This is a genomic window from Actinocrinis sp., from assembly GCF_035938995.1.
Lineage (GTDB): Bacteria > Actinomycetota > Actinomycetes > Streptomycetales > Catenulisporaceae > DASZGI01.
Genome location: NZ_DASZGI010000151.1, coordinates 1 through 50,321, shown reverse-complemented (window position 1 = coordinate 50,321; position 50,321 = coordinate 1). Strand labels below are relative to the sequence as shown.

Annotated in this window: 56 protein-coding genes and 1 pseudogene; 25 read left to right on the top strand and 32 right to left on the bottom strand. The window is 68.0% G+C overall.

Going from position 1 to position 50,321, the window contains the following annotated elements; translation table 11 throughout:
• The 4 genes from VGZ32_RS10900 to VGZ32_RS10885 form a co-directional block, all read left to right on the top strand.
• The coding region (locus VGZ32_RS10900) for a diiron oxygenase (RefSeq protein WP_326885814.1) at positions 1–382 on the top strand (382 nt) is incomplete at its 5' end.
• Positions 383–471: 89 nt separating this feature from the next.
• Positions 472–2,172: a S53 family peptidase gene (locus VGZ32_RS10895; RefSeq protein ID WP_326885813.1), complete on the top strand. Its 1,701-nt coding sequence runs from the start codon at positions 472–474 to the stop codon at positions 2,170–2,172.
• A gap of 241 nt (positions 2,173–2,413) precedes the next feature.
• Positions 2,414–4,477 carry a S53 family peptidase gene (locus tag VGZ32_RS10890; protein WP_326885812.1) on the top strand — a complete coding sequence of 688 codons (2,064 nt, stop codon included), beginning with the start codon at positions 2,414–2,416 and terminating at the stop codon, positions 4,475–4,477.
• A 165-nt stretch (positions 4,478–4,642) separates the two neighbouring features.
• Entirely contained in the window at positions 4,643–5,134 is a 492-nt protein-coding gene (locus VGZ32_RS10885; RefSeq protein ID WP_326885811.1) for a YajQ family cyclic di-GMP-binding protein, read from the top strand.
• Here the strand turns inward: VGZ32_RS10885 and VGZ32_RS10880 are convergent.
• Positions 5,131–6,444, bottom strand: coding sequence for a tyrosine-type recombinase/integrase (locus tag VGZ32_RS10880; protein WP_326885810.1), 1,314 nt, complete (start codon positions 6,442–6,444; stop codon positions 5,131–5,133). The two genes, VGZ32_RS10885 and VGZ32_RS10880, sit on opposite strands and share 4 nt — an antisense overlap.
• Before the next feature lie 15 nt (positions 6,445–6,459).
• Positions 6,460–6,870, bottom strand: coding sequence for a hypothetical protein (locus tag VGZ32_RS10875; protein WP_326885809.1), 411 nt, complete (start codon positions 6,868–6,870; stop codon positions 6,460–6,462).
• Positions 6,871–7,061: 191 nt separating this feature from the next.
• On the opposite strand from VGZ32_RS10875, the gene VGZ32_RS28685 reads away from it, so the two are divergent.
• From VGZ32_RS28685 to VGZ32_RS10865, 3 genes are all read left to right on the top strand, one after another.
• Positions 7,062–7,265 carry a helix-turn-helix domain-containing protein gene (locus VGZ32_RS28685; protein ID WP_349263559.1) on the top strand — a complete coding sequence of 68 codons (204 nt, stop codon included), beginning with the start codon at positions 7,062–7,064 and terminating at the stop codon, positions 7,263–7,265.
• Between the two features lie 288 nt (positions 7,266–7,553).
• Positions 7,554–8,747, top strand: a complete 1,194-nt coding sequence (locus tag VGZ32_RS10870; RefSeq protein ID WP_326885808.1) for an AAA family ATPase — start codon at positions 7,554–7,556, stop codon at positions 8,745–8,747.
• Positions 8,748–8,890: 143 nt separating this feature from the next.
• Positions 8,891–9,151 (top strand): hypothetical protein, encoded by a 261-nt coding sequence (locus VGZ32_RS10865; protein WP_326885807.1) that lies wholly within the window; start codon positions 8,891–8,893, stop codon positions 9,149–9,151.
• Between the two features lie 29 nt (positions 9,152–9,180).
• On the opposite strand, the gene VGZ32_RS10860 is transcribed toward VGZ32_RS10865, so the two are convergent.
• Complete coding sequence (locus tag VGZ32_RS10860) at positions 9,181–9,441, bottom strand: hypothetical protein (RefSeq protein WP_326885806.1); 261 nt, start codon at positions 9,439–9,441, stop codon at positions 9,181–9,183.
• A 504-nt stretch (positions 9,442–9,945) separates the two neighbouring features.
• Between VGZ32_RS10860 and VGZ32_RS10855 the strand changes: the two genes are divergently transcribed.
• Positions 9,946–10,758 carry a hypothetical protein gene (locus tag VGZ32_RS10855; protein WP_326885805.1) on the top strand — a complete coding sequence of 271 codons (813 nt, stop codon included), beginning with the start codon at positions 9,946–9,948 and terminating at the stop codon, positions 10,756–10,758.
• A 195-nt stretch (positions 10,759–10,953) separates the two neighbouring features.
• Here VGZ32_RS10855 and VGZ32_RS10850 read toward each other — a convergent pair whose 3' ends face one another.
• From VGZ32_RS10850 to VGZ32_RS10840, 3 genes are all read right to left on the bottom strand, one after another.
• Positions 10,954–11,172: a hypothetical protein gene (locus VGZ32_RS10850; RefSeq protein ID WP_326885804.1), complete on the bottom strand. Its 219-nt coding sequence runs from the start codon at positions 11,170–11,172 to the stop codon at positions 10,954–10,956.
• Positions 11,173–11,314: 142 nt separating this feature from the next.
• Positions 11,315–11,788: a hypothetical protein gene (locus VGZ32_RS10845; protein ID WP_326885803.1), complete on the bottom strand. Its 474-nt coding sequence runs from the start codon at positions 11,786–11,788 to the stop codon at positions 11,315–11,317.
• A gap of 111 nt (positions 11,789–11,899) precedes the next feature.
• Positions 11,900–12,163 carry a hypothetical protein gene (locus VGZ32_RS10840; RefSeq protein ID WP_326885802.1) on the bottom strand — a complete coding sequence of 88 codons (264 nt, stop codon included), beginning with the start codon at positions 12,161–12,163 and terminating at the stop codon, positions 11,900–11,902.
• Positions 12,164–12,367: 204 nt separating this feature from the next.
• Between VGZ32_RS10840 and VGZ32_RS10835 the strand changes: the two genes are divergently transcribed.
• Positions 12,368–13,414 (top strand): tyrosine-type recombinase/integrase, encoded by a 1,047-nt coding sequence (locus tag VGZ32_RS10835; RefSeq protein WP_326885801.1) that lies wholly within the window; start codon positions 12,368–12,370, stop codon positions 13,412–13,414.
• Between the two features lie 78 nt (positions 13,415–13,492).
• On the opposite strand, the gene VGZ32_RS10830 is transcribed toward VGZ32_RS10835, so the two are convergent.
• Positions 13,493–14,020 carry a hypothetical protein gene (locus VGZ32_RS10830; RefSeq protein ID WP_326885800.1) on the bottom strand — a complete coding sequence of 176 codons (528 nt, stop codon included), beginning with the start codon at positions 14,018–14,020 and terminating at the stop codon, positions 13,493–13,495.
• Positions 14,021–14,217: 197 nt separating this feature from the next.
• On the opposite strand from VGZ32_RS10830, the gene VGZ32_RS10825 reads away from it, so the two are divergent.
• The 5 genes from VGZ32_RS10825 to VGZ32_RS10805 all read left to right on the top strand — a co-directional run bounded on the left by VGZ32_RS10825 (position 14,218) and on the right by VGZ32_RS10805 (position 16,143).
• Positions 14,218–14,412 (top strand): helix-turn-helix domain-containing protein, encoded by a 195-nt coding sequence (locus VGZ32_RS10825; RefSeq protein ID WP_326885799.1) that lies wholly within the window; start codon positions 14,218–14,220, stop codon positions 14,410–14,412.
• A gap of 100 nt (positions 14,413–14,512) precedes the next feature.
• Positions 14,513–14,677, top strand: a complete 165-nt coding sequence (locus tag VGZ32_RS10820; RefSeq protein WP_326885798.1) for a hypothetical protein — start codon at positions 14,513–14,515, stop codon at positions 14,675–14,677.
• Positions 14,678–14,690: 13 nt separating this feature from the next.
• Positions 14,691–15,065, top strand: coding sequence for a hypothetical protein (locus VGZ32_RS10815; protein WP_326885797.1), 375 nt, complete (start codon positions 14,691–14,693; stop codon positions 15,063–15,065).
• On the top strand, positions 15,062–15,892 hold the full coding sequence (locus VGZ32_RS10810) for a hypothetical protein (protein WP_326885796.1): 831 nt from the start codon (positions 15,062–15,064) through the stop codon (positions 15,890–15,892). The genes VGZ32_RS10815 and VGZ32_RS10810 overlap by 4 nt, the downstream gene beginning before the upstream one ends.
• 122 nt (positions 15,893–16,014) lie before the next feature.
• On the top strand, positions 16,015–16,143 hold the full coding sequence (locus VGZ32_RS10805) for a hypothetical protein (protein WP_326885795.1): 129 nt from the start codon (positions 16,015–16,017) through the stop codon (positions 16,141–16,143).
• Between the two features lie 248 nt (positions 16,144–16,391).
• Here the strand turns inward: VGZ32_RS10805 and VGZ32_RS10800 are convergent, their stop codons facing one another.
• The 9 genes from VGZ32_RS10800 to VGZ32_RS10760 form a co-directional block, all read right to left on the bottom strand.
• Entirely contained in the window at positions 16,392–16,925 is a 534-nt protein-coding gene (locus VGZ32_RS10800) for a helix-turn-helix transcriptional regulator (protein WP_326885794.1), read from the bottom strand.
• 164 nt (positions 16,926–17,089) lie between these two features.
• Complete coding sequence (locus VGZ32_RS10795) at positions 17,090–17,338, bottom strand: hypothetical protein (RefSeq protein WP_326885793.1); 249 nt, start codon at positions 17,336–17,338, stop codon at positions 17,090–17,092.
• Positions 17,339–17,412: 74 nt separating this feature from the next.
• Positions 17,413–18,252 (bottom strand): helix-turn-helix transcriptional regulator, encoded by an 840-nt coding sequence (locus tag VGZ32_RS10790; RefSeq protein WP_326885792.1) that lies wholly within the window; start codon positions 18,250–18,252, stop codon positions 17,413–17,415.
• Between the two features lie 4 nt (positions 18,253–18,256).
• Positions 18,257–18,784, bottom strand: a complete 528-nt coding sequence (locus tag VGZ32_RS10785; protein WP_326885791.1) for a DUF6879 family protein — start codon at positions 18,782–18,784, stop codon at positions 18,257–18,259.
• The gene (locus VGZ32_RS10780) at positions 18,765–18,986 is read right to left on the bottom strand and encodes a hypothetical protein (protein ID WP_326885790.1); all 222 of its coding nucleotides are present in this window, start codon (positions 18,984–18,986) and stop codon (positions 18,765–18,767) included. The genes VGZ32_RS10785 and VGZ32_RS10780 overlap by 20 nt, the downstream gene beginning before the upstream one ends.
• A 140-nt stretch (positions 18,987–19,126) precedes the next feature.
• Entirely contained in the window at positions 19,127–19,909 is a 783-nt protein-coding gene (locus VGZ32_RS10775) for a DUF2637 domain-containing protein (RefSeq protein WP_326885789.1), read from the bottom strand.
• The gene (locus VGZ32_RS10770; RefSeq protein WP_326885788.1) at positions 19,906–20,097 is read right to left on the bottom strand and encodes a hypothetical protein; all 192 of its coding nucleotides are present in this window, start codon (positions 20,095–20,097) and stop codon (positions 19,906–19,908) included. The genes VGZ32_RS10775 and VGZ32_RS10770 overlap by 4 nt, the downstream gene beginning before the upstream one ends.
• A complete protein-coding gene (locus VGZ32_RS10765; protein ID WP_326885787.1) occupies positions 20,094–20,255 on the bottom strand; it encodes a hypothetical protein in 162 nt (53 codons plus the stop codon). The genes VGZ32_RS10770 and VGZ32_RS10765 overlap by 4 nt, the downstream gene beginning before the upstream one ends.
• A 204-nt stretch (positions 20,256–20,459) precedes the next feature.
• Positions 20,460–22,094, bottom strand: coding sequence for a hypothetical protein (locus VGZ32_RS10760; RefSeq protein WP_326885786.1), 1,635 nt, complete (start codon positions 22,092–22,094; stop codon positions 20,460–20,462).
• A gap of 98 nt (positions 22,095–22,192) precedes the next feature.
• Here VGZ32_RS10760 and VGZ32_RS10755 point away from each other — a divergent pair, with 98 nt between their 5' ends.
• From VGZ32_RS10755 to VGZ32_RS10740, 4 genes are all read left to right on the top strand, one after another.
• Complete coding sequence (locus VGZ32_RS10755; protein WP_326885785.1) at positions 22,193–23,473, top strand: hypothetical protein; 1,281 nt, start codon at positions 22,193–22,195, stop codon at positions 23,471–23,473.
• A gap of 158 nt (positions 23,474–23,631) precedes the next feature.
• Positions 23,632–24,891, top strand: coding sequence for a hypothetical protein (locus VGZ32_RS10750; protein WP_326885784.1), 1,260 nt, complete (start codon positions 23,632–23,634; stop codon positions 24,889–24,891).
• Positions 24,892–24,916: 25 nt separating this feature from the next.
• A complete protein-coding gene (locus VGZ32_RS10745) occupies positions 24,917–25,849 on the top strand; it encodes an ABC transporter ATP-binding protein (protein ID WP_326885783.1) in 933 nt (310 codons plus the stop codon).
• Complete coding sequence (locus VGZ32_RS10740) at positions 25,836–26,801, top strand: ABC transporter permease (RefSeq protein WP_326885782.1); 966 nt, start codon at positions 25,836–25,838, stop codon at positions 26,799–26,801. Before VGZ32_RS10745 ends, VGZ32_RS10740 begins: the two co-directional genes overlap by 14 nt.
• Before the next feature lie 32 nt (positions 26,802–26,833).
• Here the strand turns inward: VGZ32_RS10740 and VGZ32_RS10735 are convergent, their stop codons facing one another.
• From VGZ32_RS10735 to VGZ32_RS10680, 12 genes and pseudogenes are all read right to left on the bottom strand, one after another.
• Complete coding sequence (locus VGZ32_RS10735; RefSeq protein WP_326885781.1) at positions 26,834–27,223, bottom strand: YccF domain-containing protein; 390 nt, start codon at positions 27,221–27,223, stop codon at positions 26,834–26,836.
• Positions 27,224–27,233: 10 nt separating this feature from the next.
• Positions 27,234–28,103: a zinc metalloprotease HtpX gene (htpX, locus tag VGZ32_RS10730; RefSeq protein ID WP_326885780.1), complete on the bottom strand. Its 870-nt coding sequence runs from the start codon at positions 28,101–28,103 to the stop codon at positions 27,234–27,236.
• Between the two features lie 113 nt (positions 28,104–28,216).
• On the bottom strand, positions 28,217–29,818 hold the full coding sequence (locus VGZ32_RS10725; protein WP_326885779.1) for an NADH-quinone oxidoreductase subunit N: 1,602 nt from the start codon (positions 29,816–29,818) through the stop codon (positions 28,217–28,219).
• Positions 29,819–29,820: 2 nt separating this feature from the next.
• Positions 29,821–31,338 (bottom strand): NADH-quinone oxidoreductase subunit M, encoded by a 1,518-nt coding sequence (locus tag VGZ32_RS10720; protein WP_326885778.1) that lies wholly within the window; start codon positions 31,336–31,338, stop codon positions 29,821–29,823.
• Positions 31,338–33,212 carry an NADH-quinone oxidoreductase subunit L gene (locus tag VGZ32_RS10715; protein ID WP_326885777.1) on the bottom strand — a complete coding sequence of 625 codons (1,875 nt, stop codon included), beginning with the start codon at positions 33,210–33,212 and terminating at the stop codon, positions 31,338–31,340. Before VGZ32_RS10715 ends, VGZ32_RS10720 begins: the two co-directional genes overlap by 1 nt.
• Entirely contained in the window at positions 33,209–33,604 is a 396-nt protein-coding gene (gene nuoK, locus VGZ32_RS10710; protein WP_326885776.1) for an NADH-quinone oxidoreductase subunit NuoK, read from the bottom strand. The genes VGZ32_RS10715 and nuoK overlap by 4 nt, the downstream gene beginning before the upstream one ends.
• Positions 33,604–34,248: an NADH-quinone oxidoreductase subunit J gene (locus tag VGZ32_RS10705; RefSeq protein ID WP_326885775.1), complete on the bottom strand. Its 645-nt coding sequence runs from the start codon at positions 34,246–34,248 to the stop codon at positions 33,604–33,606. The genes nuoK and VGZ32_RS10705 overlap by 1 nt, the downstream gene beginning before the upstream one ends.
• A complete protein-coding gene (locus tag VGZ32_RS10700; RefSeq protein ID WP_326885774.1) occupies positions 34,245–34,820 on the bottom strand; it encodes a NuoI/complex I 23 kDa subunit family protein in 576 nt (191 codons plus the stop codon). Before VGZ32_RS10700 ends, VGZ32_RS10705 begins: the two co-directional genes overlap by 4 nt.
• Entirely contained in the window at positions 34,817–35,773 is a 957-nt protein-coding gene (locus VGZ32_RS10695) for a complex I subunit 1 family protein (RefSeq protein WP_326885773.1), read from the bottom strand. The genes VGZ32_RS10700 and VGZ32_RS10695 overlap by 4 nt, the downstream gene beginning before the upstream one ends.
• Complete coding sequence (locus VGZ32_RS10690) at positions 35,770–36,465, bottom strand: NADH-quinone oxidoreductase subunit C (protein WP_326885772.1); 696 nt, start codon at positions 36,463–36,465, stop codon at positions 35,770–35,772. The genes VGZ32_RS10695 and VGZ32_RS10690 overlap by 4 nt, the downstream gene beginning before the upstream one ends.
• Before the next feature lie 316 nt (positions 36,466–36,781).
• Positions 36,782–37,414, bottom strand: a pseudogene (locus VGZ32_RS28680) (NADH-quinone oxidoreductase subunit B); the annotation flags it as partial.
• 41 nt (positions 37,415–37,455) lie between these two features.
• A complete protein-coding gene (locus VGZ32_RS10680) occupies positions 37,456–37,848 on the bottom strand; it encodes an NADH-quinone oxidoreductase subunit A (RefSeq protein WP_349263561.1) in 393 nt (130 codons plus the stop codon).
• 521 nt (positions 37,849–38,369) lie between these two features.
• Between VGZ32_RS10680 and VGZ32_RS10675 the strand changes: the two genes are divergently transcribed.
• The 5 genes from VGZ32_RS10675 to rarD all read left to right on the top strand — a co-directional run bounded on the left by VGZ32_RS10675 (position 38,370) and on the right by rarD (position 46,097).
• Positions 38,370–38,924 carry a hypothetical protein gene (locus VGZ32_RS10675; RefSeq protein WP_326885769.1) on the top strand — a complete coding sequence of 185 codons (555 nt, stop codon included), beginning with the start codon at positions 38,370–38,372 and terminating at the stop codon, positions 38,922–38,924.
• Positions 38,925–39,077: 153 nt separating this feature from the next.
• The gene (locus VGZ32_RS10670) at positions 39,078–40,970 is read left to right on the top strand and encodes a 2-oxoacid:acceptor oxidoreductase subunit alpha (RefSeq protein WP_326885768.1); all 1,893 of its coding nucleotides are present in this window, start codon (positions 39,078–39,080) and stop codon (positions 40,968–40,970) included.
• A 154-nt stretch (positions 40,971–41,124) separates the two neighbouring features.
• Entirely contained in the window at positions 41,125–42,108 is a 984-nt protein-coding gene (locus VGZ32_RS10665) for a 2-oxoacid:ferredoxin oxidoreductase subunit beta (protein WP_349263560.1), read from the top strand.
• Positions 42,109–42,463: 355 nt separating this feature from the next.
• Positions 42,464–44,920: an amino acid permease gene (locus tag VGZ32_RS10660; protein ID WP_326885766.1), complete on the top strand. Its 2,457-nt coding sequence runs from the start codon at positions 42,464–42,466 to the stop codon at positions 44,918–44,920.
• A gap of 91 nt (positions 44,921–45,011) precedes the next feature.
• Positions 45,012–46,097 carry an EamA family transporter RarD gene (rarD, locus tag VGZ32_RS10655; protein ID WP_326885765.1) on the top strand — a complete coding sequence of 362 codons (1,086 nt, stop codon included), beginning with the start codon at positions 45,012–45,014 and terminating at the stop codon, positions 46,095–46,097.
• 20 nt (positions 46,098–46,117) lie between these two features.
• On the opposite strand, the gene VGZ32_RS10650 is transcribed toward rarD, so the two are convergent.
• Together VGZ32_RS10650 and VGZ32_RS10645 are read right to left on the bottom strand one after the other, a co-directional pair.
• The gene (locus tag VGZ32_RS10650) at positions 46,118–46,825 is read right to left on the bottom strand and encodes a permease prefix domain 1-containing protein (RefSeq protein ID WP_326885764.1); all 708 of its coding nucleotides are present in this window, start codon (positions 46,823–46,825) and stop codon (positions 46,118–46,120) included.
• Positions 46,822–47,163: a PadR family transcriptional regulator gene (locus VGZ32_RS10645; RefSeq protein ID WP_326885763.1), complete on the bottom strand. Its 342-nt coding sequence runs from the start codon at positions 47,161–47,163 to the stop codon at positions 46,822–46,824. Before VGZ32_RS10645 ends, VGZ32_RS10650 begins: the two co-directional genes overlap by 4 nt.
• Before the next feature lie 221 nt (positions 47,164–47,384).
• On the opposite strand from VGZ32_RS10645, the gene VGZ32_RS10640 reads away from it, so the two are divergent.
• Positions 47,385–47,927, top strand: coding sequence for an isoprenylcysteine carboxylmethyltransferase family protein (locus VGZ32_RS10640; RefSeq protein WP_326885762.1), 543 nt, complete (start codon positions 47,385–47,387; stop codon positions 47,925–47,927).
• Positions 47,928–48,026: 99 nt separating this feature from the next.
• On the opposite strand, the gene VGZ32_RS10635 is transcribed toward VGZ32_RS10640, so the two are convergent.
• Positions 48,027–48,812: a class I SAM-dependent methyltransferase gene (locus VGZ32_RS10635; protein ID WP_326885761.1), complete on the bottom strand. Its 786-nt coding sequence runs from the start codon at positions 48,810–48,812 to the stop codon at positions 48,027–48,029.
• 432 nt (positions 48,813–49,244) lie between these two features.
• Positions 49,245–49,646 carry a hypothetical protein gene (locus VGZ32_RS10630; protein WP_326885760.1) on the bottom strand — a complete coding sequence of 134 codons (402 nt, stop codon included), beginning with the start codon at positions 49,644–49,646 and terminating at the stop codon, positions 49,245–49,247.
• 85 nt (positions 49,647–49,731) lie between these two features.
• Between VGZ32_RS10630 and VGZ32_RS10625 the strand changes: the two genes are divergently transcribed.
• Entirely contained in the window at positions 49,732–49,854 is a 123-nt protein-coding gene (locus tag VGZ32_RS10625; RefSeq protein ID WP_326885759.1) for a hypothetical protein, read from the top strand.
• Positions 49,855–50,321: the final 467 nt, after the last annotated feature.

Below are 50,321 nucleotides of genomic sequence, written 5' to 3'. Positions count from 1 at the left end.
CGAGATGGTCGACGACGAGCGGATCCAGCCGCTGATGCGGATGGTCAACCGCATTCACATCGTCGAGGAGGCGCGGCACATCGGGTTCGCGCGGGCCGAGCTGACGCGGGCGGTCTCGGAGATGCCGCGCCGCGAGCTGCCGTACCACCGCCTGCTGCTGTCACATGTCGCGTTCATCGTGTGCCGCAGCCTGATCAATCCGCGCGTGTACACGGCGGTCGGCCTCGACCCTAAGGCGGCGCGGAAGGTGGCCCTGGCGAACCCGTACCACCGCGAGACGATCCGCTACGGCGGGGAGAAGATCATGGCGTTTCTGTCTGAGGCGGGGCTGGTAGGCGCGCCGGGGATGCACTGGTGGCGGGAGTCGTTCCTGGTCGAGTGAGCTGACCTGCTACTTCCTTCGTGGGCGTGTCTGTTCCGGCGTCCGGGGCGGGGGAAGGTGGCCTTGCGTCAACCGAGGGGGAGGACGCGATGGCTGGACGCAGGGTTCGAACTCCGAGGGGTCTGAGCGCCTTCGCGGTGGTCGGGGCGGCGGCGCTGGCGGTGGTTCTGACGATGGCCTACGGGCCGATCGGGGCGACGGCGGCGCCGGGCGGCGCACCGGATCTGGCGAGCATGGTGCGGGCGGTGTCGGACCCGCACAGTCCGCTGTATCGGCATTTCGAGACGCCCGCGCAGGTGGCGCAATATATGCCCACGGGATTGTGGGGATCGGCGCGCTCGGTGCCGGGAGCGGGCGCACATCTGATGCACCCGCAGAGAATCGTCGCGACGGCGGCGGGTGACGCAAAGACCTGTTCCGACTATTTCGGGCAATTCGCGTCGGATACGCATCCCGCGCTGCCGGGCGGTACGACCGCCAAGGGCCAAGGCTGGCCGCCGGTTCCGACGCCGCTGGCAATATGCGGGTACACGCCGGATCAACTGCGGTCCGCTTATGACACGGACGGCGACAGCGGTAGCGGGGTGACCGTCGCGATATTGGGCGCATACAACTCGCCGACGATGCCCGCGGACGCCGAGCGATATGCGACGGACCACGGCGACGCGGGATTCACGGATGGTCAGTACACGCAATATCTGATGCCGGGGGCGTGGACGCTGCAGGACCAATGCGGCGTGGATTCGTGGGCGGCGGAGCAGACGCTGGACGTGGAGGCAGTGCACGCGCTCGCGCCGCGGGCCTCGATCCGGTACGTCGGCGCCGACTCCTGTCAGGACCCGGACATGCTCGCCGCGCTCGCCCGGATCGTCGGCAACCGCATGGCGGACGTCGTCACGGCGTCATGGGGCAGTCCGTTGCACACGGCCGAAGGTGACGAACCGGCAAGCGTGATCGCCACCTACGAGCGGCTGTTCCAGATCGCCGCACTCGAAGGCATCACGGTGAACTTCGCGGCGGGCGACTGCGGCGCGAATCTGCCCGACAGCGGATGCGGCAAAGGGCTCGGATCGGTCAGGGCACAGACGACGTTCCCGGCCTCAGATCCCTGGGTAACCGCGGTGGGCGGCACGAGCCTGGCGATCGGCGCGGATGGGGACTCGCTGTGGCAGGCGGCGTGGGGTACGCGGGCCTGGGAGTTGAACGGAACGACATGGAAGCCGCTGGGGTGGGTCTTCGGCGGCGGGGGCGGTGCTTCGGAGGACTTCGCGCAGCCCTGGTACCAGGTCCATCAGGTGCCTGATGCGCTCGCGCAGACCCTCCTCGACGGTCAGCCGGCGCCCTCGGCCAGACGTGTGGTGCCGGACATCTCGCTCGACGGGGACCCGTTCACCGGCATGCTGATCGGGCAGACCAGATCCGACGCGGGTGGGCCGGTTCAGTACGGCGAATCGGAGGTGGGCGGGACCAGCCTCGCCGCGCCGCTGCTCGCGGGCCTCGAGGCGGACATGGCCGCGCGCGCGGACGTCTGGGGGCCGGTGCGGGAGGGTTTGGGGTTCCTCAACCCGGCGCTGTACCTGCTGGCGGGAAGCTCATATCTGACGGATGTGACAGGCGTCGTTGACGCGGCGGGTCAGATATCTCCGCCGATTTCGGGCATATCAACAGTATTCGCGGCATTCGGCGACGACGGACCGCTCACGGCCACTCCCGGATACGACGCCGCCACCGGGCTCGGCACGCCCGGCGAGGATTTCACGAGGGCACTGGACCGGTACACCGAGCGCTAAACGCTGCGAGAGTTCTGACAAGTCCGTGAAAGTGCGCGCGGCGGGCCCGAAAAGGGCCGTGTACGCAACATCACCCCCGCCAAACCGTTGCGCAAGGGGCAGGTCCGGCAGTAGCAATAGATCCGCTGCCGAAAGACCGTACGGGCCTTACGATTCGTCGCGGTCCACGGTGTATACCGAATTCGCTCCCATTCGTCCGCTGTCGGGCGACATGGGTGGACTAAGGGGAGGAACTACCTTCATGCCTCTCGCCGCACATCGGCGTGCCCGGCGCGTCGCGACGGCGGTCATACCCGTCGCCGCGCTGCTCGCCACGGCGCTCTCCTCGGCCGGCCCGGCTAACGCCGCGGCCACCACCACGACGGTGACCGTCGACCATCCGACCTGGGCCACCGCCTCGGCGGACAAGGGTGCAGTGCCCACCGCGACCAAGGTGACCGCCCGCATCTACCTCGCCTCGAAGGACACCTCCGGCCTGGCCGCGTACGCGAAGGCCGTGTCCGACACGTCCTCCCCGCTGTACGGCAAGTACCTGAGCGCCGCCGAGGCGACCGCCCGCTTCGGCCCGTCGGCCGCGAACACCGCGACCCTCACGTCGTATCTGTCCGGCCACGGCATCGACGTGACCAGTACCACCGCGCACTACCTGGACATCTCCGGCAGCGCCGCGCAGATCCAGGCGGCGTTCGGCACCCGGCTGGACAACTACTCCACCTCGACCGGCACCCACCACGCCCCGGTCGACAACGTGACCCTGCCGAACGGGGTCGCGGCCGGAGTGCTGTCGATCACCGGCCTGGACGGAATCATCAACGCCGCGGCCCGCCCGGACTCGGTCTCGGTGGCGAAGAGCATCGGCGGAGGCTCGAGCTCGGCCACCATCGCCAAGGGCGGCACCTCGGCGACTAGCGTCCCCGAGCCCTGCTCCACCTACTGGGGCCAGTACACCGCGACCGGGTTCCCAGTCGGCTACACCCCGACAGCGCCCACCGCGCCGTGCTCCTACTACCCGTCCCAGCTGCGCAACGCCTACGGCGTGACGAAGACCGGCCTGACCGGTCAGGGCGCGACGATCGCGATCGTGGATGCGTACGGTTCGCCGACGATGCTCGCCGACGCCAACCAGTACTCGACCAACCACGGCGACGCGCCGTTCCGACCGGGCCAGTACACGGAGTACGTCACCCCGGCGGACTGGACTCTCACCGGCAGCGCCCCGGGCGACTGCGGAGACTGGACGCCCGAGGAGTCGCTGGACGTCGAGATGGCGCACGGCTTCGCGCCGGACGCCAACGTCGTCTACGTCGGCGCGAACTCTTGCACCGACCAGGACCTGCTGGCCGCCTGGCAGCTGATCGTGGACAACCACCTGGCTGACGTGGTCTCCAATTCCTGGGGCGAGATCATGCACGGCCCGGCGGGCTACTTCAACACCTCGATCATCGCGCCTTACGAACAGACCCTGGAGCAAGGCGCGGTCGAGGGCATCGGGTTCAACGCGTCCTCCGGCGACTGCGCGGACAACTCCCCGACCGCCGCCGCCACCGGCGTGAACTGCGACTCGAACACCACCGAGGCGCAGACCACGTGGCCCGAATCCGACCCGTGGGTGACCTCGGTCGGCGCGACCGCACTGGCGATCTCGGACCCGGCCGGCAAGTACAAGTTCGAGACCGCGATGGGCGACGACCGCTCGGTGCTGTCCCCCGACGGCAAGTCCTGGGTTCCGTTCCCGGGCTACTTCTATTTCGGCGGTGGCGGCGGCACGTCCGAGGACTTCACCCAGCCCTGGTACCAGACTGAGGCGGTCCCCGGACGGCTCGCGCACTACCTGATGAACGGCTCGTACACCCGCACCCCGCACCGGGTGGTCCCGGACGTTGCGATGAACGGCGACCTGATCACCGCGACGCTGGTCGGCACCTCGGACGGCGGCGCGTACTCGGAGGCGGGCTACGGCGGCACCTCGGTGGCCTCGCCGTCCTTCGCGGGCATCCTGGCCGACGCGATCCAGGCACAGGGCGGCTTCGCGGTCGGCTTCGCCAACCCGGCGCTGTACGTCCGCCAGGGTCTGTACACCGACGTGACCGAGAACCCGTTCGCGACCGGGCTTAAGAACGGCCAGACGCTGTCGGCGATCGTGGACCACGGCTACACCTCGACCGGCACCCACATCGCCCGCGACTACGCGCTCGGCCAGGACTACGGGCTGACCGCGACGTGGGGCTACGACAACGCGACCGGCCTCGGTTCGCCGAACGCCCGCTTCCTGGAGTCCTTCGGGTCCGGCTTCACAAGCAGGTAGCCGCGTAGCAGGGAGTTCGGCCGCTGAACGGCTGAACGGCTCTACCGGGGCGGGCCTTCCTGAAAGGGAACGGCCCGCCCCTTCGCGTCCGCTCGGTAGGCTCTGCCGGAGAAGTGCGCACGGTGGCATGCGTACGGTGGGCAAGCGAGCAGCGAGGAGCGCGACGTGGCGTCCGAGTCCAGTTTCGACATCGTCAGCAAGGTGGACCGGCAGGAGGTGGACAACGCGCTGAACCAGACCGCGCGGGAGATCTCGCAGCGGTTCGACTTCAAGAACACCGGGGCGTCGATCGCCTGGTCCGGCGAGAAGATCGAGCTGCGGGCCAACGCCGAGGACCGGGTCAAGGCGGTGCTCGACGTGTTCAAGGACAAGCTGATCAAGCGCGGGATCTCGCTCAAGACGCTGGAGGCGGGCGACCCGCAGCTGTCCGGCAAGGAGTACCGGATCAGCGCGGAGGTGAACGAGGGCATCTCGCAGGACAACGCGAAGAAGGTCTCGAAGCTCATCCGGGACGAGGGGCCGAAGGGCGTCAAGGCCCAGATCCAGGGCGACGAGCTGCGCGTCTCCTCGAAGTCGAAGGACGACCTCCAAGCCGTGATGACGCTGCTCAAGAGCCAGGACTTCGACTTCGCGGTGCAGTTCACGAATTACCGCTAACTAACCACTCTGACCTGCTGCTTCACCGAATTGAGCTTCGGAGAGGGCACATCGAGGGCACTCCCCCGGCCGAACGCTGCCTCCACCGCCGCACGCGACGTGTCTTCAGCATCAGGCCACAGATGTGCATATGTGTTGAGCGTGATTGATGGTTGAGCGTGCCCCAAGCGCCTCTGAACGGTCTTTACGTTCTCGCCCGCCCGGATGAGCAGTGACGCGTAGAAGTGTCGGAGCGAGTGCATCGACGCCCACTCGGGCACGGCTAGCGCCGTGGGTGCACCCCGACGCTTGGCCTCGGCGGCAAAGCTCTCGTTGGCGTGCTGGACGGCGACGGCCCACACCTTCGACCACGCGCCCCGCCGGATGGCTCGGTCGCGGGTATTGGTGAAGATGAGCCGCGCCTTGCGCAGCACGGGTTTCCTGGGGTCTGTCCGATCCCAGATCTCGACTTCTCGTGCTGGGAACGATGCGAGAAACGCGGCAACCTCTTCCACGAGAAACGCGGCCACGGGGACAGTCCGGTAAGACTGCTTGGTCTTCAACTGCCCAATGTAAGGTTCGCCGCCGTGGTCGGAGTGAATTAGTTGCTGTTGGACGCGGACGGTGCGGCGCAGGAAGTCGAAGTGATCAACTTCTAATGCGAAGGGTTCACCTTGCCGGAGTCCGGTTCCCGCTGCCAGCCGCAACAGGGCTCGGTAACGCCGCGTCATACCTGCGATCAGCGCCTCGACGACTTCAACCGGGAGCGCTTCGACTTCTTGCTTCATCGCTTCCGGAAGCTCAATCGGATCGCATGGATTTGCACCGATGATGCGGTCCAGCACCGCCATGCGGAATACGGAGACGATATACGAGTAATTGACGCGGAGCGTGGACGGCGCCAGCACTTCCGAACGATCCTTAACCCACTTGCGGATTTCAGACGTGCGGATAGCCGCAATGGGCCGGTCGCCGAGCAGTGGATAGGCGTGATTCTTTAGGCCACGGTTCACGCGGTCCGCTGTTGAGGGTCGGTGCACGCTGTTGGCCCGCCACTGTTCAGCAACGGCTTTGAAGGACTGCTTGCCAAGTTTCGGGTCAACGAATGCGCCACGGCGCAAGTCCGTGCCGACTTCATCGGCCCGATCGTCAGCTTCGCTCTTCTTTGCGAAGTTCTCTTTCTTTTGCGCTCCGTTGGCGTCGCGGTAACGGACCTGCCACCGCTTCCCTTTTCCGTGGTCGGCGCTGCGAACCTTGCCCTTATGCTCAGGGCATTCCGGTTCGTCTTCCTTGGGTAGCGATTTGTGCCACCGGTCGTAAACTTCTGCCATTTCAACTCCCTTCAGTTATCCGATTTGGCCTTGCCGTACTTTCGGCAAAAGGTGGTATCTGTTGCGTGCGACATAGATCCACCGGCGAGCTGTAGAAGCGTTCACCTCGAAGCGCTCGGCGACGGCTTTCGATGGTGGCTTTCCGCTTTCCACCGCGGCCCGGTACGTGGCGGCGACGGCGGCATAGTGTTCCGCGTCGCTGTCGTGCGCCTCGGCCGGTGCGGGTTGTGGCCGCTGCTCCGCAATGACTTGACCGATGGGAAAGTTCCGCCACAACCTGGCGTTGATCTCCCCACGCCTGTATTCGCTGCCCCGCAGGGCTCTCACCTCGATGCCGATCGGTACCGGTTCGCGAGCGACTGACCAGGTGATCGTGACCTGCCAGGGGAGGCCGCCGACGTCGATCTTGGATTGGGTCTTGGGCACGAAGCCAGCATACGGCGCGGCGAATTGGCTGTCTAACAGTTCGCCACAATCAGACCTCCGCGGAACGGCGTGACGTGCCCTGGCAGCACTCTGCATGCGGTACGTTAGTAAGGGCATTGCGAAACGATCCGTACCCATGCGAGACTCTGTGAGCGATGAACAACCAGTTCAGCGCACGGTAGGAGTGTGCGATGGGCGCGGACCGACTGTGGACCCTCAAGGAAACCGCCCGGTTTTTGGGTCTGCCCGAGACAACCCTTTACAACCTCATCTATCGAGGGACCGGCCCGCGATCGTTTAAGGTTGGCCGCTACCGTCGGTATGCGGAGGCTGATGTACGTGCATGGCTAGCGGAGCGCGCGTCAGATGCACCCCGACCACCCGCCCGCAGATAGACGACCGGGCGCCCCGTGAGGGGCGCCGGTCCCAACACACTCACCACAATGCCGCGTCAACCACGCGGATTCCCTTACCGCAATACCCGTAGGGAGTATATGACTTTATTTGACAATGGGCTGTCGGCACCGCCATGGCTGCGGGGGGACTCGGTGCTCGACCGCCCTCCGACCGGTGCCGAAGACAACACCGAAACGCAGTCTGCCGCTACGCACAGAGCTTACGCGGCGTGGAACGCGTACCAAAGGAAATTCGCACCCGACTTGTTCCACCCCGCACCCGATGACATGGACGACGTCGACCCGTGGGGGATCATCGTCGATGACGACGAAGTTCTCGAAGCCCGCGCCGACGCGGATGCGGCACTGGCCGGGAACCGCAACCCAATTCCGGCCGACGCAGGCGACGCGCCCGAGACCGTTTTCGAGCGGGCCGTCACAGGCTTGCTCGACGAGTTGCTAGATAGCGACGGGCTTGACCACATTCCGCGCCTGGAGCCGGTGATCGACGGGTTTCTGTACCGCGACACCCTCGCCCGCATCATCGGGCCGTCCGGACACATGAAATCCTTCGTCGCGCTCGACTTCGCTGGGCACGTCGGCGGCGGTCACGATTGGCGCGGCTTCCGCGTCGTCAAGGGTCCGGTCGTCTATCTCGTCGCCGAGGGTGGCGAGGGCATCCGCAAGCGGGTGCGTGCCTGGGAGCAGTACCACGGCCGCAAGATGGCCGGGGTGCGGTTCCTTCCGCGCCCCGTGCAGGCTGGCGACCAGGTGGCGTGGTCCGTGCTCGTGGAAGTGGCCAGGAGGATCGAACCGGCCCTGATCATCTTCGACACTCAGGCTCGCATCACGGTCGGCGTGGAGGAGAACAGCTCGAAGGAGATGGGCCTGGTCGTCGCGCGCATGGACGACCTGCGCGCCGCCACGAAGGCGTGCGTGGCGCTCATTCACCACCAAGGGTTGCAAGGCGACCACGGTCGTGGCAGCACGGCTGTGAAGGGCGCGATGCAGACCGAGCTCCGCGTGACCAAGAAGGGCAAGAAAGGCCCCGAGGCCCGTGTGATCGTGTCGAGCGACAAACAGAAGGACGACGAGGAACTCGACGACATCGCGTTCGGAATCCACGTGGTGAAGCTCGACGGCGAGGCGAAGGAGGACGGTTCGCCGGTCACCTCGGTCGTGCTCGTGCCCGCCGACCTACCTGCGGAGGGCCAAGAGTCCGCGACGGGCCGCAAGCCGATGGAGGGGCGCAAGGCCCGCGTCCGGGTGCTCGGCATCCTGCGCGCGGCCACGGTACCCATGACTGTCAAGGCGATCGGCGACGCGCTCGCAGCGCAGGATTTCGGGTCGCTTAAGACGCGAACTATCCAGAACGCTCTCAATGAGTTGTCAAACAAACAGCTCGCCGAGGTGGCCGGGGCGCACGGTTTCGGGCAGACGTGGCGCGCCACAGTCGGCGGCGACGGGAAAGCGGCGGCGTGATCATGCACGATATGTCGCCGACCTGCGCGCATGGCACGCATACGTGCCTGCGTGCGCACCCTGCGTGCGCCCACGTGAAGGCACGCACGCACGCACGTCTCTCTTTAGGAGAGACGTGCGTGCGTGGCCGGGGCGGTGACGCGGTGACCGCGACGGGCGGACGGACGGCCGTGGCGGCGGAGAACCCGTTCTCCGAGTCGGCAGGCGATTCGCTGATCATTTCCACGAGGCATTCGGTGATCGCCGGGCCGGACACGGAGATCTCGCCGACGACGCGGACCCTGATCATCCCGCCGACGCGGCACCGAAACGGGTTTGTCGGCACTATCCGGCGAGTCACGCCGGACATGATCGCGGCCGAGTTCCGCGAGCTCCTGAATCAAGGGTGGCTTGCAGAGCGATGACCGACCAAACCTGGACTGAGGCAGTCCACTCAGGTAGTTCCCTGCTGGAGCAGGACCAGGACAGACCTGTGTGGCTCGTCATCATCGAAGAACTCGTACTCGTACCCATAGTCCGACGCTTCGTCGTTAAGCTCGATGGCTCCGCAGGCGACGAGCACCGAATAGCGCTCGTCATCGCGGTGCGCAATCACGGTGCCAACGCGACCGCTGCCGTCCGGCAGCACGATGACGTCGCCGTCTTCGAGGCCAATGATCGTCGAGAAATGAGGTCCCTCGCGTCCGTCGTTCATGGTTCCAGCCTGCGGGATCTTGATCGCGAGTGCACGTGTTCGGCGCGGCGAATGGGCTGTGCGGGTTACGATCGACGAATTCAAGGCTTGGCGTGGGTGGTACGGCATGGTTTGGCGCGTCGCGGCAGGCGCGGCGAGGTTTGGTTCGGCGTAGACGGCTCGGCTAGCTATGGCAGGGCTGGCAGGGATACAAAGCGGGCGGCGGTTCCCACCCGGGGCCGCCGCCCGCCGTGCAGCAGACCACCCGCATGCAGACCCCGGATGTACCGAACGGTGGCCGACGCCGCTGGACGCGGTCAGGCGCAGTCAGGCGGGGTAAACTGACGTTACTTTCACCTTCCCGGTCTGGCCGCTGGCCGACCGCGGCTACCGGCACCGCCGATGCGCATGTGCGATTGCACCCGAGCGCCCTCACGCCCCTGCCGGACACGTCCCGCTGATCTCGTTGCGGGCGCGTGTCGAGGCGGGCGCGACCTGGGAATTCACCACCCCCAGGGAATAATCATGGTATCGACGCCACCCACCGAAGCGCTCGACGATCCCAACGTGCACGCCGCACGGGCCGAGCGCGGCGCGCTGGTCCACGAACTCGCCTTGGCCGTCATGGACGCGAGCGACGCATTCACGACGGCCCCCCGCTTGCTCCGAGAGATCCTAGAACAAGGATCATGGCGTGAATTTACAACAACGAGCGACGAAGTCATGCGGTACACCGTTTTCTCCGCATTCGTCACTGCTGAGTGGCCACGAGGTCTTGACACGAATGTGAGGACCCTGCGTCGCCTGATTGCCGACGACCCCACAGCGCTGAACCTGCTGGAGCGTGCGGTGCAGAACCCCGTGGGCACGAACCAACACAGCCAGGGTGGAATGATTCACTCCACGCTCACGCCTGCGGGGACACGTGACCGCGCAGATCAGCAACGCCGTCGCCTGCGCGAGCAGCACCCCGAAGTCTATTCGGATGTCCTGGCCGGACAACTCACCGTGAACCGCGCCGCCGTGAGTGCGGGCATTCGCCCCAAGCGCATATCAGTGAACGTAACCAGCCCTCATTCCGTCGCCACCACACTTCGGAAGAATATGCAGCCTAATGATTTCAACGAGCTGCTGAAATACGTGGTCACGGATGATCTCACACGTGCCGCCGCACAGCTCCACGCCAGGATGGACCGCGATGACCTGGGGCGATTTATCGATCTGCTGCTGGCCTACTACGGCGACCCGGACGGCGCGGCGCCGTCCATCACCGCCGGACGCGTCCCCCGACGCGACCCGGACGGTACGCGGGCGCCGGATGCGCCATGGTCCGAGTGACCCCCGGCCAAGCAGCCCATAGCGTGCCGCTACCCGACTGCCGGCTGGCCCTTGCCCCCTGGTCACCCCACCTGTGAAGGTGGCGCGCACCCCGGCCAAGCCCCCGGCGTACCACCCCGGCGGCCCCACCGCGGTCGCGGTGACCACCATGGGGCCTATCCGGAGGTGGTGCCGGTGGCGGAGCGAACGGCGTCTTTAGCGGGTACCGCACGGGGTGTCGTCCCGGCTGGACTCGCCGCGCTGAATGCCCCGTCGCGGCGAGGGGGCGACGGGCAGCGGCAGCACCGCGGCGTCCGGGTCGGGGGTGACGCGGGCACGGCGGCGTCCACCGCGCTCGGCGCCGCCGAAGTTGAACGCGGCGTTCAGGTGGTCGTCCTTGACGGTGTTGTTGAAGCTGGTCGAGTTGTCGGTCATCGGGGGCCTTCTCGGTCGCGGAGTACTGCTGTTCCACCATCGCCCCGGTCACGGTGAATGTGTTAATGCCAGTTACTAAGCGCGCGGTGACGACGGAGGGAGCCGAGCGGACGACGGTGACCGGCCGATAGGTAGGCGGCGATTAGGTCAACTCCGTGACCAGATTGTGCGGCAGGTCGGCCGCAACTTCGGAGGCGTACATGCCGATACGCTCGGACTGGAGGACGTCCACGGCTTCGCCACCGATCGTCATCACGTGACTCACCCTGCCACGGGCGCGGAGAAGAAGACCGTCAAGGGTGTCTGCTACTCGGCTGCCGCTCAGCGCATCCCATCGAAGGAAAACGGTCACTGCCGATCCAACGAGCACAAGATCCACGACCTGCGCACTGGCGTCCTGCTCGTCGATGGTTGGTGGGAAGACGACTCCCTGGCGTCGTCGTGCAGCGATTCGTGTGCTACACCATGCGTTGACCTCGCCTAGCGCTTTGTGATCGTTCGCGCTCGCAAGCCGTTCCGCAAGGTCGGCCAGTTCGAGCATGCCTACGAGATGACGGACTACGTCACGAAGCTGTGGTTCTTGGCCCTCCGTGAACGTTACCTTGAGGTTCACCATGCCGCCATGATCACCCGGTGGGTCTGGTGATGGCACAGTGGGGAGGCTGAACGGGTGAGGCCGGGTATCGCGCGGTGACCCCCCGACTGTGAGAAGCATCGCCGCACGGACCTAGCGGGATTCGGCCTCCGTTGTCGTGTCGCCGCCCCCTGATCCACCGTCCGTTGGCGCTGCTGCAACCAGCCGCGGATACGCGTCGGGCCAATGCTGGCGCACCTTCGCCTCGTCCCAACCGTGCTGGAGCCGGTTGTGCGCCCGGTTGGCGAGCGTTTCGAGGGAGTGCACTACTTCGGCCGGTAGCGGCTCGCCCCGACCTGCCAGGTAGCTGATGATCACGTTGGTTGACTTCGCCTCTTCCGGCGTCATGCGTGCCATGCCGGGCAGCGTAGCCACCGATCCCGACGGCGTCCCGCAGACGGGGAAGCGAGACGGACCCCGACCGGTCGAAGTGATCGACTGACGACCCGTCGGGCACGGACTCTAAACGCGTCCAGCCGACTCCAGGCGCCACGCAACGCACCCAGAGGCCCACCACTCTGAGTCTTGATATGGCTAAATATCGCGATCTAGAATGGGGTCATGACCGCCGACCCGACCTCCGACTCGACTTCCCTCGCCGCCGGATTCGCCGCGATGCAGAGCCGCACCCGGCCGCACGCCGCCCTCGAACCCGCCACCCCCGATCGCTCGGTGTCCGACCGGACCCGCGCGCGGATCGAGGCGGCGACCCCCGACAACACCCGGCGTGCGTATGTCCGCCAGCTCGACCGGTTCGAAACCTGGTGCGCCGAGACGGGCCGCACCCCGTACCCCGCCACGGCGGAGACCCTGGCCGAGTTCGTCAACCATCTGTGTGACCTCGACCTGGGGTCGAGCAGCATCGACCAGGCGATCACCGCGATTCGCACCCAACACCGGCTGACCGGCTTCAGAGGCCAGCCGGACACCGAGGCCGCGCGCCGGGTCCTGAAGACGCATCGGCGCGACCGGGCCGACCGGGGCGAGCGCACCCACAAGGCGCCGCCGGTTACGATCGAGCGGCTACGCGCCATGATCGACGCGACCCCGCACACCCTGATCGGCACGCGGGACGCCGCGCTCTTGGTGTTGGGCTTCACCCTGATGGGGCGCCGCTCGGAACTGGCCGCACTGCGGATCGAGGACGTGTCCGAGACGGACGACGGACTGATGATCTTGATCAGGTCGAGCAAAACCGACCAGGACGCGATCGGCGCCGAAATCGCCATCCCGCGCGGGGTGCACAGCGCCACCGACCCGGTCCGCGTCGTGCGCCGCTACCTCGACGCGCTCGCCGACCACGGCATCACCTCCGGCCCTCTGCTGCGGTCCGTGGACCGGCACGGCAACCTTGGAGCCTCGATCAGTCCGGACGGAATCGGCCGCGCCGTCCGCGCGGCAGCCGAACGCGCATGCCTGCCCGGAGCGGAGCTCTACAGCGCCCATGGGCTACGCGCAGGCGGAGCAACGTCCGCATATAAAGCAGGGGCGCCCGTGTCCGCGATTGCGGCTCAAGGGCGCTGGTCGGAGCGCTCGACTGCCGTGCTCGGATACATCAGGGCCGTAGACAAGTGGACGGATAACCCGATGCGTGGCGTCGGGCTCTGAACCCGGCGGCGTGACGACCGAGTCGGCCGGGCAGGCGGCCGAATGCCCGGTCGCCGATTAGTGAAGAGTTCGGCTCGTTCAAGCCTCTGGGTGGCCCGGCGGCAATTCCGGGCGACCCGCGACCAGCTCGCTGAAAAGGCGGCAGATCTCGGCGTCAACGTCCTGTGGCGACGTGGCCTCGACGGTGACAGTGGTCTTCGCGGCGGCATCGAGCCCCATCAACCTGGCCCGGCGTTCCTGGATTCTCAACAGCCGGTCAATCGCAGCCAGCGGCGGGCCGTCGTCCAATAGAACCTCGCCCGTCTCCGGATGGCGAGCAACCCTGCCGGACACGGACACATGCGGGCGCGCGTGGTGGACGACGCCCCATGCGACGCGCTCCATGGTCTCCAGCTTTTCCAACTCCAAGGCGCGGTACTCGTTGACTGCTGCGTCCAGCTCTCTGACGCGGGACTCCAGCGCGCGACTTGTATCGGTGTAAACGGTCTGTTCGGCGATGCCGAGTTCCCGAGCGATGGTGGGCACCGGGATAGCGGCGATGCGCATGCGCAGGACGCGCCCACGTCGTTCGGCGACGAGAGCTTGTTGTGCGGATGGTGCTGGCATGTCTGCTTCCTTATGCCTTCCGCGTCGGCGTTTTGGCTGTGGTGCCTTCCTGCCGAACCTTGTTTCGTTTGTCAACTACACGGTATGCGTTTGCGTATCGCTTTGTACTGCATGAACGCTGTCTTCAGAGTACCCCGCACGGGTATCATCGGCGTTGGAGTGCGTTGCGACGCACAGCGGCGTCGGAAGGGGTATCCGTGGACGACGTGTTGTTGACGGAACGTGAGGTCGCCGCCCGGTTTCGCTGCGGCGAGCGGGTCGTGCGCAAGATGATCAAATCTGGCCAGCTCCCGGCTGTGCGGCTTGGGGATCGGCTGGTCCGTATCCCGGTCGCTGCCGTGGATCAGTTGCTTGCCGTGCCCCCGATGGGGAGCACCGATGGCCAGGAGTAAGAGGGCTGAGAAGTCGGCGCGGGTGAGTTGCCTGCGAGGGTGCGGGAAGGGTCAGCGGGGCGCGGCGTTCTGCACACAGTGTGGCTCTGCGCTGCCGCCGGTGACCGGCAAGTCCGGCCGACCGGCGATCATTTTCAAAGCGGCTGTGCCGAGCCGCCCGATCGAGACGCATCCGCTCGCGGCTGACCTCTATGACGTGGACCCCGGCGTGCGAGAAGCGACGTGGCAGCACGTATATGGTCCGCTCGTGACGAAGAGCCGGTGATCTTGTGCTTGAGGTGACCCATGAAGGCCGCGCCGAGGTCGAGAAGCGTCGGCGTCGAAGCAAGCCGGAACCGGCCGACGACGGCGGGACGCCGTTGCATGCTCAAGCCTCTGCCAGTCACGACGCGCAAGGGAAGTCGGCCGGGCCGCTCGCCGATTCGCTCGCGGCACACTGTGTTGCCCCAATGCCGGAGCCGTACGCCGTGATCAACACCGGCCAGGGCGCCGACCACCCGGAAACGTCGGTGTCGCGGCCGGGCTCTGTGGCTGTCGCGCACATGGATTTGAACGCGTCGCGGTTCGTCCCGGCCAAACCGTTCGACGTGTCGGCGGTGCCGGTTCAGCGGCCGTTCGACACCGCGCCGACCAGTGCCGGTGATGCCGCGTGACCGCCGATCCGTTGGCCGCGCTCCCCCCGGAGCTGCGCACCCTGTTTAGCGAGTTTTTGCAGTCAGCTGATTTCCATGTGCTGAAACTCCGGTCTGAAGCGCTCGCGCTCCAGCAGCAGGCCGCGCAGCTACTCGACCAAGCCGACCGCGTGGAACACGTCGCCGAGCTGCGTGCCATCGCCGAGCAAGCGACCGCGCGTGCCGACCGGCTCACCGAAGTGGTGGACGACGCGGAGCGCGCCCTCGCGGTGGCGATCAAGAACGAGCGCGCCGCCGACGATCGGTTCCGGGCCGCCGCAGACAACCATCGTCGGGTCGCCGAGCAAGAACGCGCCGCACAGCGTGATCACGCTGACCCGAGTGTTCAGACGGACTTGCTGCTCCGCGCCAGAGCGGCGGCCGATGTCGAGGCGCGGCAGCAGGCGGCACTCGAAGGCGCCCACGCTGCCCGGCTCCAAGCCGAATCGGTGCTCGTCGACACCCGCGCCAAGCTGGCCGCCGCTGAGGAGACCGAGCGGGTGGCACTGGCTGCCGTGAAGCACTCGGCGGCGCCGACCAGCGCATTCACTGCCGCATTCGACGGCTTGCGCCGCACACTTTTGGGGCAGCGGGTGGACGAACCGGCGGCGGCGATCACGACGGAGCTGGTCTCGATCTTGGCGAACAAGACGGGTGTGGCCGTGAGGATCGCTGCCGACGAACGGCGCCGCATCGAGGCCGAGGAACGCCAACGGCTGGCCGCGCGGGTCTTGCCGCAACCGGGCCACGCGCTGCGCCCGACGGACCCGGGAACCGTATTCATGCCGGTGCCGCCACGCGTCGGCTGACATGGACGCCGTGGGCGGGTTGGCTGCCACGTCCACGGTGACGCGCGCGTTCTCCAGCCGCGCGGCACGGCCCCACCGGTGCGCGTCCCGGTGGGGCCGGTCGAATTGAAGGGACAGAGCAGGTGAGCGTGGTCGAGACCTTGGCGGCGTCGCCGATGGAGACTGATCCGGACCGGCGCGGCGCCCAGGTGCTGCTCGCGGTGGCGCGGCATCTGCGACCCAATGCTGACCTCGCCGACCTTGTCGTCTGAACGCCCCCGGCCGGTGGGGGAGGTATGCGGCGGCCGGGGGCGTATCCTGTCGTGGCGTGTCCGCCGTGGCGGATGCTCTGCGACAGGGTCTCAGCGGCGGGCGTGTCGCCCGCTCGACACTTGAAGTCGCTCTAACCCGATGATCACGCGACGCAACAACTCCGCATCAGGGTTCGATGGTGTCGGCATCCATGGGAACGGAAGGCACGGAGGCTCGACCAGGTGCGCCAGCTCAGACCATGGGCGCATCATCGTGCCCTGATGGTTAGGCGACACCCCACGACGGGGCACCAGGCAATGAGGCGTAGCAGGCGCGGCACGCGGAACGCCCGCTCCCACATGTGTATTGACCAGCCACTAACGCCCAACGCGGCCCCAACCTGCGGTTGCGTTAACCCTTTCGCTTCCCGCGCTTCTGCCAACGCCCGCATGAGGCGACGGATGTGGAATGCGTCGAACAGCTCATCCGCACGGGGCACCAGCACTGTGTCCGAAGAGAAACCCGTCACGTCCACGGCGTATCCCAATGCCTCACACCAGCGGACGAAGTTGCACAGGCCAGGGGTGTCTTTGCCGGTTTCCCAACTGCCGATCGCCAACGCCGACACCCCAAGCGCAGGACCAAACACCTCCTGCGAAACCCGTAATCGACGCCTCGCTGCCCGTAGCTGGGCGGTAAACGTCTCCAATTCGGCTTGTTCGTCAACCACGTGCGGTGACCCGTTCACCGAGGTCAGCAGAACGCTCTGCCAGTAGTGCGGCAGCAAGGTCAGCCAGGGCACGCAGAGCAGCCTCAGGCAGAGGCTCACGGCCCCGACGTCGCCGGTCCAACCAAATGGCCAACACGTCGGCGCCGCACTCCACTCCGAGGGGTTCTAGCGCGGCTGCAAGGGCTGTGTGGGCAAGCTCCAATGTCATCGCCCGGCGGGCGTCAATGCGGTAGTACTCAGACATAGACGTAGCCCGGCACCGCGACGTAGCCCCACCTCGCCGTGCGGCGGGAGGCGATCTCCGCGCCGTCGCGCACCTCGACCGGACCCGGGACACGTTCCAAGGTGATCCGCCACGTCTCTCGGCTCCACCCGCGCCCGGCATCGTCGAGGGCACACTCGACGTCCCGGTCTGTGCTGCCCCAGGCGAGCACGCGGACGGGAACGCGCGGAGGGGCTTCGGCTGCGGTTGTGGTGCTGGCCATGCGTGTTCCTCCGGTCGCTAACCGTCGTCATCCGCACGGTAGGTTTCCGGAGCAACTCCGGGCTACTTTGTTGCTTACTGTTGCTCGAATTCGGAGAGGGCGCTGCGGATCAGAGCGCGGGCGTCATCGCCGTACACCGCCACGCGGGAGTAGTGGTCGAAGACCCGCGCATACACCGCGATCTCGCTCGGCTGGGACATCCTGATCGCGGCGGAGTAGGTCTCCGTCTCGGCGAGATCGTCATCCATGATCCAGAACTCGCACAGCGGCATGTACTGCCGCGCCTTCGCCGGGACGATCCCGAGGTGCACGCGGGTGAGCCGGGACGCTTCGAGCAGGTACTCCAGTTGCTCCCGCATCACCTCCGGTGGCGCCATGGCGGTGCGGAGCGCGGCCTCGCAGACCACGAAATGGAACATCCGGTCGCCGGAGCGGATCAATTGGCCTCGCTGCATGCGGACCTCGACGGTCTGTTCCACGTTGGCGGGGGTCTGGGTCATCTCGGAGAACTCGGTCAGTCGCACCGTGGCATAAGCCTTGGTCTGAAGGACCCCCGGCACCATGAACATGGTGAACACGCGGTGACGGCGGGCGACGGCCTCGTTTTCCAGGAATTCGCGCTGATACCTGGCGGTACCCGCTCGCATCAGGCGTTTGAGTTCGACGTACATTTTCTCGATGCCGCGAGCAGTCGCGACCAGGTCGGGAAGCTGGGCCTGCGCGCGGCAGTGCAGGCACCACAGCTCCAAGTCGCCCTCAGACGGTGCGGTGGTGCCGTGTTCGAGCTTGGAGACCTTGGTGAAGTGCCATCCGCACAGGTCGGCCAGTTGCCGCCCGGTCAGCCGGGCATCCTTGCGTATGTCGCGCAGCCGGTTGCCGAGAGCTTCGCGGGCGGCCTGGACCGAGGTGGACATGGCGTCAGGATGGCTTGTACTCGCCGTGCGGGGTAGCCAGCCCCCACACGGACTCGAAGGCGCTCGTGCACAGCTCCGCGACGTGTGGGTCATCGGTCAGCTCATTGCCGAGCCAGCCGCCGTCTCCGGTGAAGTGGTTGAACAACACGGTCTTGCCATCGAAGATCCAATAGTCATTGCCTGGCAGCGCGAGCCCAGAGGCGCGCACTCGGGGCAGCCAGCGGACCTCCTCGCCCGCCGCAATGTTCTGGGGCGTGCCCTCGTACTCGAATCGGACGTACTCGCCGATCGGTTCGGAGACGATCCGAGCCCGGCGCAGGCGCACACCGCGCGCCTTGGTCGCCCGCATCAGGTCCAGCCAGCCGCGCTTGCTCTCGGCGTCCTCCTCCGGCCCGAACTTCCCGGCGCGCCACCTGGCGATGTCGGCCAGCTCCTCGGCCACCGCATAGTGGTCGCGCATCTCAAGGTGCGATGCGGACTCGTGGCACTCGTTAAACAGCCGCGCCCAGTCCTCAGCGCTCAGCGTCAGCATCGGCGCCCTCCTTCGGCAGGTACTTCCAGAGAGACGCGGGCACCCTGACCACGGTCTCACCCTCCGGGATCTTCATCTGCGCCAGGTCCCCCGGCTCGCTGACCAGGTAGCCCTGCACGATGTAGTCGCCGCTCTCCTCATCCCGATACAGCCGGGGCGATCCACCCTGACCCGTGTCTCCGCCGACGAACGATATCCGCATGATCGTCCTTCCCGTCTTCAGGTTGCACGAACTTGCTCGGTCTCAGGGATGATCCACCCGGGCAGTAACAGGGGTCAACGGTGCACAGATGACAATGGCTCCCCCGGGGCGCGCCCGGGGGAGCCATTGCCTACCTCACCTCACGCGGGTACGGGTACTCCGTTCGCGTGCCCGGCCAGGGGTACCTGCCCGGCCAAGTGGTCACGGAGCTGCTGAGCTTTGGCCTGGCCGATGCGCAGGTCTGCGCGCAGTCGGCTGACTCCGGCCGGTCGGCCCGTCTCGGCTATTGCGGCGGCGTTGACCTGCTGCGCGGCGCCTAGAAGCGTCTCCCACCCGTCGGCGGCGTCGGGCAACTTCTGGCGGCTCTTGGCGCCGTCCCGCACCGCGCGCATACCCCTGGCGCCCGTGGACGGCGTGTCGGGTACCCGATCCGATTCGGACTTGTCGCTGACCGCGCTCGATTCGACCCCGCCGACTGATTCGGGTACGGCGGCCGACGTCACGAGTATGTCGGCCTCGGCGGCCTCGGGCATGGCACCCCTGAGCACAGCCAAGTGCGCTACTACCGCGAGAGCGATCGGGGATGTACCCCCGGCGCCGATCACCAGCCACACCCCGGGGCGTAGGTAGCCCGCCTCGGCCATGTGGAAGATGCCGTTCCCGAGCAGGGACACCGCGATGGCGCCGAACGCGACGGACCGGGCGAACCTGCGAGCCTTGTCGGTGGGGGTGTCCGGGGACAGCCACACCCGGGTGGCTACGGCGGCGGTCGCGTCCACGGTGATCGGCAGCAGTGGGGACGTGGCGCGCGACCACCCGGCGGCCAGCGCCGCGCCGTAGAGCGCGCCGAAACTGGAGACTGCGGCGGCCAGGGCCACGACCGCCAGGCCGAGGAACACCAACGGATCACGGCGGCCGGTCACGACATCTCTCCGGCTGTGAAGGCAAGCCAAGCGGTCCCGGCGAACGCCACCGCGACCGTGAGGATTGCAAGGATCGTCTCGGTCCGGCGGGGAGGCACCTCGCCTCCCTTGGGTAGGTCCGTGAGGCGCAATGCCCCGGAGACGACGAGGTACGTCGGCCCGGCGTAGAGCAGAATCAGGGAGATCACTGCCGGATGCCCCCGTTCGCCCTGGTCACCGAACCGGCGTTGAGCCGGGTCATGGCGCCAGGCTGGCCGGTCTCGTGCGCTTGGTTGCGGATGTGCTGCGCGGCGGCGCGCGCGTCGGCTTCGGTTTCGAACGGGCCGGTCGGTGGAGTGTGGTTCATGGTGTTGTCTCCCTGGTGTGGGCCGCCGCCGGGCAGGGCACCCCAGGGCACACTCAGGGCACATGGCGATGAGAATCCGCCACAAACGCTGAGAAGTGTTGGGAAGTGTTTCTGCACGTCAGACGACCTTTCGTCATGATCGTGCAGGTCAGAAAGCTAGTTGTGCCGGTACACGAATTACCGCTGAACCACCGGGCTGCTGGGTTACCCGACGCGGTAGAGGCGGTAGCCGAGGTTGTCGCCCGCGCTGAACGTCGCGGTGACGTCCGCGGGCAGGTTCTCACCGGGGCCGAGCAGGATCCATTTCACGTCGTACCGGGTCAGCAGGTCGGCGTGGGCGGCGGGCGTCGCGTCGGAGGCGAAGAACCGGGCGACCGCGTCCCTGCGCGAGGTCCACAGGCTGAACGGGAAGTCCGGCAGGATCCACGGGCTCGCCACGCCGTAGCCGCCGTGCGCGGCGACCATGTCCTGTGCCGTGGGCCGATCGGCCAATACGACATCGCCGCGCTTGACGTGCGCGCCGAGCCAGTCGAGCGTCGGCAGCGGATCCTTCTTCTGGCTGGTGTCGACGATCCGGCTCGCGCTGCTCTTAAGGGAGCTCGGGACCACGTAAAGCAGCGCGCTGGACTGCACCCAAACGCCGGCGGCTGTGATCAGTGCGATCGGCACGTCCCACGCGACACGTAGCCGCGGGGTCCGTGCTTCGGCGGCCGCGATGGCGAGGGCGACCTGCGCAGCGAGCATCGCCATCGGCCAACTGCGGCCGTAGGACCAATGCCCGGAGACCGCACCGTAAGCGACTATCGCGCCCGTCCCCAGGAACAGCAGCACCAGCTGATCGGTCTTGTCGCGCAGGAATCGCAGCGCCAGGGCGATCAGCGCGAGCAGGCCGAATCCGTACCATGCCGTCGCGTGGCGGTAGAGGGCGTGGTGCTGGCCGTCGAGGGCTGAGAGCTGGTCGACCTGCGTGATGTTCCAAAGGTGGTAGTACGGCCAGGCGGCGATGACGATAAGGCACACGGCTGCGCCGACGTAGAACGGGGCCCCGACCGTTAAGACGCGCCGATACGAAGCCCCTCGGCTGGCGTCTGCGTCGGGCTTCTCTATGTTCGATTCCGCATTCGCCTGGGTGCCGCGCAGGATCGTGCCCCGCCGCGCGATAAGGCATGCGACAACGCCGATGAGCGTGCCGATCGCGGTGAACTGGTGGGACAGTGCGATCACGCCGAGCAGAAACCCAAGCGCGATCGCCCGCCGCATCCGCAGTGGCTTAGCCGCGAGCGACGCCCAGAGGTGCAGCGTGAGTGCAGTGGCGAAGGTGCTGGGGTAGGCAACCGTGTCGGCGAAGGACACCAGCGAGAGGAAGCCGCTCCACGCGATGACCGTCGTGCCCCACCAGAACAAGAGACCGACCAGGGCGAGCGGCGGAGCCCAGCGCGCCGGGCTCAGCGATCTGACGAACCGGAACAGGCCGGTGAGCAGCAGCCCGACGTTCACGATCGCGGCGAACTTGTAGAGCGAGAGCGCCGACGCCCCCGTCGCCTTGCCGATCAGCATCAGCACGACCGTGTACGGCGTGTAGTAGGCGCTCGTCCCACCGATCGCGAGGACCGGATCGCCGGGATGCAGGGGGTTCGTGAGCAACCTGCCGAGCACGGCCATGTGCAGCGCGAAATCCGACTCCCACGGCAGGCGCAGGCGGACCACGAGGAAGTACAGGCCGACGAGGCCCCCCACCACCAGCGACGGTGCCTCGGCTCGCGCGAAGCCCGGCAGATCGGTCGAGCGTGGGCGCTCGTCAGCCGTCTCATACATGCTCGTCGGGAGCAGTCTCGTCACCCGGGAACCCTATCGCCGGAACATGAGGTGGACATGCGGCGAATGCGGGGCAGTGCGAAAACGTCTTCGACACGACGAGCCCTTATCATGGCAGCGCCATGTCTCGAACCACAGTGCCTCGAACCACGGTCACGCAGTCGGACGACGTCCGACGCGAAAGCGCTCGCGGCGCGGTCACAGGTCTCGCCGCCCGGCTGCGCTCCGCGCCCCGCCGCTCGACGGCGGTGGCCGCGGGCTACCTTTACACGGCCGTGCACGGTCTGTTTATGGCGGTCGTCTTATCGTTCCTCGCCGCGTATAAGGGGATGTCGCCGTCTAAGGCGCTCGACCGGTGGGACGGGCTGATCTACGTCCGCATCGCCGGGCATGGCTACGAGCACAAGTTCGTCCTACTGCCGAGCGGCAAGCCCGCGCGTATGGATATCGCGTTCTTTCCGCTCTACCCGTACCTCATGCGCAGCGTCTCGGAGGTCACGCGGCTGCCCTATGAGGCGTCCGGCGTGCTGATCAGCGTGCTCGCCGGGATCGCGGCGGCCGTCGGCCTGGCCGTCCTGGTGGAACCGCGCCTCGGCCGGCGCGCGGCGCTGCTGTCCGTCGTCCTGTGGGCCGTCGGCGTGGACGCGATGATCGAGTCGATGGTCTACGTGCAGACGCTCATCGCGGCGCTGGCCGTCTGGACGGTCATCGCCCTGGTCCGGGGCCGTCGCCTGGTCGCGACAGTCCTGGTCATCCTCGCCGGGCTCTGCCATTCCACCGCCGCGGCTCTCGTGCTGACCGTGATGGCGGCGGCCACGCTCGAACTCGTCCGCATCGGTCGCGGGCGAGCGCCGGGCGGACTGCGCGCCACTGCGGGGGCGGTCGGCATGCTGGTCGCCGCACCGCTGGGCATCATCGGATACTGGGCGTTCCTCGCGCTGCGCTTCCACCGCTGGGACGCCTGGTTCTACGCCGAATCCGCCCCAGGGTGGAACTCAAAGGTCGATCTCGGGAAGTACAGCCTGAAGACCCTGGTGAGCCAGATCGACGGCTCGGACTTCGGGCACGGCAGGGTCACCGAGGCGCATCTGATCGCCACGCTCTGGATCGTGCCCGCCATCCTCATCGGACTCTTCCTGCTGCGCGATCTGGTGCGCGACCGCCGACTGCCCTGGCAGCTGACCGTGCTGACGCTCGCCGCACTCGCGCTGCCGCTGCTGGACTCAGGTCCCTGGGCGAGCAAGCCGCGCTTCCTCATCCCTGCGGTCGGGCTTGTCGTCCCGCCGGCGATCTGGCTGGCCAGACGGTCGACGCGGGTGCAGACGGCGGCCGTTGCCGTGGTCTGCGCGATTTCCGTGCTCTCCAGCGCGTATCTCATCGGTGTCGCGCCGGTCGCTCCGTAGCGTTGCAATCCCTTACTCCCGTAGTCCCACGGTTCCGTGACTCGTCCGTGAGGATGACGTAAAGAACCCCCGCCGGAGGGATCCGCCGGACGGCACGCGGTGGTGTGATGCTCGGGTAGACAAATCAGCACGCGATCGGGATCGGGGAGTCACGCACGATGTCGTCCGAGCAGAGCAGCCAGTTGTCGTCCGAGGAGAGCGGAAACGCTACCGCAGGTTCAGGCAAGCCGGGCCGCAGCGCTCCGCCGTCCGCGTTCCGGCGCGGTTCGGTGCGCGCCCTCGCGCCCGTCTCGGTGATCGCGATCGTGGCAGCGGGGGCCGCGATCGCCCCGAACATCGCCTCGGCCGCACCCGCTCTCCCGCAGATAACCGCGCAGAAGCTGCTGACCAAGGCGATGCAGTCGAAGGTCGACGCCTTCTCCGGCACCGTCTCGCTGACCACGAATCTCGGCCTGCCCGCGCTGCCGGACGTCTCCGGCCGGGCGAACCCGCTTTCGCTGCTCAGCGGAACCCACATCCTCCAGGTCGCCGCCGACGGGCCGCAGAAGCAGCGGATAGCCCTGCTCGACACGATGGCGGAGTACGACGTCGTCCACAACGGCAAGGACGTCTGGCTCTACGACAGCCAGCAGAACTCGGTCAGCCACGCCACCTCCCAGGGAACCGGGACGATGCGTGACCACTCCGGCAAGACGAACGACGCGCCTGAGCAGGGGGTGCCGCTGACGCCGCAGCAAGCGGCCCAGCAGCTCCTCTCGGCCGTGTCGCCGACCACGAACATCGCCGTGGACCAGACCCTCTCGGTCGCCCACCGCGCCGCGTACGTCCTGGTCGTCACGCCCAAGGAGAAGGGCTCGCTGATCGGCAGGGTCGAGGTCGCGATCGACGCGCAGAACGGCGCGCCGCTCCAGGTCGCCGTGTACCCCACCGGGTCGAACACCGCCGCGTTCGAGATCGGGTTCACCTCCGTCTCGTTCTCCGCGCCGCCCGCCTCGCGCTTCGACTTCACCCCGCCCAAGGGGTCGACGGTCAGCCCGATGACCGGCAACGGCGCGCAGACGAAGTCGGACCTGCCGACCGGCGCGAGCCTGGACCCGCAGGTGCTCGGCCAGGACTGGCTCAGCGTGGTGGAGCTGCACGGCATCGACCTGAACCAGCTTCGGTCGGCGGCCTCGTCCGCGAACGGCCAGGACAACGGCGGCGACAACAACGCCACCGGCCTGTTCAACGGCAATGCGTCGAGTTACCTTGACGCCCTGCTCGGCGCCGGGACCAATGTCAGCGGCGGGTTCGGCAGCGGGAAGCTCTACACCACCAACTTCCTGTCCGTGCTGATCACGAACGACGGCCGGCTCTTCGTCGGGTCGGTCACCCCGTCGGTGCTCGAGGCCGCCGCGTCCGCGCAGGGTACGAAGTAGGCCCGGCGAGAATAGGTACGGGGAGATGACTACAGCGATCGCCACCCGCGGCCTGTCCAAGCGGTACCGCGGCGGACAGCTCGCGGTGGACGGCCTCGACCTGGAGGTGCCCGCGGGAGCCGTGTTCGGCTTCCTCGGGCCCAACGGGTCGGGCAAGACCACCACCATCCGGATGCTGATGGCACTGATCTCGCCGACGGCGGGCGAGGTGGACATCTTCGGCGAGGCGATGCCCTCGGCCTCGACCCGGGTGCTGCCGAAGGTCGGCGCGTTGATCGAGGGCCCGGCGCACTATCCGTACCTGACCGGGGCGCAGAACCTGGAGCGGTACGACGCGGCCGACCGGTCCGCAGACCCTCGCACCCGCGGCGCACGGATCGGCACGGCGCTGGAGCGGGTGGGCCTGAGCAACGCGGCAGACAAGAAGGCAAAGGCCTACTCGCTCGGCATGAAGCAGCGGCTCGGCCTAGCCGCGGCGCTGCTCCAGCCGAGGCAGTTGCTGGTGCTTGACGAGCCGACCAACGGCCTCGACCCGCAGGGCATGCGCGAGATCAGGTCGCTGATCAAGGCGCTCGCCGCGGACGGCACGACGGTCTTCCTCTCCTCGCACCTGTTGGACGAGATCGAGCAGGTCTGCACGCACGCGGCGGTGATGAGCCGGGGTCGGCTGGTCATCCAGGGCACGGTCGCGCAGCTCGGTGCGGGGTTGCGCGCACGGCTCGCGGTGACCACCCCGGACGGCGAGGCGGCCGCGAAGGTGCTGCGGGCGACCGACGCGGCGGACGTTCAGATCGACGGCCAGCGGGTGCACTGCGACGCGGACGGCCTGGAGCCGGACGCGGTCTGCGCCGCGCTGGTCGGCGCCGGGGTGCGGGTGTTCGGGTTCGGAGTCGAGCGGCCCTCGCTGGAGGACGCGTTCGTGGCGCTCACCGGGGAGGGCTTCGATGTCGCAGAGTAGCGTCACCGCGCAGGACGCGGGCGCGCAGGAGACGGGCACCGTGACAGGTGCCGCGGCGGTCGCCGAGGGCGGCGCGGGCGCGCAGGCTGTGCCCGCAGATACATTGGCGGCGAGCGGCCGCCCCAGCCCCGTCTCGCTCACCGCGCTGCGCGGCGGCCTCGCCTACAACGAGCTGGTCACGATGTTCCGCCGCTGGCGCAACATCGCGCTGCTGGCGTCGCTGGCGCTGATCCCGATCGCCCTCGGCATCGCGATCAAGCTGACCACGGCGCACCGCGGCGGCGGCGGGTTCATCGAGCAGGTCTCGAACAACGGGCTGTTCCTGGTGTTCACCGCGCTCACCCTGACCCTGCCGATCTTCCTGCCGCTGGCGATCGGCGTGGTGGCCGGGGACGCCGTCTCCGGCGAGGCCAACCAGGGCACCCTGCGCTACCTGCTCGTCGCGCCGGTCGGCCGCAACCGGCTGCTCGCGGTCAAGGGCGGCGCGCTGGTGGTGTTCTGCCTGGTCGCGTCGTTCACCGTGGCGGTGTCGGCGTTCGTGGTCGGGCTGATCCTCTTCCCGACCGGGAATGTGACCCTGCTGTCCGGGGACACCATCTCGTTCGGCGCCGCGCTGGTGAAGGCGCTGCTGATCACGGTGCTGGTGGCGGCGTCGCTGCTCGGCCTGGCGGCGATCGGCCTGTTCGTGTCCACCCTCACGGACACCCCTATTGCGGCGATGGCGGTCACCGTCGGCCTGACCGTCCTGTCCGGCATCCTGCAGTCGATCCCGCAGCTCTCGGCGATCCAGCCCTGGCTGTTCACCGACCAGTGGACGTCGTTCGCCGACCTGCTGCGCGATCCGGTCTACACCCCGAACATCATCCACAACCTGTTGATCCAGGGGCTGTACGTGGCGGTGTTCGGCTCGGCGGCGTGGGCCCGGCTGACCTCCCGCGACGTGCTCGCCTGACCGGCCGACCGCCGATGCTGCCACGCGTGCTGCTAAACCGTCGCGACACGCCCGACCGGGACGATCTCGACGCCGAGCGGGAACAGCGTGATCGGGATGATCTTGAACGAGGCCAGGCCCAGCGGGATGCCGATGATCGTCAGGCAGAACGCCACGCCCATCACCACGTGCGCGACCGCCAGCCACCAGCCGGCCAGCAGCAGCCACAGGACGGTGCCGATCGCGGATCCGACCCCGGCGTCCCGGCGCACCTCGATGGTGCGGCCGAACGGCCACAGGACGAAGTTCGCGATCCGGAAGCAGGCGATCCCGAACGGGATGCCGATGATCGTGACGAAGCAGATCAGCCCGACCAGCGCGTAGCCGATCGCCATCCAGAAGCCGGCGAAGACCAGCCATATGACGTTGAGAACAGTCCTCATGTCATCCTCCCTACCTCACGCCGGCCATTCTCTCGAGCCGGGCGATCCGTTCGGCCATCGGCGGGTGTGTGGAGAACAAGCGCGCCGAACCGCGGGCCCGGCAGCCGAACGGATAGGCGATCATCAGGTGGCTCGTGGTGACCAGCTCGGGCTCACGCGGCAGCGGCAGGCGGGCCGCGGCGTACTCCAGCTTGCGCAGCGCCGAGGCCAGGGCCAGCGGGTCGCCGGTCAGCCGGGCCCCGAAGGCGTCCGCCTGGAACTCGCGCGAGCGGCTGATCGACAGCTGGATGAGGGTGGCCGCGAGCGGGCCCAGGAACATCACCATGACCAGGCCGATCAGCCCGGGATCCTCGTCCGCCTCCCGGCCGATCGGGATGAGCCAGGCCAGGTTGACCGACCACATGATCACCGCGGCCAGCGCCCCGGCCACGGAGGACAACAGGATGTCCCGGTTGTACACGTGCGCCAGCTCGTGGCCGAGCACGCTGCGCAGCTCGCGCTCGTCGAGCAGGCGCAGGATGCCCGTGGTGCAGCAGACGGAGGCGTTGCGCGGGTTGCGGCCGGTGGCGAAGGCGTTGGGTGACTCGGTGGGCGAGACGTACAGGCGAGGCATGGGCTGGCGGGCCGAGGTCGCCAGCTCGCGCACCACCCGGTACAGGCCCGGGGCCTGCGGTTCGCTGAGCGGCTGGGCCCGCATCGCGCGCAGGGCGAGGCGGTCACAGGAGTAGAAGGCGAAGACGTTGGTCCCCAGCGCGATCAACACCGCGAGCATGCAGCCCATACGCCCGTCCAACAGCGCGCCGACCGTGACGATCAGCGCGCCGAGGACCCCGAGCAGCAGGGCCGTCTTCGCGTTGTTGTGGTGCTGGTGGAAAGTCATCGCCGTTGTGTATCCGTCACGTCCCGATACGTCACATCCAGCCCAACGACCGGACGATCACTGCGGTTCCCGAAGTACTTGGCCAGACCTTCAGCCTGGCCGGTACCCGGTACTCAGCGCAGGGTCAGCGCGTCCAGGGCGGGGTTGGGCCAGAGCGAGAAGACCACGGCGAGGACGAGGGCGATCGCCACCGCAAGACGCGGCGCGATCGGCAGCGGGATCGGGCGGATCACCGTCCCCGCGCCCCCTCCCTCAGCGCCGCTTCCTACGACGCCGCCGAGCGCGGCGGCGGTTTCCGGTCCGCCCGCCGGAATGGACGCCACAGTCGGGCCGGCGAACAGCAGGGCAGCCCACCGCAGGTAGTAGTACAAGGCGATGACCACGTTCACCGCCATGATCGCGGCGAGCCAGACGAGGTTGCCCGAAACGGCCGCCTTGAACACCGCGACCTTGGCGAACAGGCCCATCACGCCGGGCGGCAGGCCGGCCAGGCACAGCAGGAAGAAGGCCATCGGCAGGGCGAGCTGCGGGTTGTCGCGGTACAGCCCCCGGTAGCGGGAGAGCTGTCCGCCGGAACCGTCCGTCGCCAGCGTGCTGACCACGCCGAAGGCGCCCAGGTTCATGACGGTGTACAGCACGAGGTAGGCCACCGACGCGCCGACCGCCGGGCCGAGAGCGTTCGCCGAGACGATCGCCGTCGTCGAGTACGGCGCCCCGTCCCACGAGGTCACGGCAAGCGGCACGAGCACGTACCCTGCCTGCGCGACCGTGGACCAGGCCAGCAGCCGCACCGCGGAGCGCTGCCTGAGCGCGATCATGTTGCCTACGCTCATCGTCACCGCGGCGAGAACGGCGATGAGCGTGGCGACCGAGGGCAGGTAGCTGCGGAACGCGATCTCGACGGTCAGAATCAGCCCAGCGAACCCTGCGGCCTTCGACACGACCGACAGATATGCGGCGACCGGGACCGGGGCGCCCGCGTACACCTCAGGCGTCCAGAAGTGGAAGGGCACCGCGGAGATCTTGAAGCCGAAGCCGACGAGGGTAAGCACCGCGGCGACTGCGAATACGGGGGCGTGGAAGCCCGTCGCCGCCATCGTCCGCTGGATCCCGGCGAAGTACACCGACCCGGTCGTGCCGTAGACCAGTGAGATGCCGAAGAGCATGATCGCCGTGGAGGCGACCGACATCAGGAAGAACTTCAGCGCCGCCTCTCCCCCGGCCCGGCGGCCGAAGCCGACCAGCGCGAAGGCGGGCAGCGACAGGGTCTCCAGCGCGACGGTCACCGAGACGAAGTCGCGCGCGGCGACGAGGACCAGCGCCCCGGTCAGCGAGCTGAGCAGGAGGAAGTGATACTCGCCGAAGGGGACGTCGTACTTGCGCGGCGCCATCAGCACGACCAGCAGGGTGGCCGCGAGCGCCAGCGTCTGCAGCGTCAGCGAGAGGTTGTCCACCGAGTACGAGCACAGCCCGATGCGTGCCGAGGCCGCGCCGTTGAGGCAGAACGTCTGCCGGGGTTGCGAGGTGCGCTCTGCCCAGAGCACGGTCTGCGCGACGAGCGCCGCGACCAGGATCCCGGCAGCCCCCCACGACAGCAGCGGCCGGTCGATGTCGTCCAGGAAGAGGTCCGCGACGAGCAGGATCAGCGCGCCGCCGGCGACGATGAGGACCGGCAGGATCGCGGTGAAGTCGATCGACTGGATGGCGGCGGACATGGCTAGCGGGCCCCTCCCAGCAGGTTGTGGACGGCCGGGTCGGCCAGCGCCAGGATCACCGCGGGCCAGAGCCCGGCCACCAGGGTGAGCCCGGCCAGCGGCGTCCAGCTGATCAGCTCACGCGGCGTCAGATCCGGCACCTGCGCGTAGTGCAGGTCCGGGACGGCGTCGCCCGGCAGGCCCATGCACAGGCGCCGCACGACCATCAGAAGATATGCCGCGGTGAGGACCATCCCGAGCCCCGCGAACACCAGCAGCAGGTGGAACCCGGCGCCCGGCAGCCCGTTCGCGGGTTTCACCGCGCCGATCATCGCATAAGCCTCGCCCCAGAACCCGGCCAGGCCCGGCAGTCCGAGCGAGGCCATCGCGGCGAAGGCGATCAGCACGCCGAAGCGGCGGGCGCGTTCGTAGAGCCCGCGGCCGAGCGCGTACAGCTCCGTGGTGCCCGTGCGCTCCTTGAACCCGCCCGCGATGAAGAACAGCAGACCGGTGATCAGGCCGTGCGCGACCGAGGCGAACAGCGCGCCGTCGATGCCGATCCGGGTCAGCGTCGCGATGCCGAGCAGCACGAAGCCCATGTGCCCGACCGACGAATAAGCCACCAAGCGCTTGAAGTCGCCACCGCGCCTTACCTGTGCCATGCACGCCAGTGCGCCGTAGACGATGCCGACGGTCCCAAAGGCACCGAGCGCCATGGCGTAGTGGTGCGCGCCTTCAGGCACCATTCCGACGCCGATCCGGATGAAGCCGTAGGTGCCCATCTTCAGCAACACGCCGGCGAGCAGGACCGAACCGGTGGTCGGCGCGGAGGTGTGCGCGTCGGGGAGCCAGGTGTGCAGCGGCCACATCGGGGTCTTGACCGCGAAGCCGAGGCCGACCAGGAGGAACGCGGCGGCCTGGACCGAGGCGGTCATGCCGGCCCCGTGCTGCCGGGACAGCGCGACCATGTCGAAGGTGCCGGTCTTGGCGTGGATGAGCAGGAAGCCGAGCAGCATCAGCGCCGAGCCGAGCAGGGTGTACAGGATGAACTTGTTCGCCGCGCGCCGCCGCTCGCCGGTGCCCCATTTGAGGATCAGGCCGTACATCGGGATCAGCACGATCTCGAAGAAGATGAAGAACAGCAGCAGGTCCTGCGCGACGAAGGTGCCGACCATGCCGATTTCGAGCAGCAGGAGCAGCGCCGTGTACGCCCGCCCGGACTCGTCCTTAGTCGTCGTGCGCGCGCTGTAGAGAAGGCAGAGCGCTGTAAGCAGCGTGGTCAGCAGGAGCAGCGGGAACGAGATGCCGTCGATGCCGACGTGGAAGTGCAGATCGAAGGCCGGAACCCAGGATCGGTTGACCTCGCCCTGCATCTGGCCCGGATGGTTGTAGTCGAACAGCGGGAGCAGCACGAGCGAGAGCAGGAAGACGAGCGTGCCTACGGCGGCGCCGATCCGCGCGGACTGGGCGACGGGGACACAGTAGAGCCCGATGATGCCTGCGGCCGGGATGATGAGCAGGAGCACGAGCAACGTGGCCATCAGCGCACCTGCCCGGCGAAGACGATGGCGATGACGATCACTCCGCTGAACAGGGCGGTGAGATAAAGCTGGATGTTGCCGGTCTGTACACGCCGCATCAGGCCGCCGAGCCCTCGGGCGCTGATCCCCGCGCCGCGCACGTACGCGTCGATGACTTCGGTGTCGAGGAACGCGATGACGCGCGCCAGCGCTCTGGTTGGCTGTACGAGCACGAGGTCGATCACGTCGTCGACGTAGAAGCCCTCGAGCGCCGCGTTACGCAGTGGGCCGAGCATGACGGCCGGATCCGCTTGTGGGTCGCGTCTCCACCTGTCCCAGACCACTGTCGCCGAGAGCGCCGCGAGCACGAACCCGAGCAGCGACGTGAGCCCTTCCGGGCGCAGGTCCGGGGACACCGTGGCGGAGATCGCCTCGCCGTAATAGCCGCCGATCCAGGATCCAAAGAAACCCTGGCCGAGCGCGATGAAGCCGAAGACCGCGGCCGGGACGGCCAGCACGATCAGCGGGACGAGTTCGGTGCTCGGCGCCTCGACGCGGCTGTCCGCCGGTGAGGCTTCGGGGAACGGCCCGAAGAACATCTTCAGCCACAGCCGGGTGGCGTAGGCCGCCGTCAGGGCGATCGTGATCATCCCGAAGATCGCGACGATCCGGCCCGGCGCGGCGAACTCCCCGGAGGCGTTCCAGGCCGCGCCGAGGATCGCCTCCTTGGAGAACCAGCCGGAGAACAGGGGGACGCCGACCAGCGAGGCGAGCGCGATCGTCATGGTCCAGAAGGTGATCGGCAGCCGGTAGCGCAGCCCGCCCATCGCGGACATCTCGTTGGAGCCGACCCGGTGGATGATGACTCCGGCGCCGAGGAACAGCAGGGCCTTGAAGGCGCCGTGAGTCAGCAGATGGAACACCGCGGCCGAGCGCCCGCCGACCGCGAGGCCGCCGAGCATGTAGGCCAACTGACTGACCGTCGAATACGCCAGCACCCGCTTGACGTCCGTCTGGGCGAACGCGGCGAGCGCGGAGCCGACCATGGTGATCGCCGCGATGACCGCCATGAGGATCAGCACGCCCGGCGCCGCGATGAAGACGGGGTAAAGCAGCGCGACGAGGTACATCCCGGCGGCGACCATCGTCGCGGCGTGGATGAGCGCGCTGATGGGTGTCGGGCCGGCCATCGCGTCGGGCAGCCAGGAGTGCAGCGGGAACTGCGCGGACTTGCCGACCACGCCGCACAGCAGCAGCGTCGCGATCAGCGGGGCGTAGCGCAGCTGCCCTGAGGCGACGTAGTTCAGCACGCTGTCGACGCGGAACGTCCCGGCTTGGACGCCCAGGATCGCGATGCCGATCAGGAACGGCACGTCGCCGGTCTTGGTGACCAGGAAGGCTTTGATCGCGGCGTAGCGGGCGTCGCGGCGTTCCCAGTAGTGGCCGATCAGGAAGTAGGAGCAGGCGCCCATGACTTCCCAGCCGACCAGCAACACGATCAGATCGTCGGAGAATACGACCAACAGCATCGCGGCGGTGAACAAGGACACCAGCGCGGCGTACGTCGAATAGCGCTTGTCGTGCTTCATGTAGGTGAGCGAGTACACCTGCACGCACAGCGCGACGACTGTGACCAGGATGGCGACCTGTGCCGAGAGCCCGGTGACGCGGGTGCCGAGCCAGAGGGTGTACGAGCCGGCCGGGGTCAGGCTGGTGGCGGCGACCGAGGCTCCGTCGGTCCCGTGCTCGGCGAGCACCACGAGCGAGGTGAACAGCGCGACGGCCGTCGGCGCCACGGACCAGAACTGGGCGTGCCACCGGTCCCGGCCCCCGGCGAAGGTCGCGGCCGAGCCGATCGCCGGCAGCGCGATGGTCAGCAGGGCGAAGACGTTCACCGGACCGCCCCCGCCGCGTTCGGCGCGGACCCGGCGTTGGCCGGCTCGGCGCTCGCTCCGCCCGCGTCGTCGGTCGGGCCGCGCAGCGGTTCCGCGAGCACGCGCTGCTCGTCCACGGAGGCGGTGCCGCGCTGCCTATAGATCATCAGCACGATGGCGAGGCCTAGGCCGGTCTCGGCGGCGGCGATCGTGATCACGAAGAGGGTGAAGACCTGTCCGACGTTGTACTGGTCGCGGATCAGCGAGCCGAACGCGATGAGGTTGACGGTGACCGCGTTGAGCAGCAGTTCGATCGCCATCAGGATGGTGATCGCGTTGCGGCGGGCGAGGACGCCGTAGAGGCCGATCGCGAACAGCAGGGCCCCGAGCAGGAGCGGGTAGACGGCATGCATCAGTCGTCGGCCTCGGCTCCCTGGTTGGCTGTCGTGCTCGCTACGAGAGCAGCGCTCGGCGCGATGGGCTCCAGGACGGGCCCCGACTCAAGAGCGGTGCTCCACTCGGAGGCGCCCTCGGCCCGGCCGCGCCGGGAGATCACGATCGCGCCGACCAGCGCCGCGAGCAGCAGCACGGACAGCGTCTCGAACGGCAGGACCCAGTACTTGAACAGCGCCGCGCCGTTCGCCGCCGCGGTGCCTTGGGCGATTGCGGCATGCGAGTCGATCCAGACGTTGTGGTACGCGTCGACCAGCACGGTGACCAGCACCCCGGTCGCCCCCGCCGCGACGAGCGCAGCGGGCAGCTTGTGTTTCACGTCCAACTCGGTCGTCGGTCCGATCGGCGCCTTGGTGAGCACCAGCCCGAACAGGATGAGCACGACGACCGCGCCGACGTAGATCAGGATCTGCACCCAGGCGACCAGTTCCGCGCCGAGCAGCAGGTATTCGCCCGCGATCGATCCGAGGCTGACCACCAGCCACAGCGCGGCGTGCATCAGGTTCTGCACGGTGACCACGAGTAGCGCGGAGCCGACGGTGATCAGGCCGATCAGGACGAAGGCGATCTCCACCCCGGTGGGCGAGAGGTACGAGTGGTTCACCCGTCCCCCTCCGGTCCCGGCGTCCCGGCCTCCTGCGCAGCCCGGCCCGAGTCGGCCAGCCGCTTGGCCGCCGCCTTCTGCGCCAGGGCGACCTCTTTGGGCTCTTCGGCCCTGTCGTCGAGGGCGACCGGCGCGGGCACGGAGGCGACCCACTGGCCGAGCCGGTCCTTGTCGTGCAGGAGGTTCTTGATGTCGAAATCCGCGTACTCGAACTCCGGGGACCACTCGAGCGCGTCGAAGGGGCAGACCTCGATGCAGATCCCGCAGTACATGCACAGCGAGAAGTCGATGTCGAAGCGGTCCAGCATGTTGCGGGTGCGGTCGCGGCCGCCCCCGGGCGGTGCGGGGATGGTCTCCTTGTGCGAGTCGATGTAGATGCACCAGTCGGGGCATTCGCGCGCGCACAGCATGCAGACGGTGCAGTTCTCCTCGATCAGCGCGATGACGCCGCGGCTGCGCGGCGGCAGCACCGGCGCCTGGTCCGGATACTGGACCGTGTGCGACCGGCGGGTCATCGTCTTGAACGTGGTGGCCAGTCCCTTGACCAGGCCGGATCCGGGATACTCGGTCACAGCACCTTCACCACCCCGGTGAGCGCGATTTGGGCGAGGGACAGCGGGATGAGCCACGTCCAGGCGAGCTTCTGCAGCTGGTCTTCGCGCAGCCGCGGGTAGCTGACTCTCAGCCAGATCACCACGAACGCCAGGACGAAGGTCTTGATCAGGGTCCACAGCCAGCCGAGGTGGGCGCTGAACGGGCCGTGCCAGCCGCCGAGGAACAGGATCGCGGTCAGCAGGCACAGCACGACGATCCCGGCGTACTCGGCGAGCAGGAAGAACGCGAAGCGCAGCCCGGTGTACTCGGTGTACGCGCCGAAGATGATCTCCGAGTCGGCGACCGGCATGTCGAACGGCGGGCGCTGGAGTTCGGCGAGGCCGGCGGTGAAGAACACGAACCCGCCGACGATCTGCCAGGGCAGCCAGTACCAGTGCCAGTTGTCGAGGATCCCGTCCAGCGACACCGTTCCGGCGGCCATCGCGACCGACGCGGCGGACAGCAGCAGGGGCAGCTCATAGGCCATCAGCTGGGCGGCGGTGCGGATGCCGCCGAGCAGCGAGTACTTGTTCGCGCTGGCCCAGCCGCCCATCAGGGTGCCGAGCACGCCGACGCCCATGACCGCCAGGACGAAGAAGAGCCCGAGGTCGAGCGCGACGCCGACCTGGCTGCCCGGCCCGATCGGGATCGTCACCAGCACGATCAGGTAAGGCAGCAGCGCGACGGCCGGGGCGATCTGGAAGACCGCGCGGTCGGCGGCGGCCGGGACCACGGACTCCTTCTGGGCGAACTTGACGCCGTCGGCGATCAGCTGCGCCCAGCCGTGGAAGCCGCCCGCCTCCATCGGGCCGAGGCGCCCCTGCATGTGCGCCATCGCCTTGTGCTCCATCTGGCCCACGACGAGCGGCACGAGGAGGAAGAAGCCGAGGATGACGACGAGCCGCAGGACGACTTCGAGCCACCAGTTCACGCGTCGCCCCCATCCGCGTTCGCGCCGCCCCGGCCGTTCTGGGTCGGGGCGTCGGTGCCGCCGTCCGGCTCGGCCGTTCCCAACGGCTTGAGCCATTCGTCTCCTGGCACGCCCGGCGGGAGCATCCGGCGGCGTCCCGGCGAGGCTCTGCGGTGGTCGTGGTCGGATTCGCCGGGCTCCTTCGCCCCGGGCCACGCCTTGACCACCCGCGAGGCCAGGATGAAGTCCTTGCGCAGCGGGTGGCCCTCGAAGCCGTCCGGCAGGAGCAGCGGCTTGAGGTCGGGGTGCCCGTCGAACACGACGCCGAACATCTCGTATGTCTCGCGCTCGTGCCAGTTGGCGCCGCGGTACACCGTCGTCGCGGTCGGCAGCTGTGCCTTATCGCGCGGCACCCGCGTCTTGAGCAGGATGCCCTGTCCACGCGAGAGCCGCGCCGAGTCCTCCGCGGCGCATACGAACGCGGCGATCGTGTAGCCGTCCTCGAGCTCGTCTACACCGGTCAGCCAGTCGAAGTAGGTCGCACCTAGGGCGTCGCGGGCGGCGGTCAGCGCGGCGATCCACTGCTCCGGAGGGACGGTCGCGGTCGTCCGGCCGAAGTTGGCCTCGAACTGCGCAGTGCCGCCGGTCGCGGTGCCGAGCTCGCGCGCGACGGTCTCGAGGACGGACCCTCCCGCACCGGTCTCAGCGCTCATCGTCGTCGTACTCCCACTCCTGGTCGTGGGCCGCTTTGTCGAACAGCGACAGGCCGTGGTCGCGGGCGCGGCGCAGCTCGCGGAAGTATCGGCGACGCGGCACCTTGACCACTGGAAGTTCGGTCGTGCGCGCGGCCGGGTCGATCTGCGGCGGGCGGACCGTGTCGAGCTCGACCGTGGGCGGCAGGTCCGGCAGCGGCGCCGTGGCCGCCGGCGCAGTTCCGTTCGACACCGGCCCGCTCAACGCCGGCCCGTTCGCACTCGGCGCCGCCGGTGCCCGCGTCTGCTGGACCGGCTCCGGTTCGGACGCCGGGATCGGAACCGTGGGCGCTTCAGGAGCGATCGGCCGCGGTTGGGTCTGCGGCGGCGCGCTCAGCTTCGGCTTACGCTGCTTAGGCGTCCTGGGTATGCGGCCGCCACCGCCGGTGCGCCGGACGCTGTTGGAGTCCGCTTCGCCCGTACCTTCTGCGGCGATCTTCTCCTGGAGCTTGATGATCCCCTGGAGCAGCGCCTCCGGACGCGGCGGGCACCCGGGCACGTACACGTCGACCGGGATCACCTGGTCGATGCCCTTGGTCACCGCGTAGGAGTCCCAGTACGGGCCGCCGCAGTTGGCGCACGCCCCGAACGAGATGACGTACTTGGGCTCGGGCATCTGCTCGTAGAGGCGCTTGACCGCCGGCGCCATCTTGTCGGTGACCGTGCCCGACACGACCATGAGGTCGGCCTGGCGCGGGCCGGGGGCGAACGGGATCACGCCCAGCCGGATGAAGTCGTGCCGGGCCATCGACGCGGCGATGAACTCGATCGCGCAGCAGGCCAGCCCGAAGTTGAACACCCACAGCGAATAGCGGCGGCCCCAGTTGAGCACGACCTTCATCGGTTTGGGCGCCGCGTCGTACGCCATCCCGAAGGAGCGTTCGGGCGCGCCGACCGCCGGGATGCCCAAAGCGACCGGGCCGTTCTGCGGCCCGGCACCGTGCTGCCCGTTCAGAGCCACGTCAGTACGCCCTTCTTATAGGCGTAGAGGATCCCGACCGCGAGGAATCCGATGAAGACGAACATCTCGACGAGGGTAGTGGCGCCGAAACCCGGCGCCGCGAAGACCGTCGCCCAGGGGAACAGGTAGACCGAGTCCACCGCGAAGATGACGTACAGGAAGGCGTAGATGTAGTAGCGGACCTGCGTGTGGGCCCAGCCCTCGCCTACCGGGTCGACGCCGCACTCGTAGGTCAGCAGTTTCTCGCGGGTCGGCCGGGCCGGCGCCAGCATCCGGTTCGCCGCGAACGCGACCGTCACGAACGCGATGCCGAGCAGAAGGACCATGCCGACGATCGAATAACCGGAGTAATAGGTGGTGCCGCTCGGGCCGCCGAATCCCATGCCGTATCCGCCTGCTCTCGCGCGTCCGTTCTCCGCCCGCGTGGCCGGTCGCCTCGCGTGCGCCCGGTTTCCACGGGTACTCACCTAAGGACAGCATCCATGCCCTTGAAGCCCGCTCGTCGCACAAGGGTACTCGGCTCGTGAGGTACGCCAGCGCAGCCGTCCAGGGAGTAGGCCGTCCGAGGTCGGCCGCGTCTCGCCGCAGTTGTTGGCACATCTGTACAGAGCGCACGGCGCCGACGCGCCCCCGGAAGGCGTCGTCTGTTTCGACGAACTATCACCCACTCGTCTGTTCATCCGCGAGCACAGCGGGTTATCGTCGGAGCACGGAGCTCGCACTGCGGGCTCTGATACGGGATGACACGACGGCTACGGGGACCCTTGCCATGTCGAACACACCATCCGCTCCACTGACCCGACCAGCCCCACCCGACCTGGCTGACCGGTTCGCGCCACTCCAGCGAGCCGCGTCTGATGATCAGACCGCGGAGCCCAGGGCATTCTCACCAGCCGCACGGGGCGTGGCTCTCGAGAACCCGGCGACGCGCGCGGCCCACCTGAAGGGCACGCGGTTCTACGTCGGCGGTGCGCTGATCACGACCCTCGCCGTGGTCTTGGCCGAGCTGGTCGCGCACGGGCGGCGGCAGCACGAGATGCCGCTCTGGCTCACGCTCACGGGGATATCGATCCTGTGGCTGCTTCTGGTCATCCACTCCGAGTGGTGCACCGAGCGGCACCAGTACCACGCGTTTCTGCGCCGCTATCCGTGGGCCAGCTACTATGCGTGGTTCGGCGCTTACCGAGGGCCAGATCCGGCACCGGGCGCCGACAACGACCGGTACGTCCACGTCTACTTGTTCGACGTGCACACCGGCGAGCCGCTCAGCTCGCTCGTCACCGCGCGCACGCTGGTTCCGTGGGCCCGCACCAGCATGACGGTGTGGCTCAGCGGCGACCCGGCGACCGGCGGAGTGCTGGCAGCGCCGGGCGGGGGCGGCCGGCTGGCCCTGGCGATGCCCGACGCGGCGCAGCTCATCGAGAAGATCGACCGCCTGCCGCTCATCTCGCTCCTTTGATCGCTCACCGCCGGTAAGACCCGCGGTTTCGACGGCTCCTGACTCTTGGCGGGCGTAGAATCGCCTCGGCGGAACGTGGTAGCGACCACGTTCTATCGGAGATCGAGGCGGCGATCCCAGACTGTTCCGACCTGGAAGGTCTAAGGAGGCTCGGTGACGGGCGAGGCGATCGACGAGAAGCGTGTCCGGCCGGTCGAGCGGATCGGCGACGTAGTGATCAGGATCGCGGGGGACTCGGGCGACGGGATGCAGTTGACCGGTGACCGCTTCACCTCCGAGACGGCGGCTTACGGCAACGACCTGTCCACTCTTCCGAACTTCCCGGCGGAGATCCGCGCACCGGCCGGCACCCTGCCCGGGGTGTCCAGCTTCCAGGTGCACTTCGCCGACCACGACATCCTGACCCCGGGCGACTCGCCGGACGTGCTGGTGGCGATGAACCCGGCTGCGCTGAAGGCGAACATGTCGGACATGCGGCGCGGCGCGACGATCATCGTCAACACGGACGAGTTCACCCCGCGGGCGCTGGCGAAGGTCGGCTACGCGAGCAATCCGCTCGAGGACGGATCGCTGTCCAGCTACCACGTGCACGAAGTGGCGCTGACCTCTTCGACCGTGAAGGCGTTGGAAGAGCACCCGCTCAGCCGTAAGGAGGCCGAGCGGGCGAAGAACATGTACGCTCTCGGCCTGCTGTCGTGGCTGTACCACCGGCCGACCGAGCGGACGCTGGCGTTCCTGGAGACCAAGTTCGCCAAGCGCCCCGACATCGCGGCCGCGAACCGGGCCGCGTTCCAGGCGGGTTGGAACTTCGGCGAGACCACCGAGGATTTCGAGGTCTCCTACCAGGTCGCCCCGGCCTCGCTGCCGCCCGGCACGTACCGCAACATCTCCGGGAACCAGGCGCTGGCGTACGGCCTCGTCGCGGCCTCGCGCCGGGCCGCCCTGCCGCTGTTCCTCGGCTCGTACCCGATCACACCGGCCTCCGACATCCTGCACGAGCTGTCGAAGCACAAGGCCTTCGGCGTGCGCACGTTCCAGGCCGAGGACGAGATCGCCGGGATCGGCGCGGCCCTCGGCGCGTCGTTCGGCGGCTCGCTCGGGGTGACCACCACCTCCGGCCCCGGTGTCGCGCTCAAGTCCGAGACCGTCGGCCTGGCCGTCTCGCTCGAGCTGCCGCTGTTGATCTGCGACATCCAGCGCGGCGGCCCGTCCACCGGACTGCCGACCAAGACCGAGCAGTCGGACCTGCTGCAGGCGATGTTCGGGCGCAACGGCGAGGCCCCGGTGCCGGTCCTGGCGCCCCGCTCGCCGGCCGACTGCTTCGACACCGCGCTCGAGGCGGCTCGCATCGCGCTGACCTACCGGACCCCGGTGTTCCTGCTCTCGGACGGATACCTCGCCAACGGCTCAGAGCCCTGGCGGGTGCCGACCGAGGAGGACCTGCCCGACCTGCGGGTGGAGTTCGCGACCGCGTCGCAGGACGGTTCGCCGTTCCTGCCCTACCAGCGCGACCCCGAGACGCTGGCCCGCCCGTGGGCCGTCCCCGGCACCCCCGGCCTCGAGCACCGCATCGGCGGCATCGAGAAGGCCGACGGGACCGGCGAGATCTCCTACGACCCGGCCAACCACGACGCGATGGTCCGGCTGCGGGCCGCGAAGGTGGCCGGCATCGCCCGCAACCTCCCGCCGCTGCACGTGGACGACCCGGCCGGGGACGCCGAACTGCTGGTCCTCGGCTGGGGCTCGACTTACGGCCCGATCCAGGCCGCGGCCCGCCGGGTGCGCCGCGAGGGCGGCCGTGTCGCCCATGCCCACCTGCGCCACCTCAACCCGATGCCGCAGGACCTGGGCTGGATCCTGAAGCGCTACCGCAGAGTACTGATCCCGGAGATGAACCTGGGTCAGCTCGCGCTGCTGGTGCGGGCCCGCTACCTGGTCGACGCGGTCGGCTACAACCAGGTGCGCGGCCTGCCGTTCACCTCGCAGGAACTCACCGACGTGATCACGGCGCTGCTCGCGGAAGATGCGGAGGCCACTCATGCTTGATGCCGCTCCGAACGGGCACCCGGGCGCCAACGGCAGCGCGACGGGCAACGGACACAGCGCCGGCGACGGACACACCGGAAACGGGCACGGCGCGGCCACCGTGACCGAGCCGACGTTCCTCCCCCTGGTTCCGCGCAGCTCGGTCAAGCAGGGGATGAAGGACTTCAAGACCGACCAGGAGGTGCGCTGGTGCCCCGGGTGCGGGGACTACGCGATCCTGGCCGCTGTCCAGTCCTTCATGCCGACGCTCGGCCTGGCCCGGGAGAACATCGTGTTCATCTCGGGGATCGGCTGCTCCAGCCGCTTCCCGTACTACATGAACACCTACGGGATGCACTCGATCCACGGCCGCGCCCCCGCGATCGCGACCGGGCTGGCCACCTCCCGTCCGGACCTGTCGGTCTGGGTCGTGACCGGCGACGGCGACGCGCTGTCGATCGGCGGCAACCACCTCATCCACGCGCTACGCCGCAACGTCAATCTGAAGATCCTCTTGTTCAACAACCGGATCTACGGACTCACCAAAGGCCAGTACTCCCCCACGTCAGAACTCGGCAAGGTCACCAAGTCGACGCCGATGGGCTCGCTCGACTACCCGTTCAACCCGGTGTCGCTGGCGCTGGGCGCGGAGGCGACGTTCGTGGCCCGCACGATCGACTCGGACCGCAAGCACTTGACCTCGGTGCTGGACGCCGCGGCCCGGCACCGCGGCACGGCGTTGATCGAGATCTACCAGAACTGCAACATCTTCAACGACGAGGCCTTCGAGACGCTGAAGGACCCGGCGACCCGCGACAGCTACCTCATCCGCCTCGAACACGGCCAGCCCCTGGTCTTCGGCGACCGCAAAGTGGTGCGCCATCCGGAGATCGGGGCCCTCGCCGTGGTCCCGATCAGCGACCCGGCCCCCGCCGTCATCCACGACGTGCACGCCGGCCCCGAGCACGCATTCGCGCTCTCCCGGCTGGCCGATCCCGCCACGCACGACGCCACCCCGATCGGCGTGCTGCGCGACGTGGAGCGACCGGTCTACGACGAACTCATGGAGGGGCAACTGGTCGCCGCCGGACACGGCGAGCGCGAGCCGGACCTCGGCGCCCTGCTGCGCGGAAGCGACACCTGGACGATCGGCGAGTGAGCCGCCGCGCCTGACCACCTCATCGGCGTCCTGGTGCCAATCCGCACCGGGACGCCGCCGCGTCGTAGCCGATCATCCGCCGTTTAACCCGTATAGATCGCGGCCACCAGCCGCCTCCTCAACCGCCCCAAACCCCCGATCCCCACCGCACTCCCCACTTTCTTCCCAGGTCACCATCCCTAGTGAGCTAGGCTCAGCTTTTCTCGCGGCATTCTTACGTTCGTGTAATGCACATAACTGTCCTACAAATGGATAAACGCCTCATCGTGGTGGTAGGACAGTGCCTTGGTGTGGGCATGTATGCCTGCGTGCGCCCAACCGGGGGACGCGCAACGCCTTGGACGGACGGAACCAGATGACCACCTCGACCACGGGGGCGACGCAAGCGGCCGAGGGAACGCCTACACCACCGCCGCCGGCACTCTCGGCCAAGGTGCAGGTGCCGGAGAGCGCGGGCTACCGCTTCAAACGCGCCATGCTCGGCAAACCCCTCGTCAACGACCAGCTCCACGCCGAGAAGCTCTCCCGTCCGATCGCGCTGGGCGTGCTGGCTCCGGACTGCGTGTCCTCCTCCGCATACGGCACCGAGCAGATGCTCACGCAGCTGCTGCCGGTCTTCGGCGCCGCGGGCTTCGCCCTCGTCATGCCGATCACCGGCGTCATCCTCTTCCTGCTGGTCGTGCTGACGCTGTGCTACCGCGACGTGGTGAGCGTCTACACCAGGGCCGGCGGCTCCTACGTCGTCGCCCGCGAGAACTTCGGCGTCAACATCGCCCAGGTCGCCGCAGTCGCGCTGCTGATCGACTACATAGTGACGGTCGCGGTGCAGATCACCGCGGGAACCATCGCGGTCTCCTCCTGGCTCCAGCTGACGTTCAACGTCGACATCACCGGCTGGAGCCTGTGGATCTCGGTGCTCATGATCTGCCTGCTGTGCTACGGCAACCTGCGCGGCATCAGGGAAGCCGGGCGCTCCTTCGCGATCCCGATGTACTTCTACGTCGTCATGATCGGCCTGACCGTAGTGGCCGGGCTGGTCAAGTTCGCGCTCGGCGACCTGCCCAAGGCGAACAACCTGCACCAGCAGAACCTCGGCGTGCTACAACTCGGCCACGACACCCAGACCCTGCTCGCCTTCGCCGCGATCCTCGGGTTACTCAAGGCGTTCGCGAACGGCGGCTCCTCGCTCACCGGTCTCGAGGCCATCTCCAACGGCGTGTCCATTTTCCGCAAGCCGACCGGGGCCAATGCGCGCAAGGCGATGCTCTACATGTCGGTGATGCTGGGCACGCTGGTCCTCGGCATCTCGATCCTGGCCTGGCACGCGCAGACCACGCCATACTCGAGCGGCAGCCCTTCCGTCCTCGCCCAGATCGCCAGCCTGACCTGGGGTCACAACTGGTTCGGCACGGCCATGCTGACGATCGTTCAGCTGGCCACCGCGCTGATCCTCTACACCGGCGGCAACACCTCGTTCAACGGCTTCCCGTTCCTGGCCTCGTTCGTGGCCGAGGACTCCTTCCTGCCGCGGCAGCTGATGCACCGCGGACACCGGCTGGCCTTCTCCAACGGCATCATCATCCTGGCCGCCGTCTCGCTGGCGCTGCTCGTCGGCCTGCAGGGCAACCTGACCCGACTGGTGTCGCTGTACGCGATCGGCGTGTTCACCGGTTTCACCATGGCCGCGGCGGGCCTGTTCAAGTACCACAAGCTGCGCAACGAGAAGGGCCGCACGATCAAGCTATTGATCAACGGCTCCGCGTGCGTGCTGTCCGCCGCCGTGGTGCTGATCTTCGCGACGGTGAAGTTCACCGAGGGCGCGTGGATGGTCGTGGTGGTCTTCCCGATCGGCGTCTTCGCGCTGATCAAGCTGAACGAGCGGTACCGGCGCGAGGCGGCCGCACTCGCGCAGGCCCCGGCCTCCGCCTCACTCCCCACGCTGACCCGCAACACCGTCCTGGTCCTGGTCGACTCGGTCGACCTGGCCGTCATCAAAGCCCTGCGCTACGCCCGGTCGCTGCGCCCGGTCGACCTGCGCGCCGTCCACTTCATGATCGACTCCAAGCACGCCGAGCTCCTGCGCAAGGGCTGGGACAAGTCCGTCGCCGCCGACGTGCCCCTGGAGATCATCGAGGTACCGGACCGAAGGCTGCGCCGGGCCGCGGTGGAGTTGGCCGCGCGCACCTCGGAGGAGAGCGACTCCGAGGTCACCATCCTGCTGCCGCGCCGCTCCTTCCACGCGACCAGCCGCCTGCTGCACGACCGCACGGCCGACGCGATCGCGGGCGCGGTCTCCAAGCTGCCGCACGTCGCGGCCATGATCGTGCCCTTCGACGTGGCCGAGGCGATCGAGGAACTCGAGGCGGCCCGGCGCGAACGCAGCCGGACCCCGAAGAGCGACGCGGTCGGCAACGGCGTCGGGACCGCGGACCCGCGGACCCGCCCGATACGCGCCACGAAGAAGATGCTGCTGGAGTGCGAGCCCGACAACGGCGCTGCGCCCAGCCAGCCCGGTGCGCCGATCCCGATCAACGCGGTGCGCTGGCGCAACCGGGCGACTCTCGAAGGCCGGATCCGCTCGGTATACGTCGGCCCGGTCTCCGGCTCGCCGGCCCTCGAAGCGGAGCTCTACGACGAGACCGGCGGCATCACCCTGGTCTTCCTCGGGCGCCGCACCATCCCGGGGATCGAGCCGGGCGCGAGGATGCGGGTCGAGGGGATGGTCGGCGAGATGGAGGGCTACCTCGCCATGTCCAATCCCTCCTACATGCTGCTCCCCCGTGACGGCGAGCCCGACGAAGAAGACTCCTGACCCACCCGACACCCCGTCTCATCCCACCCACCCCAACGCCACGACCAAATCCCGCGAGCCACGTTGTAAGTAGCACTGTAACCTTGCACCCATGACACCAGGGAGCGCGGCCGAACAGCGTAAGGGGCTCATATTCGGCATCGCGGCCTATGGCATGTGGGGCCTGTTCCCGCTGTACTGGCCGCTGCTCAAGCCGGCGAGCGCCATCGAGATCCTGGCGAACCGGATGGTCTGGTCCCTCGCCGTGGTCGCGTTCCTGCTCACCCTGCGGCGCAACTGGGCGTGGACCGCCGAGGTGCGCCGCAGCCCGCGCAAGCTCCTGCTGCTCGCCGCCGCGGCAATAGTCGTCTCGGTGAACTGGGGCGTGTACATCTGGGGCGTCAATCAGCACGAGGTGGTCGAGACGTCCCTGGGCTACTTCATCAACCCGCTCGTGACGGTGATGTTCGGCGTCGTGATCCTGCGCGAGCGGCTGCGGCCGACCCAGTGGCTCGCGGTCGCCATCGGCGGGGCCGCGATCGTGGAACTCGTCATCGGTTACGGCCACGTCCCCTGGATCGCGTTGACGCTCGCGGCATCCTTCGGCTCCTACGGCCTGTTCAAGAAGCTGGTCGGCGTGCCCGCAGTCGAGTCCATGGCAGTAGAGACGGCGTTCCAGTTCCTGCCCGCGCTCGCCTATCTCAGCTTCCTCCAAACGAGCCACACAGCCGCATTCGGCCACGTGCACTGGACGGTCACCACGCTCCTGGCCCTCGCCGGCGTAGTCACCGCAGTCCCCCTGATCTGCTTCACCGCGGCAGCGAACCGCCTCCCCCTGTCCACCATGGGCCTGCTGCAATTCCTCGCCCCGGTCCTCCAGCTCTCCTGCGGCGTCTTCATCGCCCACGAGACGGTCCCCAACTCAGAATGGGCAGGCTTCGCCATCGTCTGGATCGCGCTCGCCCTGCTCACCTACGACTCGTTCGCCCAGGCCCGCTCACGCCGGCACGCCGTCCCCTCCGCGCCTGTTGACGCTTCGCCTCCGCCTGCGGCTAGCCCGGCGTTCACCGTTACTGAGGCCGACCCGCCCGCCCTCCGCTCCGCGGCGACGCGCCAGTCGCCTCCTCGCCTCGCTGCGGCGGCTCCCGGCGCTGGGACACCCCCACTGCCTCGCGTCGACGTCGAAACGACCACGTAACTGCGGAGCAGTCGACTGGTTCAGGCCAGACTCGCGCGCAGGGCCAGGCAGCGATGCGCGGCGCGGCTGGCGAGCAGTAGGCGGACCAGGCTCGCGACGGCGGCCGCAGCGACTGGGAGCGGGGAGAGCCGCCCCGGGGCGAGGGTCAACTCGGCGGCGAGCAGTACGAGGCCGAGCGCGTCTGCGCCGACCGCCCCGTATCCGGCAACGGCTGCGGCGATCGGGGCGCGGCTTGGCTTCGCGGGAAGCCAGCGGGTCAGTCGGCCAGTGACGGCGATGCCGAGCAAGGCAGCCCAGGCGGTGACCATGGCGGCGACGGCGACCAGGTGGATCCCAACGCCGATCCCAGCCGTCGTCGCCGACCACTGCCAGAGCGCCGCGAGGCGGATGGCGAGGTGACTTGTCGCTGCGGAAACGATCCACAGCGAGCCGACCAAGGGCCCAGTCAGCAGCAGGGCGAACGCCACGCGGCGTGCGTGGCTCGCCGCGATCTCACCCTTGAAGCCGTCGGCGATCTCACCGGGATCGCCGAACTCGAGGACCGCTGCCTGCGCGGCTTCGGCTGGCGACAGTCCGGCGCACTGGTGGCTGTCCGTGGCGTCAAGGAGTCCGGCTCGCAGTTCGGCCACGATGTCGGCATGGACCCTGGCTGAGCCGGGCAACCTCGCCGTGACCTCGGCTAGATAGTCCTCCACTGCGGGCGGGAGGGCTTCCGCCGGCTTGGTCACGACGGACTCACCGCTGGCGCTGCTGGCTGAAGCAGGGCGGAGACCGCCGCGGAGAAGTCGCGCCAGGAACTGCGTTCGGTGTCCAGTGCCCGATGACCCGCCGGGGTGAGCTGGTAGACACGGCGGCGTCGGCCGCTAGCCTCCGACCAGTTCGCCTCGATCAGGCCCGCGCGTTCGAGTCGGTGCAAGGCCGGATACACCGTGCCGGTCGGCAGGTCGACCTGGCCATCGCTGCGCACCCGCAGCGCCTCCATGATCGCGTAGCCGTGCCGTGGGCCGGTCTCCAGCACCGCGAGCAGGATTCCGTCCAGATGACCCTTCAACGTCTCCGCCCTCATGTGTAGCCATGCTACTCTCGAGTCATAGATAGCGACACTACAGGTAGCGTCGCTTCATACTGGTCGAAGCCATAACGCGGCGAAACGCAGAGGCAGACATAAGCAGAGAGACAGAGCTAGCCGCCAAGCCCACCACCAGCGCTCCCGACGGGCCGGTCCCGGCTGCGGCGCGGCAGCCTGGACCGTCGCGGGTGAGCGGCCAAACGGGTGAGGAGAGGTTCATGCGCAAGCCAGCAACGGCGGCCACCAGCGTGACGTGGTTCGTGCTGATGGGCGGCACGTTCGGGTGCCTGATCCCATACCTCAGCGGCGACTGGCATTTTCACCAACCGCTGCCCTACTGGAACATCGCGAGGGCGGTGGGCGTGCTTCTGATCTGCGCGGGCCTGGTCCCAGTGGTGCAGTCGTTCGTCGAGTTCTTCAAGGCGGGCGGCACGCCCGTACCGGTCGCGTCGCCGCCGCGCCTCGTGGTAGACGGGTTCTACCGCTACGTGCGCAACCCCATCTATGTGGGCTTCCTAATCATCCTGATCGGGCAGACACTGCTGACCGGCTCGCTTGGCATGCTGAGGTACACCGTGATCGCCTGGATCATCGGCGCAGCAGCGGTGCGCTTCTACGAGGAGCCCATCCTGTGCCGCAAGTTCGGAGCCGAGTACCAGACGTACCGGCGGGCCGTGCATGCCTGGCTGCCCCGATTGCGCCCATGGACGCCCAGCGAGCAGGGCTCGCCCGTCAGCTGCGACGTCGAACGCCTCGGTTGACGCAACGAAAGACCCCGAATCCGTGAATGCCGAATCATTCATGCGCTCATGCACTCGGCATTCGTGGATTCAGGGCTCCCGACGTATGGCGCGGGTCGATCAGACGCGTCGTGCCTTCCAGACCTCTTCGATCGGCCACTGCCTGGACCATCCCGCGGGAGCGTATGCGAAGGCAGAGTCAGGCGCGTCGTCCGGAGCGAAGATCTCGATCATGTCCTCGACCTCAAAGCCGCTGGCGTGCAACAGCCGGATCATGTCGCTGTGGCCGAGGTGGAATTCCACGGCGCCCTCTGGCCAGGCGATTCGATGCATGCCCCGCTGGGGGCGCAGCATCCGCTCGGTCGGCGGGTCGTTTTCGTCGTCCGGCGCGCAGAGCATCGAGACCACGCTGTTGCACAGGAACGCCAGGCGCCCGCCGGGCCGCAGCAGTCGCGCTGCCTCCGGGATCCACACATCGGGATCGCACCAGATAGCCGCACCGTACTCGCTCACAGCCAGATCGAACGACGCGTCCGGATACGGCACGTGCTCAGCATTGCCGTGCAGCAGCGGGAACTCGAGGCCGTGCTCCGCCTGCAATCGCCGAGCCGTCGCCAGCTGGGCCGCGGAGTTGTCGATCCCTACCGGCCTGGCACCGCGCCGGGCTAACCATGCGCTGACGTACGCGGTCCCGCAGCCGAGCTCGATGACGTCGAGACCGTCGACGTCGTCCGGCAGGAGCGGAACTTCACTCTGCGAGACGTGGAAAACGCCCCATGACGGCTCATTGTGCGCCCACGACCGTTCGCCGGCCGCCACCCACCGATCAGCCATCGCGTCCCAGTGCGCACGATTGGATCGGACGTGTTCGGGCAGCTCGGAGGAGTCGGCATCGATGGAGGTCATGAACGCCATCACAGCGTGTTACGCCAGCGCCGGTCAATTAAATAACTCGGGGCAACGGGGCGGCGGCCCGACATTCCCGAAGCGAATCGCCTGCGCACATCAGGGTTTGGCGCCCTTCCGCTGCTGGGCCTTGGCCGTGGAGTGTGCGACACGGTGATGACCGCTGACCTGTTCGTTCTCTCGTACGGGCGGCCCGCTGACTGACTCTTTCAGAACTCCCACGCAGGAGCGCTGCCCCGGCTCGAGCTATCTTCCGACCGGTTCCCCGACTCCACTACGTGGGCGCGCAGAGAGCTGCGGTCGCGTCGTCGTGAACCTTGCCGCGCGGCCATCGCTCGGCTTCCGGGTCCGAGTTCTCGGCTTCGCAAATGGCTCGGATTACCGCTTGCGGCCCGTCGTTCTCCATCAGGTCAAGCATTGATCGCCAGTCCATCAGGCCATAGCGTTCGACGATGGCTGCTGCGTCTGATCGTCGATCTCACACGTCTTGGAATGACTCGTTGCCACAGCATCGGTGGCCCTTGCGACGCATTCAGCGATCCATACGGGTGGCTCGGCACTGAGTTCGGCGAAGAGCATGGCCCCGAGTGTCCTGCTGAACCAGCGCGCGTCATGAGGGCACGATGCCGTGCCTGGCGGGACTGTGGCACCGTCCAGGAGCACAGCAAGCCTGCTGCTAGCGACGGCGTAGTCCTCCATTCGCGCTGTCAGGTCGCGCGGCCTGGGTGGCGATCGATACGCGCATTGCGAGTCCTGATGCAGCAGCGGCAGCATCACGGCGTTCGTGCTCGTGATCTTCTTGGTCTTCGGGTCAAACGTGCGGTTGATGACCATGGAGAACTGCCGGGTGGAGACCTGCTCGTAAAGGTTGGCGATGTTCTGTGGGGATGTACTCCATGTCGACCGTAAGCTGCATCGAATGGGCCAGAGTGACGAGCTGTTGTCCCGTGACACCGTCTTCGAGCGCGACATACTCACGCTCTCCTGGCCGCTGGGGCGCTTCCACCTGAATGTGGTCGGCGCCGAGGAAGATCCGCTCTAGCGGCGGTCCAGCGTCCTTGAGCTGCGAGACGCGCTCCACTTCCTTGACCACAGTCCATTATCCCGCCTGGCCGTGAACGATTCGGCGTCGGTGCACTGGTACAAGAACCCATCGTAATCCCCCCTTACCAGCCGGATGATCGCTTCGATGGCTGTGAGGGGTCCCTTAGCGAGAGGGGAGGCCACGCGTGAACCGTCCGCTCGATCCGAATCGGCTGATTTTGGCCAGGGGTCTGGCTACGCCGAGGAGCAAGCAAGAGAGTGGGTCGTCATTTGAGAAGTCGAATTCGGCCCGGCCGGTCTCATGTGCAGAAGTACGACGCGATGTGTCGGCGTATCTGCGTGACGCCGAGGTGGACGTACGGGGCGTGGACGTGGCTGTCGCGGTTGTAGCGGAGCTCTTCACCAATGCATTGATTCATCATGAAGTCCACGGCGACGAACACGTGGACGTAGCCGTCCGCGTCT

Excerpts from the sequence above, each read along its gene's own strand:
- VGZ32_RS10780 (WP_326885790.1), bottom strand. The coding sequence starts at position 18,986 with ATGCGGATATCGTTCGTCGGCGGAGACACGGGTCAGGGTGGATCGCCC.
- VGZ32_RS10660 (WP_326885766.1), top strand. The coding sequence starts at position 42,464 with ATGACCACCTCGACCACGGGGGCGACGCAAGCGGCCGAGGGAACGCCT.
- VGZ32_RS10725 (WP_326885779.1), bottom strand. The coding sequence starts at position 29,818 with ATGTCCGCCGCCATCCAGTCGATCGACTTCACCGCGATCCTGCCGGTC.
- VGZ32_RS10890 (WP_326885812.1), top strand. The coding sequence starts at position 2,414 with ATGCCTCTCGCCGCACATCGGCGTGCCCGGCGCGTCGCGACGGCGGTC.
- VGZ32_RS10640 (WP_326885762.1), top strand. The coding sequence starts at position 47,385 with ATGCGCAAGCCAGCAACGGCGGCCACCAGCGTGACGTGGTTCGTGCTG.
- VGZ32_RS10680 (WP_349263561.1), bottom strand. The coding sequence starts at position 37,848 with ATGGGATTCGGCGGCCCGAGCGGCACCACCTATTACTCCGGTTATTCG.
- VGZ32_RS10795 (WP_326885793.1), bottom strand. The coding sequence starts at position 17,338 with ATGGCCAGCACCACAACCGCAGCCGAAGCCCCTCCGCGCGTTCCCGTC.
- rarD (WP_326885765.1), top strand. The coding sequence starts at position 45,012 with ATGACACCAGGGAGCGCGGCCGAACAGCGTAAGGGGCTCATATTCGGC.
- VGZ32_RS10855 (WP_326885805.1), top strand. The coding sequence starts at position 9,946 with ATGGTATCGACGCCACCCACCGAAGCGCTCGACGATCCCAACGTGCAC.
- VGZ32_RS10840 (WP_326885802.1), bottom strand. The coding sequence starts at position 12,163 with ATGGCACGCATGACGCCGGAAGAGGCGAAGTCAACCAACGTGATCATC.
- VGZ32_RS28685 (WP_349263559.1), top strand. The coding sequence starts at position 7,062 with ATGGGCGCGGACCGACTGTGGACCCTCAAGGAAACCGCCCGGTTTTTG.
- VGZ32_RS10755 (WP_326885785.1), top strand. The coding sequence starts at position 22,193 with ATGTCTCGAACCACAGTGCCTCGAACCACGGTCACGCAGTCGGACGAC.
- VGZ32_RS10845 (WP_326885803.1), bottom strand. The coding sequence starts at position 11,788 with ATGGTGAACCTCAAGGTAACGTTCACGGAGGGCCAAGAACCACAGCTT.
- VGZ32_RS10830 (WP_326885800.1), bottom strand. The coding sequence starts at position 14,020 with ATGCCAGCACCATCCGCACAACAAGCTCTCGTCGCCGAACGACGTGGG.
- nuoK (WP_326885776.1), bottom strand. The coding sequence starts at position 33,604 with ATGCATGCCGTCTACCCGCTCCTGCTCGGGGCCCTGCTGTTCGCGATC.
- VGZ32_RS10665 (WP_349263560.1), top strand. The coding sequence starts at position 41,125 with ATGAAGGACTTCAAGACCGACCAGGAGGTGCGCTGGTGCCCCGGGTGC.
- VGZ32_RS10835 (WP_326885801.1), top strand. The coding sequence starts at position 12,368 with ATGACCGCCGACCCGACCTCCGACTCGACTTCCCTCGCCGCCGGATTC.
- VGZ32_RS10750 (WP_326885784.1), top strand. The coding sequence starts at position 23,632 with ATGTCGTCCGAGCAGAGCAGCCAGTTGTCGTCCGAGGAGAGCGGAAAC.
- VGZ32_RS10765 (WP_326885787.1), bottom strand. The coding sequence starts at position 20,255 with ATGAACCACACTCCACCGACCGGCCCGTTCGAAACCGAAGCCGACGCG.
- VGZ32_RS10645 (WP_326885763.1), bottom strand. The coding sequence starts at position 47,163 with ATGAGGGCGGAGACGTTGAAGGGTCATCTGGACGGAATCCTGCTCGCG.
- VGZ32_RS10625 (WP_326885759.1), top strand. The coding sequence starts at position 49,732 with ATGGGCCAGAGTGACGAGCTGTTGTCCCGTGACACCGTCTTCGAGCGC.
- VGZ32_RS10785 (WP_326885791.1), bottom strand. The coding sequence starts at position 18,784 with ATGCTGACGCTGAGCGCTGAGGACTGGGCGCGGCTGTTTAACGAGTGC.
- VGZ32_RS10635 (WP_326885761.1), bottom strand. The coding sequence starts at position 48,812 with ATGACCTCCATCGATGCCGACTCCTCCGAGCTGCCCGAACACGTCCGA.
- VGZ32_RS10850 (WP_326885804.1), bottom strand. The coding sequence starts at position 11,172 with ATGACCGACAACTCGACCAGCTTCAACAACACCGTCAAGGACGACCAC.
- htpX (WP_326885780.1), bottom strand. The coding sequence starts at position 28,103 with ATGACTTTCCACCAGCACCACAACAACGCGAAGACGGCCCTGCTGCTC.
- VGZ32_RS10735 (WP_326885781.1), bottom strand. The coding sequence starts at position 27,223 with ATGAGGACTGTTCTCAACGTCATATGGCTGGTCTTCGCCGGCTTCTGG.
- VGZ32_RS10740 (WP_326885782.1), top strand. The coding sequence starts at position 25,836 with ATGTCGCAGAGTAGCGTCACCGCGCAGGACGCGGGCGCGCAGGAGACG.
- VGZ32_RS10720 (WP_326885778.1), bottom strand. The coding sequence starts at position 31,338 with ATGGCCACGTTGCTCGTGCTCCTGCTCATCATCCCGGCCGCAGGCATC.
- VGZ32_RS10860 (WP_326885806.1), bottom strand. The coding sequence starts at position 9,441 with ATGAACGACGGACGCGAGGGACCTCATTTCTCGACGATCATTGGCCTC.
- VGZ32_RS10895 (WP_326885813.1), top strand. The coding sequence starts at position 472 with ATGGCTGGACGCAGGGTTCGAACTCCGAGGGGTCTGAGCGCCTTCGCG.
- VGZ32_RS10790 (WP_326885792.1), bottom strand. The coding sequence starts at position 18,252 with ATGTCCACCTCGGTCCAGGCCGCCCGCGAAGCTCTCGGCAACCGGCTG.
- VGZ32_RS10880 (WP_326885810.1), bottom strand. The coding sequence starts at position 6,444 with ATGGCAGAAGTTTACGACCGGTGGCACAAATCGCTACCCAAGGAAGAC.
- VGZ32_RS10870 (WP_326885808.1), top strand. The coding sequence starts at position 7,554 with ATGGACGACGTCGACCCGTGGGGGATCATCGTCGATGACGACGAAGTT.
- VGZ32_RS10690 (WP_326885772.1), bottom strand. The coding sequence starts at position 36,465 with ATGAGCGCTGAGACCGGTGCGGGAGGGTCCGTCCTCGAGACCGTCGCG.
- VGZ32_RS10745 (WP_326885783.1), top strand. The coding sequence starts at position 24,917 with ATGACTACAGCGATCGCCACCCGCGGCCTGTCCAAGCGGTACCGCGGC.
- VGZ32_RS10630 (WP_326885760.1), bottom strand. The coding sequence starts at position 49,646 with ATGGTCATCAACCGCACGTTTGACCCGAAGACCAAGAAGATCACGAGC.